This is a genomic window from Streptomyces lasalocidi, from assembly GCF_005280215.1.
GTDB classification, from domain to species: Bacteria; Actinomycetota; Actinomycetes; order Streptomycetales; family Streptomycetaceae; genus Streptomyces; species Streptomyces longwoodensis.
Genome location: NZ_SZNQ01000001.1, coordinates 2,816,401 through 2,873,564, shown reverse-complemented (window position 1 = coordinate 2,873,564; position 57,164 = coordinate 2,816,401). Strand labels below are relative to the sequence as shown.

The following is a 57,164-nucleotide window of genomic DNA, read 5'->3' as shown; positions in this document are numbered from 1 at the left end:
TGTCGGGCGCCTGACCGGCGGATCTTCTGTGCTGCCCCGGGGACGGCGCAAAAAAATGATCGATCAAACGAGTCGCAAAGGTCACAGAGCACTTCCCCCAGCGGGACCGAGGCGGCAGGATGAGCAAGTTGGCGGCACTGAGTGCCGTCGATAAGCCCAATGGCCGACCCCGAGTGCACTCTCCTGCGCCAAATGGGGGATGGTAGAGACAGTCAGGGCAACCTCGAAGATGAGGCACAACGTCGGTGAGGGAAGACGTGAGCGACAACTCTGTAGTACTGCGGTACGGCGACGACGAGTACACCTACCCGGTGATCGACAGCACCGTCGGTGACAAGGGCTTCGACATCGGGAAGCTGCGCGCCCAGACCGGTCTGGTGACCCTGGACAGCGGGTACGGCAACACCGCCGCCTACAAATCCGCCATCACCTACCTGGACGGCGAGCAGGGCATCCTCCGCTACCGCGGCTACCCGATCGAGCAGCTGGCCGAGCGCTCCACCTTCCTGGAGGTCGCCTACCTGCTGATCAACGGCGAGCTCCCGACGGTCGACGAGCTCTCCTCGTTCAAGAACGAGATCACCCAGCACACCCTGCTGCACGAGGACGTCAAGAACTTCTACAAGGGGTTCCCGCGCGACGCCCACCCGATGGCCATGCTGTCGTCGGTCGTCTCCGCGCTGTCGACGTTCTACCAGGACAGCCACAACCCGTTCGACGAGAAGCAGCGCAACCTCTCGACGATCCGCCTGCTCGCCAAGCTCCCGACGATCGCGGCCTACGCGTACAAGAAGTCGATCGGTCACCCGTTCGTCTACCCGCGCAACGACCTGGGCTACGTCGAGAACTTCCTGCGCATGACCTTCTCGGTCCCGGCGCAGGAGTACGACCTCGACCCGGTCGTCGTCTCCGCCCTGGACAAGCTGCTCATCCTGCACGCCGACCACGAGCAGAACTGTTCGACCTCGACGGTCCGGCTCGTCGGCTCGTCGCAGGCCAACATGTTCGCCTCGATCTCGGCCGGCATCAACGCGCTCTGGGGCCCGCTGCACGGCGGCGCCAACCAGTCCGTGCTGGAGATGCTCGAGGGCATCCGGGACGCGGGCGGCGACGTCGACTCCTTCATCCGCAAGGTGAAGAACAAGGAGGACGGCGTCCGTCTGATGGGCTTCGGCCACCGGGTCTACAAGAACTTCGACCCGCGCGCCAAGATCATCAAGGCGGCGGCGCACGACGTCCTCTCCGCGCTCGGCAAGTCCGACGAGCTGCTGGACATCGCGCTGAAGCTGGAGGAGCACGCGCTCTCCGACGACTACTTCGTCTCGCGCAGCCTCTACCCGAACGTCGACTTCTACACCGGCCTGATCTACCGGGCCATGGGCTTCCCGACCGAGATGTTCACGGTCCTGTTCGCCCTCGGCCGGCTGCCGGGCTGGATCGCCCAGTGGCACGAGATGATCAAGGAGCCGGGTTCCCGCATCGGCCGCCCGCGCCAGATCTACACGGGCGTGGTGGAGCGCGACTTCGTTCCGGTCGAGGAGCGCTGACCCGCACCGAGCGCTGACCGCACCGCGGTCCGCCCCGGACAGCAGAAGGCGCCCTGTGTCGCCGGTCCCCCCACGGGCCGACGACCAGGGCGCCTTCCCATGTCCCGGTGCGGATTCCCCCCACGGGATCCGGCCGGGCGTTCGTGGAGACACAGCGCCTGAATCGCTGGTTGAGCAAAACGAGCAGAACTCGCCGTACTGCGGGTATGCGGTTGTGGTCGATCGGTGATGCGGTGTGCGGTCTGCCGGGACAGCGCACGCTGGGAGGGCCGCTCAAAGCTTCCCGGTGTACGTGCCCCGGCAACGCACCTCTGGAGAAGTCCCCCAAGACATCCCCAGATGCCAGTCCGCGCCCCCCAAGACGCTTTCTGACATCGCCAACTTAGACCTTCGAACCCCTTCGATGGTTACGTTCGCATCACTGTGATCTGTGTCTCTTGCATATGTCCGTTACCTGCGCAAGGGCCCGATGCAGCGATCGGCACCCCTGGCGTAAGGATGATGCGCGAGCCTTGTGAAGAGCTTATGTGAGGCCCGCGCCTCAACGGAAGGCCCGCAGACGCAGGCTGTTGCTCACCACGAAGACGGACGAGAAGGCCATCGCGGCCCCAGCGATCATCGGATTGAGCATCCCGAGCGCGGCCAGCGGCAGCGCGGCCACGTTGTATCCGAACGCCCACACGAGATTGCCCTTGATGGTGGCCAGCGTCCGCCGCGAGAGCCGGATCGCGTCGGCGGCGACGCGCAGGTCGCCGCGGACCAGGGTGAGGTCGCCCGCCTCGATCGCCGCGTCGGTCCCCGTGCCCATGGCCAGCCCGAGGTCGGCCTGGGCGAGCGCGGCCGCGTCGTTGACGCCGTCGCCGACCATGGCGACGGTGCGTCCCTCGCCCTGCAACCTCCGTACGACGGCGACCTTGTCCTCGGGCAGCACCTCGGCGATCACCTCGTCGATGCCCACCTCGGCGGCCACCGCCTCGGCGACGGCGCGATTGTCGCCGGTGAGCAGCACGGGCGTGAGGCCGAGCGCGCGCAGCCGCCGTACCGCCTCCGCGCTGGTGTCCTTCACCGCGTCCGCGACCGCGAGCACCCCGCGCGCGTGCCCGTCCCAACCGACCACCACGGCCGTACGGCCCTCCCGCTGGGCCTCGTCGCGGACGCGGGCCACGTCGTCCGGCAGGGTGGCGAACAGCCGCCCGACGGCGACCTCGTGGCCCTCCACGCGCCCGCGCACGCCGCGTCCGGGCACGTTCTCGAACTGCTCCACCGGGGGCAGCTCACCGGCCCGTTCGAGGGCTCCTGCGGCCACCGCGCGGGCGACCGGGTGCTCGGAGGCGTGCTCCAGGGCGCCCGCGAGCCGCAGCAGCTCCTTCTCGTCGGTGCCGTCGGCGGCGTACACCTCCTGGAGCGTCATCCGGCCGGTGGTGACGGTGCCGGTCTTGTCCAGGACGACCGTGTCCACGCGCCGGGTCGACTCCAGCACCTCGGGGCCCTTGATGAGGATGCCGAGCTGCGCGCCGCGCCCGGTGCCGACCATCAGCGCGGTCGGCGTGGCGAGGCCCAGCGCGCACGGGCAGGCGATGATCAGCACCGCGACGGCCGCGGTGAACGCGGCGACGGTGTCGCCGGTGACGCCCAGCCAGCCGCCGAAGGTGGCGGCCGCGATCAGCAGCACCACCGGGACGAACACCCCGGCGACCCGGTCGGCCAGCCGCTGCACCTCGGCCTTGCCGTTCTGCGCCTCCTCGACGAGCACGGCCATCCGGGCCAGCCGGGTGTCGGCGCCGATCCGGGCGGCCTCGACGACCAGCCGGCCGCCGGCGTTCACGGTGGCCCCGGTGACGGCGTCGCCCGGTCCCACGTCCACGGGCACCGACTCGCCGGTCAGCATCGACGCGTCGACCGCGCCGGCGCCCTCCACGACCGTCCCGTCGGTGGCGATCTTCTCCCCGGGCCGGACGACGAACCGGTCGCCGACCGCCAGCCGGTCCACCGGGACGCGCGTCTCGCGTCCGTCCCGCAGTACGGCCACGTCCTTGGCGCCCAGCTCCATCAGCGCCCGCAGGGCCGCGCCCGCCCGCCGCTTGGAGCGGGCCTCCAGGTACCGGCCGAGCAGGATGAACGCGGTGACGCCGGCGGCGACCTCCAGGTACAGCGTGGAGGCGCCGTCCGCGCGCGAGACGGTCAGCCGGAACGGGTGCCGCATCCCCGGCATGCCCGCGTCGCCCAGGAACAGCGCCCACAGCGACCAGCCGAACGCGGCGAGCGTGCCGACCGAGACGAGCGTGTCCATGGTGGAGGCGCCGTGCCGCAGGTTCGTCCAGGCGGCCCGGTGGAACGGCAGGCCGCCCCAGACGACCACGGGCGCGGCGAGGGTCAGCGACAGCCACTGCCAGTTGTCGAACTGCAGGGCGGGCACCATCGCGAGCAGCACCACGGGCGCGGCGAGCAGCGCGCTGACGACCAGGCGCCCGCGCAGCGCGGTCAGCTCCGGGTCGGCGTCCGGCGCGTCCCCGCTCCCGTCGGGCCGCGGCTCCTGGGGTACCGGCTCCTCGGCGGTGTAGCCGGTCTTCACCACGGTCGCTATGAGGTCCGCGACCTCGACGCCCTCCGGGTACGTCACCCGCGCCTTCTCCGTCGCGTAGTTGACGGTGGCGGTGACGCCCTCCATGCGGTTGAGCTTCTTCTCGACGCGGGCCGCGCAGGAGGCGCAGGTCATCCCGCCGATGAGCAGCTCGACCTCCGCCGTGCGCGCGGTGGGGTGCGTCGCGCCGGTGGGCGTCGTGGTGCTGGACATGTCCGTACTCCGAGACTCCGGGGATGCGCCGGGTGGTCGAAAGCCCGACGGGCCGTACGGGACCAGGATGCCCCGGTCGGTACGGCCCGTGCGGCGGGGTCGGCGCCGGGTCAGGCGCGGCCGGCCAGCTCGAAGCCGGCCTCGTCGACGGCGCCGCGCACGGCCTCCTCGTCGAGCGGGGCGGCGGACACGACGGTGACCTCACCGGTCGAGGCGACGGCCTTGACCGAGCTGACGCCGGGCAGCTGGGAGATCTCGCCGGAGACGGCACCCTCGCAGTGGCCGCAGCTCATGCCGCTCACCTGGTAGACGGTGGTGACGGAACCCGGGGTGTCGGTGTGGGCGGTCATGTCGTTACTCCTCGTCGAGGCGCGGGTGATGCGGGGGAACCCGTGGGGGCCCCTTCCACTTCCCGAGGTTATACCCCCAGGGGGTATTTCTCAAAGACGGCTCGGCCGGGTGGGTGCGTCGTCGCTTCGTGCGCGGTGGTGCGGGTGCCCGCGAAAGCCGCCGCTTGTCAGGCGCCGGCGTGGGCGGGCGCGCCGAGCCGGGCGCCGCCGAGGGGTGCCAGGTAGCGGACCAGGGCGTTCTTCAGCTCCCCGACGTACGCTTCGCGCTCGGCGCCCTCGTGCCCCAGGACCAGCTCCAGGCCCGCCTTGTACATGCCGAGGCACATCTGGGCGGTGCGGGCCAGGTCGGCGGGGTCGGCGGTCGGGGGCAGCAGGGAGGAGAGCAGGTCCGTGATGCGGGCCAGCAGCGTGGCGTGCAGGGCGTCGTGCTCCTCGCTGATCCGGCCCGGGATGTCGGGGCCGTGCATCAGCGCGAAGAACACCGGGTGGTCGCAGTTGAAGGCGATGAACCGGTCGACCGCCGCGCCGACCGCCTCCTCCAGCGGGGTCGCCGGGTCCACCGGCGCGAGCGCCTCGCCGTACGTCTCGCGCATCTCATGCATCAGCCGGTCGCCCAGCTCGATCGCGATCGCTTCCTTGTTCGGGAAGAACTGGTAGAGCGTGCCCGGCGAGACGCCCGCCTCACGGGCGATGGCGTTGGTGCTGGCGGCCGTGTAGCCGCTGGTGCAGAAGACGTGCGCGGCGGCTTCGAGCAACTGGGCGATGCGGCGCTCGCCGCGGGCCTGGCGGCGGCGCGGCTGCTCCTTCTCCTGGGCCGGTTCCTGGCGGTCGGACCCGGGTGCGTCGGGTGCGAGCTCCTGGTTGTCGGGCACGAGTGATCCCCAGCTCTCCGAATGTCATTGACAAACACGAGTGGTCGCTCGCATTCTGGTTTCGGACGAAACGCGAGCGACCTCTCGTGTTTGTTGCTCCATGGTGCCATGGTGAAGGGGACACCGCCTGATGACCGAAGTCAAGAAGCCCCCGCGGGCCCGGGGCTGGACGCGCTTTGTCACCGCTCGCCCGAGGCTGTCGCTGCTGGCCGCGCTGGTGCTGACGGCGCTCGCCGTCCTCGCGGGCAGCGGGGTCGCCGACCGCCTCGGCAGCGGCGGCTGGGAGGACCCGGACGCCCAGTCCACCTACGCCACCAAGGCCCTGGAGCGCGCCTTCCCGGCCTCCCAGCCGAACCTGCTGCTCCTCGTCGACGCCGGCACCGCCTCCGTGGACGACCCGCGGGTCGCCGCCGAGGCCGACCGGCTCACCGCCCGGCTGGCCGCCGAGCCGGGCGTCGTGGGCGTCGGCTCGTACTGGCGCGCCGACTCCGCGGCCGCCGCCGGCCTGCGCGCCGAGGACGGCCACGAGGCGCTGATCGCCGCCCGCATCACCGGCGACGAGAAGACCATGGGGGAGACCCTCGACCGCATCGCCCCCGCCTACCGAGGCGACCACGGCCCGGTGACGGTGAAGGTCGGCGGCATGGTCGCCGTGCGGCACGAGATGCAGACGATCATCCAGGAGGACCTCACCCGCGCCGAGATGATCGCCCTGCCGATCACCCTGGTCCTGCTGGTCATGGTCTTCGGCAGCGCGATCGCCGCCCTGCTGCCGCTCGGCATCGGCATCATCGCCATCCTCGGCACCAACGCCGTCCTCAGCGGCCTCGCGGAGTTCACCGACGTCTCGATCTTCGCGATGAACCTCACCACCGCCCTGGGCCTCGGCCTCGCCATCGACTACGCGCTGTTCATCGTCCGCCGCTTCCGCGAGGAACTGGCCGGACACGGCGATCCCCTGCGGGCCGTCGCCACCACCCTGCGCACCGCCGGGCGCACGGTGCTCTTCTCCGCCCTCACCGTCGCCGTCTCCCTGGCCGCGATGCTGGTCTTCCCGCAGTACTTCCTGCGCTCCTTCGCCTACGCCGGCATCGCCGTGGTCCTGCTGGCCGCCGCGGCCGCCCTCGTGCTGCTCCCGGCGGCCCTGGTCCTGCTCGGCCACCGGGTGAACTCCCTGGACCTGCGCCGGGTGCTGCGCCGCGGCCGTCCCGCGAAGACGCCCGGCGAGGAGGGCACCGCCTGGGCGCGGGCCGCCACCCTGGTCATGCGCCGCGCCCCGCTCTTCGCCGTCGCCACCACCACCGTGCTCATCGTCCTCGGACTGCCCTTCCTGGGCGTGAAGTTCGGCACCGCCGACGACCGCCAGCTACCGGCCTCCGCCGAGTCGCACGCCGTGCAGCAGCACATCAGGGACGGCTTCCCCGGCAGCCCCGGCGGCGGCCTCGAGGTCCTGGCCGAGGGGAAGGCGACGCCCGCTCAGTACGCGGCCTACAAGGAGCGCGTCGAGCGCCTGCCCGAGGTGGCCCGGGTGGAGGGTCCCCTGGTCGAGGGCGACACCGCCTACTTCACGGTCCAGCCCCGAGGCGAGGCGGTCGACGACGCCGCCCAGCGGCTGGTCGGCGACCTGCGCGCCACCGAGGCGCCCTTCACCACCAAGGTGACCGGCACCGCGGCCGTCCTGGTCGACTCCCAGCACGCGATAGCCGAGCGCCTGCCCTGGGCGGCCGCCTTCATCGCGATCGTCACCCTGCTGCTGGTCTTCCTGCTCACCGGGAGCGTGCTGATACCCCTGCAGGCGGTGCTGCTCAACGCCCTCAGCCTCACGGCGATGTTCGGCGCGGTGGTCTGGGTCTTCCAGGACGGCCACCTGTCCGGCGCCCTGGGCTTCACCAGCCCCGGCTCCATCGAGACCACCCTGCCGGTGCTGATGTTCTGCGTGGCCTTCGGCCTCTCCATGGACTACGGCGTGTTCCTGCTCTCCCGCATCAAGGAGGAGTACGACCGCACCGGGGACCACACGGGGTCGGTGCGCCTGGGCCTGCAGCGCACGGGCGGCCTGATCACGGCCGCGGCGGTCATCCTGGCGGTGGTGATGGTCGCCATCGGCACCTCCCGGGTCACCAACACCAAGATGCTCGGCCTGGGCATCGCCCTCGCGGTCCTCATGGACGCGATGGTGGTCCGCAGCCTCCTGGTCCCGGCGATCATGCGCCTCACCGGCCGCGCCACATGGTGGGCACCGGCCCCCCTGCGCCGCTTCCACACCCGCTTCGGCCTCAGCGAGGCGGAGCCGGGGGAGACCCGGACGAGCGGCTCCGCCGGTCCGGCCGGGCCGGCGGCCGGGGACGCCGGGACCGACGGAACGGCCGGGACCGCCGAGGAACGGGACCCGGTGAGCACCGGCGGCTGACCGCCGGGGCCTCCGGCCCCCTGCCTCCGCCGTCGCCTCCCATGGGCGATGATCTGTCGCGCCCCGTCGGCGATGATCTGCGCACACGGGACGGCGTGGCCGAGAGGAGCCGGGGATGCGGGCTGTGGTGTTCGAGCGGTACGGGGAGCCGGCCGCGGTGCGGGAGGTGCCCGACCCCCGGCCCGCCGAGCACGGCGTGGTCGTGCGGGTCGAGGCGACCGGGCTGTGCCGCAGCGACTGGCACGGCTGGATGGGCCACGACCGGGACATCACGCTCCCGCACGTCCCGGGGCACGAACTCGCCGGCGTGGTCGAGGAGGTGGGCGCCCGGGTCACCGGCTGGCGGCCCGGGGACCGGGTGACCGTGCCGTTCGTGTGCGGCTGCGGGAGCTGCCCGTCCTGCGCGGCCGGCGACCACCAGGTGTGCGAGCGCCAGACCCAGCCCGGCTTCACCCACTGGGGGTCCTTCGCCCAGTACGTGGCCCTGGACCACGCCGACGTGAACCTGGTCGCCGTGCCGGACGACCTGTCGTACGCGACGGCGGCCTCGCTGGGCTGCCGGTTCGCCACGGCGTTCCGGGCGGTGGTGCAGCAGGGCCGGGTCGCGGCGGGGGAGTGGGTCGCGGTGCACGGCTGTGGCGGGGTGGGACTGAGCGCGGTGATGATCGCGGCGGCCTCGGGGGCGCGGGTGGTCGCCGTGGACGTGTCGCCGAGGGCGCTGGAGCTGGCGCGCGCGTTCGGTGCGGCGCAGTGCGTGGACGGGACGGCGACACCGGACACCGCGGCCGCCGTCCGTGAGCTGACCGGGGGCGGGGCCCACCTCTCCCTGGACGCGCTGGGTTCGCCCGCGACCTGTGCCGCGTCGGCGGCCGGCCTGCGCCGCCGGGGCCGGCACGTCCAGGTGGGCCTGCTCCCCTCGGCCGACGGCACCACCCCGGTCCCCATGGCCCGCGTGATCGCCCTGGAACTGGAGATCCTGGGCAGCCACGGCATGGCCGCGCACACCTACCCGCCGATGCTGGAGGCGGTCCGGTCCGGCGCCCTGCGTCCCGACCTGCTGGTGACGTCGACGATCACCCTGGACGCCGTACCCGACGCGCTGGCCGCGATGGGGACGGCGCCCGGGGCGGGAGTGACCGTCATCGAACCGTGGAGCTGACGGGGCCGTGGAGCTGACGGGGCACCGGAGCCCGGACGCACGTCCCCGCACGCGCCGCGTCCCGTCAGCCGGCCGCGGCCGCGAACGTGCCGGCCTCGTAGGAGCCGCCCTTCTGATGGACGATCACGGCGAGCCGGTTGGCGGCGTTGATCAGGGCGACCAGGCAGACCAGGGCGGCGACCTGGTCGTCGTCGTAGTGCTTGCGCACCTGCTCCCAGGTCTCGTCGGACACGCCCTGGTGGGCGTCGGCGAGGCGGCTGCCCTCCTCGGTGAGCGCGAGCGCGGCCCGTTCGGCCTCGGTGAACACGGTGGACTCGCGCCAGGCGGCCACCAGGTGCAGCCGGACCGCGCTCTCCCCGGCCGCCGCGGCCTCCTTGGTGTGCAGGTCGATGCACCAGCCGCAGCCGTTGATCTGGCTGGCGCGCAGCGACACCAGCTCCTGGGTGGAGCGCGGCAGGGATGACTGGTGGATGACGAGGCCCGCGTTGGCGAACCGCTTGGTGAACCGGGCCGCGACCTCGTTCTCGAACAGGTTGAACCGGGCGTCCATGATGTCGTCCTCCTCGTGGTGGCGCACTGACTCGTGATGGCGCACTGACGACCACCAGATGCCGGCGGCCCGCGCCCTGTGACGGACCGGGGACGTGACCCGTGTCACCGCACCCGGCTGTCACGCGGGCACGGCGCGCGGCGTCTTGTGCGCGGGACGGCGCGGGGCGGACGACCAGACGGGAGCGAGCCGGTGACGAGCGGGAACGACGACCACGCACGGGACACGACCGGGCCGGGGGAACAGCACGCCCGCGGCGGACGCACGGACCCCGCCACCGAGGCGTTCCTCGCCCACCGCAACCTGCTCTTCACCGTCGCCTACGAGATGCTCGGCTCGGCCGCCGACGCGGAGGACGTCCTGCAGGAGACCTGGCTGCGCTGGACCGGCGTCGACCGTGCCGCGGTGCGCGACGAGCGGGCGTACCTGGTGCGCATCACCACGCGCCAGGCCCTGACCCGCCTGCGCACCCTCGGCCGCCGCAAGGAGTCCTACGTCGGCTCCTGGCTGCCCGAACCGCTGCTGACCGCGCCGGACGTGGCGGAGGACGTGATGCTGGCCGACAGCGTCTCGATGGCGATGCTGCTGGTGCTGGAGACCCTGGCGCCGACCGAGCGGGCGGTGTTCGTGCTGCGCGAGGTGTTCGCCCTGGGCTACGACGAGATCGCTGAGGCCGTCGACCGGAGCCCGGCCGCGGTCCGGCAGATCGCCCACCGGGCCCGGGCCCACGTGGCCGACCGCCGCCCGCGGGGGGCGGTGTCGCCGGCCGAGACCCGCTCGGCGCTCGACGCGTTCCAGCGGGCGGTGGAGACGGGCGACCTCCAGGGCCTGCTCGACGTCCTCGCACCGGACGTGGTCCTCGTCGGCGACGGCGGTGGCGTCAAGCAGGCCGTGCTGTGGCCGCTGTCCGGCGCGGACAAGGTGGCCCGGCTCCTCCTCGCCGGACTGGGCAGGGTCGCCGGGAGTTCGTCGCTGCGCCGCACCCTGGTCAACGGCCGGCCGGCGCTGGTGATGTGCCTGGACGGCGAGCTCGACACCGTGCTGGCGGTGCGCATGGACGACGGCCTGATCACCGGCCTCTACGCGGTCCGCAACCCCGAGAAGCTGTCCCGCATGGACGCCGAGACGGCCCTGAGCCGCCAGGTCGTGTGAGACCTGGGCCCGGACCGCCCCGGGAACGGCGCCCCTCAGCCCTTCAGTTGTCCCTGCGCCCCCGGTTGCCCGGGCGGGAGGCAACCCACGCGCGGACGGTGTCGGCGTACCAGTAGGGTTTGCCGCCCTCCACGTGGTCGGGTGGGGGCAGCAGGCCGTGCTTGCGGTAGGACCGCACGGTGTCGGGCTGGACCCGGATGTGTGCCGCGATCTCCTTGTAGGACCAGAGCCTTCGGTCGCTCATGAGTCGCACCTCCCTGCGTGCGCGGGCGGCGGCCGGGAGGCCGCCGGGGGGAGCCCGGCGCAGCGCCGTCGATCACCCGGCGGTGATCACGACCTTCGTGCCCGGTGAACGACCCCCGGTGACCCCCCGCAAGCACCTGTTGACACGCGGTGACACAAGACCCGCGTTCACACGACACTTGTGACAGAAGCGGGGTGTTTGTGACGCGAGTGTCATGAGGGTCCGGGTGTCAGGGGTGTCCGCACCAACTCCGCCGAAGGGGCGCGGGGAACTGCGCGACCAGCCGCCCACGCACCCGCAGCCGCCGACGGCGAGCACCCGGAACCCCCCGGCAGCGCACCCGTCCCACCGCCGGAGGCTCACGCCCCGCAGGACCGCAGGAACGCCCGCGTCCGCACCGCGATCGGCAGCGGCCGGTCGGGCTCGCACGGGTACATGTCCTGCTCGACGATCGCGAACAGGTCCACGTCCAGCCGCTGCGCGGCCTCCAGCACGGGCCCCAGCGCCGGCACTCCCGACGGCGGCTCGCACATCACGCCCTGTGCGACGGCCGGCCCGAACGGCGTCCCCTTGGCCCGCACGTCGGCCAGGACCTCCGGGTCGACCTGCTTGAGGTGCAGGTAGCCGATCCGCTCGCCGTAGGTCTCGATGAGCTTGACGCTGTCGCCGCCGCAGTACGCGTAGTGCCCGGTGTCCAGGCACAGCGACACCAGGTCGGCGTCGGTGCCGTCGAGGAGGCGGACGACGTTCTCCTCGGTGTCGACGTGGGTGTCCGCGTGCGGGTGGACCACGATCCGCAGCCCGTACCGCTCGCGCACCTCCCGGCCCAGCCGCTCGGTCAGCGAGGTGAGGTCGCGCCACTGCGCGGGCGTCAGCGTGGACGGCTCCAGCACCTCGCCGGTCTTGTCGTCCCGCCAGAAGGACGGGATGACCACGAGGTGGGACGCGCCCATCGCCTGGGTCAGCGCCGCGATGTCCGCGACGTGCGCCCAGGTCTTCTCCCAGACGGCCTCGCCGTGGTGCAGCCCGGTGAAGACCGTGCCGGCCGACACCTTCAGGCCACGCCGGGCGGTCTCCTCGGTCAGGACGGCGGGGTCGGTCGGCAGGTAACCGTACGGGCCCAGCTCGATCCACTCGTAGCCGGACTGCGCCACCTCGTCGAGGAAGCGCTGCCAGGGCACCTGGGCGGGGTCGTCCGGGAACCAGACGCCCCAGCTGTCGGGGGCCGAACCGATCCGGATGCGGGAGAGTGAGGGCTGCGGTGACAACGGCGTCATGGCCGTCAGCGTGCGGTCTTCCCCCAGGGGTGTCAAGGGCTGGTCCGAATGTCTGGACAAAACATTGACAGGGCTCGGTGGGCGGGGCTAGAAAGCCGTGAGAGCCGGTACGGGGTACACCCGGGAGACCACCCGGCCACGGACCGGACGCGTCCTGACGTGAAGGGAACTCGATGGCGTACGACCTGATCACCATGGGGCGGATCGGAGTGGACCTCTATCCGCTGCAGACGGGTGTCCCGCTCTCCCAGGTCACGTCGTTCGGGAAGTTCCTGGGCGGCTCGGCGACCAACGTCGCGGTGGCCGCGGCACGCCTCGGGCACGAGGTGGCCGTCATCACCCGCACCGGTGACGACCCCTTCGGCACGTACCTGCACGAGGCCCTGCGCGGCTTCGGCGTCGACGACCGCTGGGTCACCGCCGTGCCCGGGCTGCCCACCCCGGTGACCTTCTGCGAGGTCTTCCCGCCGGACAACTTCCCGCTGTACTTCTACCGGCAGCCCAAGGCCCCCGACCTGGAGATCGACGCCCACGACCTGGACCTGGACGCGGTCCGCGACGCCCGCGTCTTCTGGGTGACCGGCACCGGCCTGAGCGAGGAGCCGAGCCGTACGGCGACGCTGGCGGCGCTCGCCCACCGCGCCGGGTCCGGCACCACGGTCTTCGACCTCGACTGGCGGCCCATGTTCTGGCGGGACCCGGAGTCGGCCCGCCCCTTCTACGCCGAGGCGCTGCGCCACACCACCGTCGCCGTCGGCAACCTCGACGAGGTCGAGGTGGCCACCGGGGTGCGCGAACCGCACGCCGCCGCCCGCGCCCTGCTGGACGCCGGCGTCGAGCTGGCCGTCGTCAAGCAGGGGCCCAAGGGCGTCCTCGCCGTCAGCCGCACGGGTGAGTCCGCCGAGGTCCCCCCGCTGCCGGTGACCGTGCTCAACGGCCTCGGCGCGGGCGACGCGTTCGGCGGCTCCCTCTGCCACGGCCTGCTCGCGGGCTGGGACCTGGAGAAGACCATGCGCCACGCCAACGCGGCGGGAGCCATCGTGGCCTCCCGCCTGGAGTGCTCCTCGGCGATGCCCACGACGCACGAGATCGAGGCCGCGGTCGCGGCGGGAGCGGTGCTGTGAGGGCCGGCCGCGTCGAAGGCGCCACACCGGGCCACGCCTCCACCTCCACCCCTGCCCCCAGCCTCACCACTACCGCCCCCGCCGACATCCCCCCGGTGGACGTCGCCGAGCTGGTCCGGCTGCGCACCCGGCACCCCGAGGCGATCGCGGAGGCCGCCGCCCGCCGCACCCGGCGTCCGCTGCTCGGGCCGTCCGGCCGGCTGATGATCCTCGCCGCCGACCACCCGGCCCGCGGCGCCCTCGGCGTCGGCGACCGCAAGTTCGCCATGGCCAACCGCGCCGACCTGCTGCGACGGCTCTGCCTGGCGCTGTCCCGCCCCGGTGTGGACGGCGTCCTCGCGACCGCCGACATCCTGGACGACCTGCTGCTGCTCGGCGCGCTCGACGGCAAGGTCGTGATGGGCTCGATGAACCGGGGCGGCCTGCAAGGGGCATCGTTCGAACTGGACGACCGCTTCACCGGCCATCGCCCCGAGGACCTCGCGCGCCTCGGCTTCGACGCGGGCAAGCTGCTGCTGCGCATCGACTACGACGACCCGGGCTCGCTGAACACGCTGGAGTCCACCGCCCGGGCCGTCGACGAGATGGCCGCGCGCCGACTGCCCCTGTTCGTCGAGCCGTTCATCAGCCGGCGCGGCCCGGACGGCAGGCTGCGCAACGACCTGTCGGCCGAGGCCGTCACCCGGTCCATCGCCATCGCCTCGGGCCTGGGCGGCAGTTCGGCCTACACCTGGCTGAAGGTGCCGGTCACCGAGGACCCGGACGACATGGCCGAGGTGATGGCGGCCTCGACGCTGCCCGCCGTCCTCCTCGGCGGTGACATAGGGGACGCCGCCGAGAACCGGGCCGCCGCCTACGAGAAGTGGCGCGGCGCGCTGCAACTCCCCACCGTGCGCGGCCTGGTCGTGGGCCGGTCGCTGCTGTACCCGGCCGACGGGGACGTGGCCGCCGCCGTGGACACCGCCGTAGGACTGCTGTGAGGGCCGTATGAGCACCGAGCTGTATCTTCCGCGCGGCAGTGCCGCCGACGGGCCCTACGCCCTCGACGTCGGCCCCGAGCGCGCCGGCTGGACGCACAGCGCCCTGCGGGTGGTGGAGCTGGAGCCCGGGGGTACCCACACCTTCGCCAGTGGGGACAGCGAGTGGATCGTGCTTCCGCTGCAGGGCGGCTGTACGGTGCGCACAGACGGCCATGAGTTCCAACTCCTGGGCCGGGACAGCGTGTTCGCCGGAGTCTCGGACTTCGCGTACGTGCCCCGGGACGCCCGGGTCCAGATCGCCTCCGGCGCGGGAGGCCGCTTCGCCCTGGCAGGAGCGAAGTGCGAGCGACGACTCCCCGCCCGCTACGGCCCCGCGCCGGAGGTCCCCGTCGAGGTGCGGGGGAGCGGCACCTGCGAGCGACACGTCCGCAACTTCGCGTCGGCGGACGCCTTCGACTGCGACAAGCTGATCGCGGTCGAGGTGGTCACGCCCGGCGGCAACTGGTCGTCGTACCCGCCGCACAAGCACGACGAGCACCGGCCCGGCGAGGAGTCGCGGCTGGAGGAGATCTACTACTTCGAGATCGACGGCCCGGGCGGCTTCGGCTACCAGCGCGTGTTCCCCTCCCGCGAGGGCGGTGCCGACGTGCTGGCCGAGGTCCGCTCCGGCGACGCGGTCCTCGTCCCCGACGGCTGGCACGGTCCGTCGATCGCCCAGCCCGGCCACGACATGTACTACCTGAACGTCATGGCGGGTCCCGGTGCCACCCGTGAGTGGCGGATCTGCTTCCACCCGGACCACACGGAGGGGTACCGATGACCACCCGTCTGACCGTCGCGCAAGCGCTGGTCCGCTTCCTCGCCGCGCAGTACACCGAGCGCGACGGCGAGCGCCGCCGGCTGATCGGCGCCACCTGGGGCATTTTCGGCCACGGCAACGTCGCCGGCCTCGGCCAGGCGCTGGTGGAGTACGCCGACGTGATGCCGTACCACCAGGGCCGCAACGAGCAGTCGATGGTGCACGCGGCCGTGGGCTACGCCCGCCAGTCGAACCGGCTGTCCACGCACGCGGTGACGACATCGATCGGCCCGGGCGCGACCAACCTGGTCACCGGCGCGGCCCTCGCCACCGTCAACCACCTGCCCGTGCTCCTGCTGCCCGGCGACGTCTTCGCGACCCGCCCCGCGGACCCGGTGCTCCAGCAGCTCGAAGTGCCGTACGCGGGGGACGTGTCGGTCAACGACGCCCTGCGCCCCGTGTCGCGGTACTTCGACCGGGTCATGCGCCCGGAGGCCCTGATCCCCGCGGCGCTGCAGGCCGTGCGGGTGCTGACCGACCCGGTGGAGACGGGCGCGGTCACCCTCGCCCTGCCGCAGGACGTCCAGGCGGAGGCGTACGACTGGCCGGACGACTTCTTCGCCGAGCGGACCTGGACGGTGCGCCGCCCGGGCGCCGACCCGGCCGAGCTCGCGGGGGCGGTGGAGCTGCTCCGCGCCGCGCGGCGGCCGCTGGTCGTCGCGGGCGGCGGCGTCCACCACAGCCGCGCCGAGGAGGCCCTCGCCGCCTTCGCCGGGGCCACTGGCATCCCGGTCGCCTCCACCCAGGCCGGCAAGGGCTCGCTGCGGTACGACCACCCGCAGGACGTCGGCGCCATCGGCCACACCGGCACCGCGACCGCCGACGACCTCGCCCGCACCGCCGACCTGGTGATCGGCGTCGGCACCCGCTGGACCGACTTCACCACCGCCTCCGGCACCCTCTTCGCCCACCCGGACGTGCGCTTCCTCAACCTCAACATCGCCTCCTTCGACGGCCACAAGCTGTCCGGCACCCCCCTGGTCGCGGACGCCCGCAGCGGCCTGGAGGCGTTGACCGAGGCGCTCCTGGTGCACGGCCACCGGGTCGCCGACTCCTACGTCGCCGAGTACGGCGCGGACAAGGCGCGCTGGGAGCGGCGCGTCGACGCCTGCTACGCGGCCGAGGAGCCGGACGCACGCCCCACGCAGCCGCAGGTGCTGGGCGCGCTGGACGCCCTCGTGGACGAGTCGGACGTCGTGATCAACGCGGCCGGCTCGCTCCCCGGCGACCTGCACAAGCTGTGGCGGGCGCGCTCGCGCGACCAGTACCACCTGGAGTACGGCTACTCCTGCATGGGCTACGAGATCCCGGCCGCGATCGGCGTGAAGCTGGCCGCACCCGAGCGGAACGTGTGGGCGCTGGTCGGCGACGGCACGTACCTGATGATGCCGACGGAGATCGTCACGGCCGTGCAGGAGGGCGTCGCGATCAAGGTGCTGCTCCTGCAGAACCACGGGTACGCCTCCATCGGCGGGCTGTCCGAGGAGACCGGCGGCGAGCGCTACGGCACCGCCTACCGCTACCGGGCGGCCGACAGCACCTTCTCCGGGGAGCCGCTGCCCGTCGACCTCGCCGCCAACGCCGCGAGCCTCGGCATGCGGGTGCTGCGCGCGCGGACCGTGGGCGAGCTGCGCGCGGCGCTCGCCGAGGCGCGTGCCGCCGACACTCCCACTTGTGTCTACGTGGAGACCGAAACGGCAGACACTGTGTCGGGCGCGCCCCCGGCCCAGGCCTGGTGGGATGTTCCTGTGGCCGAGACCGCGACCCGACCGTCGGCGGTCAAGGCCCGTGAGCTGTACGAACGGCACGTCTCGACCCGACGCCGCCATCTGTGAAGGAGCAACTGGGCATGACGAAGATCGTCAACCACTGGATCGGCGGCAAGTCCGTCGAAGGCGCGTCGGGCACGTTCGGGCCGGTCACCGACCCGGCGACCGGCGCGGTCACCACCAAGGTCGCCTTCGCGAGCGTCGACGAGGTGGACGCCGCCGTCGCGGCCGCGAAGGACGCCTTCGCGACCTGGGGCCAGTCCTCGCTGGCCCGGCGCACCGAGATCCTGTTCCGGTTCCGGGCGCTGCTGGACGCCCACCGCGACGAGATCGCCGAGCTGATCACCGCCGAGCACGGCAAGGTGCACTCGGACGCGCTCGGCGAGGTGGCCCGCGGCCTGGAGATCGTCGACCTGGCCTGCGGCATCAGCGTCCAGCTGAAGGGCGAGCTGTCCACCCAGGTCGCCACCCGCGTCGACGTGGCCGGGATCCGCCAGCCGCTCGGCGTCGTCGCGGGCATCACGCCGTTCAACTTCCCGGCGATGGTGCCGATGTGGATGTTCCCGATCGCGATCGCGTGCGGCAACACCTTCGTGCTGAAGCCCTCGGAGAAGGACCCGTCGGCGTCGCTGCGCCTCGCCGAGCTGCTCGCCGAGGCCGGGCTGCCGGACGGCGTGTTCAACGTGGTGCACGGCGACAAGGTGGCCGTCGACCGGCTGCTCGAGCACCCGGACGTCAAGGCGGTGTCGTTCGTCGGCTCCACCCCGATCGCCCGCTACATCCACACCACCGCCTCCGCCAACGGCAAGCGCGTGCAGGCCCTCGGCGGCGCCAAGAACCACATGCTGGTGCTGCCGGACGCCGACCTGGACGCGGCGGCCGACGCGGCCGTCTCCGCGGCCTACGGCTCGGCGGGCGAGCGCTGCATGGCGATCTCCGCCGTGGTCGCCGTCGGCGCGGTCGGCGACGAACTGGTGCGCAAGATCCGCGAGCGCGCCGAGAAGATCACCATCGGCCCCGGCAACGACCCGGCCTCCGAGATGGGCCCGCTCATCACCCGGGCCCACCGCGACAAGGTGGCCTCCTACGTCGAGGGCGCGGCCGCCGACGGCGCCGAGGTCGTCCTGGACGGCACCGGCCACACCGTGGAGGGCTTCGAGGACGGCCACTGGATCGGCATCTCGCTGCTGGACAAGGTGCCGACCAGCGCCAAGGCGTACCAGGACGAGATCTTCGGCCCGGTGCTGTGCGTGCTGCGCGTCGACACCTACGAGGAGGGGGTCGCGCTGATCAACGCGTCGCCCTTCGGCAACGGCACCGCGATCTTCACCCGGGACGGCGGCGCGGCCCGCCGCTTCCAGCTGGAGGTCGAGGCCGGCATGGTCGGCGTGAACGTGCCGATCCCGGTCCCCGTCGGCTACCACAGCTTCGGCGGCTGGAAGGACTCGCTCTTCGGCGACCACCACATCTACGGCAACGACGGCACGCACTTCTACACCCGCGGCAAGGTCGTCACCACCCGCTGGCCCGACCCGTCCGAGGCCCCGGCGGGCGTGGACCTGGGCTTCCCGCGCAACCACTGACCCCACGGCGGCGGTGCGCCGCTCCACCCCGCGGGGGAGGAGCGGCGCACCGGCGTGTCACTGGCCGAGCGCCTTGTCCCGCTGCGCCCGGACCTGCTCGGTCAGGTCGGCGGTGTCGGAGGCGGGCGGCGCCGTGACCGGCCGGGTCGCGCCGAACTTCAGGAAGTCGATGGTCACGTCCATGCCCGCGCCGCTCTGCTCGACCCGCACCGGCAGGTCCTTGCCGTCGACCCAGACGTCGTAGGTGACCCTGCCGCCCCCGGCCTGCAAGGCGGCCAAGGCGGCCTTCTTCTCGGCCGGGGTCAGCTTCGAGCCGTTGATCTGCTCCGCGCCGACGCTGCCCCGGTAGTGCTCGGCCGTCCGGCCGAGGACCTTCTCCTCGCCGAGGTCCTTCACGTCCTTGGACGCGCCGATGTAGCGCAGGCCCGTGGTGGGGTCGGCGTTGTCCGCGATGTTGTCCGCGCCGGCCTCGCCGACGACGGCCGAGACGTCGATGCGCATCCAGTGCTTGCCCTCGAGCGGGCCGCTCGGCTGCGGGTCGACGCCGTAGTAGTAGGCGCCGTCGACCATCTTGACCTGCGTCGTCGGGTCGTCCTGCACGGACGTCATCTGGGCCGCCGCGGTGTCCATCCGGACGTCCATGGCGGCGCCGTCGCCCCAGGAGTAGGTGCCGTTCATGGTGACCGGCCGGCCGCCGGTCGCGGTCAGCGATGTGGTCGTGGCGACCTGCGCCGAGCCGGCCTGCGCGGTCCGGTCCGTCGCGCGGGTCAGCGCGGCCATGATCTGCCCGGAGCTCTTCCCGACGGCCTCCCCGGCCTTCCTGCCGGTGTCCTCCGCGGTGTCCTTCGCCGACCCCCCGCCGCACGCGGTCGTCGCCACCAGAGCCGCCGTGGCCATGCCCAGCCAGGCAGCCGTGTACCTCGGCCTCATTCGTCCCCCCTGCTGTGAACCGTCTGTGATCCCCGACTGTATCGGGCGCCACCGACAACCCGGCGCCCGGTTTTTTCGTCCGCGCGCGCTGCGGTTCCCGCACGCTCCAACCCGCCGGACCTTGCGGCCCCTCCCTGCCGGATACACGATCAAAAGCGTCCGTCACCTACGGATTCCGTAGGTAAACAGCTATTGACGTGGCGGTTTTCGTCGGGGTGTGATGCGGCATCGCCCCACTCATCGGAGGCATCCGCACGAGTCGATCGGAACCGCTTGATGACCGACACGCTCCGCCCCGTCGCCACCCCCGTAGCGCAGGCCCCGGACGAGGGCCCCCAGAAGCTGAAGCGTTCCATCGGCGTCGTCGGCGGCACCCTGCTGACGCTCTCCTGCGTGACCCCCGCCTCCACCCTGTTCGTCGTCGTCCCCGACCTGTTCGGCACGCTCGGCACCGCCACCGCCGTCACCATCGCCATCGGCTCCCTCCTCTGCATCGCCGTGGCGTTCTGTTACTCCGAGCTCGGCACCCTGATCCCCAGCGCGGGCGGCGAGTACGCGATGGTGTCCACGCTCGCCGGGCGGCTCGCCGGCTGGCTGGTGTTCGTGCTCTCCCTGCTGGTGGTGATGATCGTCCCGCCGGTGATCGCGATGGGCACCGCGGACTACCTCGCCCCGATCGTCCACCTCGACCCGGCGATGACGGGCGCCGGCGTCATGCTCCTCGCCACCCTCGCCGGCCTGCTCGACCTGCGGGCCAACGCCTGGATCACCGGCATCTTCCTGGTCCTGGAGGTCATCGCGGCCGCCCTCGTCGCGGTGCTCGGCTTCTCCCACGGCCACCGGGGGATGGGCAGCCTGGTGTCGATGGAGGTGGCCGGTGCGGACGGCCACGCGGACACCGTCACCGCGATGCTGGTCGTCTCGGGCCTGGCCATCGCCCTGTTCATCACCCAGGGCTTCTCGACCGCCGTCTACCTCTCCGAGGAACTGGAGAACCCCCGCCGCTCCGTCGCCCGCACGGTCCTCGCCACCCTCGCCATCTCCACGGTGATCATCCTGGTCCCGGTCGTCGCGATCACCCTGGGCGCCTCCGACCTCTCCGAGCTCACCGGCGGCGACATCGGCTCCATGGTCACCGCCTGGTCCAACACCGCCGTGGGCACCTTCGTCAGCCTCTGCGTGGCCCTGGCGATCATCAACGCCGGCATCGTCATGGTCATCCAGAACTCCCGCGTCCTGTTCGCCTCGGCCCGCGACAAGGCGTGGCCCGAGCCGGTCAACGCCGTCTTCTCCAAGCTCGGCCGCTTCGGCTCCCCCTGGGTCGCCACGCTCGCCGTCGGCGTCCCCGGCGCGCTGCTCTGCTTCGTCAACCTGGACACCCTGTACGGCGTGACGGGCGTCTCCGTGACCGGCATGTACCTGCTGGTCGCCGTCGCCGCCCTGCTGTCCCGGCGCGGCGCCCACCGCCACACCGCCGCCTGGCGGATGCCGCTGTGGCCCGCCGTACCGGTGCTGCTGATCGTGGTCCTCGCCTACATCCTCACCCAGCAGGAAGTGGGCTACCTGCTGGGGACCGGCGGCATCACGGCGGTCGCGACCCTGTACTGGGCGCTGTACCTGCGCCCGCGCAAGGAGACCCGCTGGCTGGTGTCCCTGCCCGAGGACGAGCAGGGCTGAGCCCGCAGGAGAGGGCCCCGTGTACCGCGGACGCGGTACGCGGCCGCCCCGCCGTACCCCGGTGGGAGGGCCCCCGGATCAGCCCTCGGTCGACACCGCCCGGACAGGTGCGGCCCGTACCGTTGACGCATGGATCTTCGACTGCCCCGGCTCCGGGCCCCGCGGCGGCCCCGGCGGCTGATCGCCGCCGCGGCCGCCGTGGCCGTCCTCGCCGGCGCCGGGACGTGGACGGCCGTGGCGTCGGACGACGCACCGCCCGTGCACCGCGCCGACCGGGTGCTGCCCGTCGACGGCGTGCGCCTGGACACCTCGTACTTCACGGCCGGCGGTCCGGGGCGCCGCCCGGCCGTCCTGCTCGGCCACGGCTTCGGCGGCAGCAAGGACGACGTCCGCGCCCAGGCCGAGGAGCTGGCCCGCGACGGGTACGCGGTGCTCACCTGGTCGGCCCGCGGCTTCGGCCGCTCCACCGGGAAGATCGGCCTGAACGACCCCTCCGGCGAGGTCGCCGACGTCTCGAAGCTGATCGACTGGCTCGCCGAGCAGCCCCAGGTCCGGCTGGACGCGGCCGGGGACCCGCGGGTCGGCGTGACCGGGGCCTCCTACGGCGGGGCGGTCTCCCTGCTGGCCGCCGGGTACGACCACCGCGTCGACGCCATCGCCCCGGCGATCACCTACTGGAACCTCGCCGACGCGCTCTTCCCCGACGGTGTGTTCAAGAAGCTGTGGGCCGGCGTCTTCTTCAGCACCGGCGGCGGCTGCGCCCGCTTCGAGCCCGCGCTGTGCGCGATGTACCAGCGCGTCGCCGAGTCCGGCACGCCGGACGCAGCGGCGCGCCGGCTCCTCACCGAGCGCTCGCCGTCCGCCGTCGCCGGCCGCATCGAGGTCCCCACGCTGCTGCTCCAGGGCCAGACCGACTCGCTGTTCCCCCTCGCCCAGGCCGACGCCGCCCAGAAGGCGATCTCCGCCAACGGCGCGCCCGTCGACGTCGACTGGATCGCGGGCGGCCACGACGGCGGCGACCTGGAGACCGGCCGCGTCCGGGCCCGCGTCACCTCCTGGTTCGACCGCTACCTCAAGGGCGACGAGAGCGCGGGCACCGGCCCCGCCTTCCGCGTCACCCGCACCGGGGGCGTCGACTCCACCGACGGCGCCGCCCTGCTGCGCGGCGCGAGCGCCGACCACTACCCCGGCCTGGACAGCGGTCCGCGCCCGGTCGCCCTGACCGGCGGCACCCAGCGCTTCGCCAACCCGGCCGGCGCCACCCCGCCCGCCGTGTCCGCCCTGCCCGGCCTCGGCGGCACCGGCGGCCTCGCCCAGCTCTCCTCCCTCGGCATCGGCGTCTCCCTCGACTTCCCCGGCCAGTACGCCGCGTTCGAGTCCGCGCCGGTCGCGAACGGCCTGCGCATCACCGGCTCGCCGACGGTCACCGTGCACGTCACGTCGACCAGCGCGGATGCCGTCCTGTTCGCCAAGGTCTACGACGTCGGCGAGGACCGCACCCGCCAGGTGCTGCCCGCCCAGCTGGTCACCCCGGTCCGCGTCGAGGGCGCCCGCACGGGCAAGGACGTCATGCTCACCCTCCCGGCGATCGACCACGCGGTCGAGAAGGGCCACCGGCTGCGCCTGGTCCTCGCCTCCACCGACCTCGCCTACGCCTCCCCGGCCGCCCCCGCCACCTACACCGTGTCCCTGAAGGGCGACCTGAGGGTCCCGACCGCCGCCGGGGTCACCACGGCCGCCGCCCCGCTGCCGTCCTGGGTCTGGTGGCTGCCGCTCGCCGGGGCACTCCTCGCGCTCGGCCTGCTGCTCACCGCCCGCCGCCGCACCGCCGCCCCGGCCCCCGACCCCGCCCTTGCCGACGTCCCGCTCCAGATCACCGGCCTGAGCAAGAAGTACGCCAAGGGCGACCGCTACAGCGTGCGCGACCTGTCCTTCCGCGTGGACAAGGGCCAGGTCCTCGGCCTGCTCGGCCCCAACGGCGCGGGCAAGACCACCACCCTGCGCATGCTGATGGGCCTGATCACACCCGACGCGGGCGAGATCCGGGTCTTCGGCCACGCGATCCGCCCCGGCGCCCCGGTGCTGTCCCGGGTCGGCGCCTTCGTCGAGGGCGCCGGTTTCCTGCCGCACCTGTCCGGCCGGGAGAACCTGGAGCTGTACTGGCGGGCCACCGGCCGCCCGCCCGCCGACGCCCACCTCGACGAGGCCCTGGAGATCGCCGGCCTCGGCGACGCGCTGGCCCGCGCGGTGCGCACGTACTCCCAGGGCATGCGCCAGCGCCTGGCCATCGCCCAGGCCATGCTGGGCCTGCCCGACCTGCTGATCCTCGACGAGCCGACCAACGGCCTCGACCCGCCCCAGATCCGCGAGATGCGCGAGGTGATGATCCGGTACGCCGCCGGCGGCCGCACGGTGATCGTCTCCAGCCACCTGCTGGCGGAGGTCGAGCAGTCCTGCACCCACCTGGTGGTCATGGACCGCGGCCGGCTCGTCCAGGCGGGCCCGGTCGGCGAGATCGTCGGCGCCGGCGACACTCTCCTGGTGGGCACCGCCGCGCCCGTGGAGGACCCGGTGGTGGAGAAGGTCGTCGCGCTGCCGGGCGTCGCGTCGGCCGTGCGCGCCGACGGGGGCCTGCTGGTCCGCCTGGGCGCCGACGGCACGGCCCAGCGCCTGGTCGCCGAGCTGGTCCGCCTCGACGTGCCCGTGGCGTCGGTCGGTCCGCACCGCCGCCTGGAGGACGCCTTCCTCACCCTGATCGGAGGTTCCGCATGAGCACCCTCACCGAGGTCGCCTCCGGCTACCGCGCGGGCCGCACCCTGCCGCTGCGCGTGGAGCTGGTCCGCCAGCTCAAGCGGCGCCGCACACTGGTCATGGGCGGCATCCTCGCCGTGCTGCCGTTCGTGCTGCTCGTCGCCTTCGCGATCGGCGGGGAACCCGGCGGCCGCAACGGCCAGGTGACCCTGATGGACACGGCCACCGCGTCCGGCGCCAACTTCGCCGCGGTCAACCTGTTCGTCTCCGCGGGCTTCCTGCTGGTGATCCCGGTCGCCCTGTTCTGCGGGGACACGGTGGCCTCGGAGGCGAGCTGGTCGTCCCTGCGCTACCTGCTGGCGGCGCCCGTGCCCCGCGCCCGGCTGCTGTGGTCCAAGCTCGTGGTGGGGCTGGGGATGAGCCTGGCCGCGATGGTGCTGCTGCCGCTCGTCGCGCTCGCCGTGGGCACGGCGGCCTACGGCTGGGGCCCGCTCCAGCTCCCCACCGGCGGCGCGCTCGACGCGGGCACCGCCGCCCAGCGTCTCGTGGTGGTGGTGGCGTACGTCTTCGTGTCCCAACTCGTCACCGCAGGACTGGCCTTCTGGCTGTCGACCCGCACGGACGCCCCGCTCGGCGCGGTCGGCGGCGCGGTCGGGCTGACCATCGTCGGCAACGTCCTCGACGCGGTCACCGCGCTCGGCCACTGGCGCGACGTCCTGCCCGCGCACTGGCAGTTCGCCTGGGCGGACGCCGTCCAGCCCACCCCGGAGTGGTCCGGCATGATCCAGGGCACCGTCGTCTCGGTCACCTACGCCGCCGTCCTGTTCGCCCTGGCCTTCCGCCACTTCGCCCGCAAGGACGTGGTGTCCTAAGGGAAGACGCGGCACGACGAAGGGCGGCCCGCCGGCATTCCGGCGGGCCGCCCTTCGTCGCGCGTCGGCTACTGGCCGTTGGCGGAGAGGATCGACACGTCCTCCAGCAGGTGCGCCAGCGCGCCGTCGCGCTTGGACTGCGTGGAGTTCTCGGTGCACTGCTGGTCCAGGTCGTCCGACAGGATCGGCAGGTCGTTGATCGGGACGATGTTGAGGATCGGGACGGCGATGTCGTTCGCCGCGATGCACGGCTTGTTGAACGAACCCTGGATCAGCGCCATCTGCGGGCTCATGTTCCCGTACGTGGCCGAGTTGCCGAAGCTCTGCGCCGCACCGTTGCCGTTGGCCACGGACGGCCCGGAGTCGTCACCGATCGCCATCGCCTGCGTGGCCGACGCGGCGGAGGCACCCACGATGGAAGCGGCGATCGCTGCAGTGGCAATAACCTTCTTGATCACTGACCAGTCCTTTCTGATGAAACCCCGTCCACCGGAGCCTCCTGGTCAACTGGGCGGGCGCCGTACGGTTTCTCACGGTCACCCTGTCGGCCGATAGCGAGACTGTTTGTGTGCTGGTCGTTCCGGATGATTTTCCGTCCGTTGCACGCGCTGCGGGCCAACCGGGTGAACACCCGCAACCAATCATCCGACGCCGGGTTGATGTCGCCGTAGGGCATGTGTCGCTACGACGAAAGGAACGCGAAGTGCTCAAGAAGGCAATGGTCGCCGCGGCGGCCGCCGTCTCTGTCATCGGTATGTCGGCGGCGGTCGCCCCCCAGGCTCTTGCCATCGGGGACGACTCCGGACCGTCCGTCGCCAACGGGAACGGCGCCTCGTCGTCGTTCGGCAACTCGGCGACCAAGGGCGACATGAGCCCGCAGCTGTCGCTGGTCGAGGGCACGCTGAACAAGCCGTGCCTCGCCCTCGAGGACATCCAGGTCCCGATCATCAACATCGTGCCGATCAACGATGTGCCGATCCTGTCGGACGACCTGGACCAGCAGTGCTCCGACAACTCCACCAACGCCAAGCGCGACGGTGCGCTGTCGCACATCCTGGAGGACCTGTCGGTCCTGTCGGCGAACGGTCAGTAGACCCGTATCGCAGGCCGCCCGGTCGTTTTTCCGTGAAGAAGCCTTTCCCCTACTGCGATCCGCCGATTATATGAGGGCGTTCGGGTGAATTCGGGGGCGACACGCGTTGGTGAGTTTCCTCGGCTGTCTATGACTCGTTTGCAGCCTGCAGGTCATGGTGCGAGCCTTTCCGGCTGTGCTCGCCGGTTTCCTACCGTCATTCGATGCATGACCGCAGAGAAGGGAATGTCATGAAGAAGAGCGCTGCTGTCGTCGCGGGCCTCGTCCTGGCTCTGGGTGGGGCCGCGCCGGCCTTCGCCGACGCCGGTGCCGAGGGGGCGGCCGTCGGTTCCCCCGGCGTCCTGTCGGGCAACGTGATCCAGGTTCCGATCCACATCCCGGTCAACGTCTGCGGCAACACGATCAACGTCATCGGTCTGCTGAACCCGGCGTTCGGCAACACCTGCGTCAACGACTGACGACGCCTCGACCAGCTCCGGCTGGGTCTGAGCCGGCCTTGGACACGTCACACGTCTCCGGGGCCGGCTTTTTCCACCTCTCCGAGCAGGAAGACCACGAGATTGCGACAGACCCTGAGCAGGGGAGTGGTCGCGGCAGCGGCCGCGACCGGCATCCTGACCCTGTGCGGCAGTTCCGCACTCGCCGACACGCAGGCGAACAGCGTCGCCGGAGGATCACCCGGCGTCCTGGCGGGCAACAACGTCGAGGTCCCCGTCGAGGTCCCGGTGAACGCCTGCGGCAACACCGTCGACCCGGCCGGCGCCCTCAACCCCGCGTTCGCCAACGCCTGCGCCCAGGCCGCCGCGGCACGCTCCACGACCCGCGGCTCCGACGACCTCGGTGACGCCTGGGGCCGCGACCACCACGACTGGACCCACGGCGTCCCCCGCGTCCCGGCCGACGTCCCCGGGTCCCAGGACCAGGGCGGCAGCCACGACACGTCCGGGTCGCAGGACCAGGGCGATGGCCACGACAACTCCGCGTCCCAGGACCAGGGCGGCGGCGGTCGCGACACCTCCGGCGGCGGTGAGTCGGGCCACGGCTCCGACGAGGCGTCCACGTCGCCCGCGCAGGGCGGCGGCCACGACACGTCCGGCGGCGACGAGGGCTACGGCTCCCACGACACCCCGAAGTCCCCCGGCAAGGACCACGGCGACTCGGGCCACGACTCGGGCTACGGCTCCGACGACACCCCGAAGTCCCCGGGCAAGGACCACGGCGACTCGGGCTACGGCTCCGACGACTCCGGTTACGGCTCCTCCGGCGGCGACCAGGGCCACCCCCCGACCGGCGGCGGGCACACCCCGCCCGACGACGACTGCCAGGAGACCCCGCCCGGCGGTGGCGGTCACACGCCTCCTCCGGGCGGTGGCGACCACACGCCTCCTCCCGGCGGTGGGGACCACACGCCTCCTCCCGGCGGTGGCGACCACACGCCTCCTCCTGGTGGAGGGGACCACACGCCCCCCGGCGGCGGTGAGACCACCCCGCCCGGCGGCGGTGACCACACCCCGCCCGGAGGGCAGCAGGAGCAGCCGCCCACGCTGCCCCACACCGGGGCCGAAGGGCTGCTGGCCGCCTCCGGGTTCAGCGCGGCGCTGATCACCTCCGGCGCCCTGCTGTACCGGCGCGGCCGGGCGGCGTCCCGCCGCTGACCCACGGGGTGCCGGACGCCTCGCGCCCGGCACCCCACCCGCCGTTCCCACCGGCCGGGTCCACCTCACGCGGGCCCGGCCACCCCCACGCCCTCCCGCAGGTCCCGGCCCACCGGGACGTGGGCCGTGCCGCTCGGCCGGGAGCCGCGCAGATGACGTCGTACTCCGCGCAGCAGGGTCCGCGCCGTGAACGTGGCGCCGTGGACGAAGCGCATGGACGGCCCGAAGGCCGGGGCGGTGATCAGGCCCGCCAGGAACAGGCCGGGCCGGGTGGTCTCGAACGCGTGGCCCACCACCGGGGCGCCGCCCGCCGTCGTGGCCAGGTCCGCGCGCAGCTCGGGTGACAGCAGCGCCAGCCGGTCGAGGGTCGCCCGGAAACCCGTGGCGGCGATGACGTGCTCGGTCTCCAGGTACCGGGACAGGCGGCCCGCGCCCGGGACGTCCAGCTCCAGGCGTACACCGCCCGGCACCGGCCGTGCCGCGGTGACCCGGTGGGCCGTCAGCACCTCGACGGCGCCCTCGACGCGCTCGCGGATCCACCACGCGCCCGCCGGTCCCAGGGCCGTGGCCGCGATCCGGGACCGGGTGGTCTCGGGCAGGCGGCGGTACAGGCCCTGCCGTTCGGCGTAGAACCAGTTGCGCCAGCCGCAGCCCAGCCCGCTGTGCGGGGAGCGCAGCGAGTGCGTGCGGGGGCGGTCCAGGGGAGGCGGGACGTCGTTCCAGCGCAGCCGGTCCGCGCGGGCCAGTACCCGTACCCGGGTGCCCTGTTCGGCCAGCAGCGCCGCCGTCTCCAGGGCCGCCTGGCCGCCGCCGACCACCGTGACGTCCCGGCCGCGGAAGCGGTCCAGGGCGGCGTGGTGGCTGCTGTGCGAGACCAGGGCGGGGTCCAGGGCGCGCAGGACCGGCGGGACCTCCACGAAGGGCAGTACGCCGACCGCGAGCACGACCGCGCGGGCGGCCACCCGCTCGCCGTCCTCCGTGACCGCCTCGAAGCCCCCGGGCCGGGCCGCGATCCGGGTGATCGTGCGCTCGTCGACCTCCGGGACGGCGTGGCGGGCGAACCACTGCCCGTACGCCGCGAACGTCTCCACCGGGATCGGTGTCCCGTGACGGGCCGTCATTCCCCGCTCGGCGCAGTAGTTCTGCAGCCGCAGGCGGCCGGCCGGGTCGGAGAGGTCGGACGCCCACGGCTCGGACTTCAGGAACATGCCCGGGGGCATGTGGTCCCGCCAGGACGCCATGGGCTGCCCGAAGACCCGCGGGTCCAGCCCGGCGGCCGCGGCGTGGGACGCGATGGACAGGCCGTACGGGCCGGCGCCCACCACCAGGAGCTCGTGCATCAGCATCGGCCCGCCTTCTCGTCGTCGGTCGGTCCGGTCGCGTCCCCGGGTCGGGCCGGTGCCGTCTGCCGTACTACCCGGAGGGTCCCCCCTGAGCGCGCCGCGGCGGACCCGCGGCGCAGCCGCGCCAGCAGCCGTCCTCCGACGTGCCGGCTCCACAGCCCCCACATCGCCCGCCCGGGCGCGGTGTCGTCGCGGGCGCCCCAGGCCAGCTCGCGGCCGGCCGGGGCGGGCCGCAGCGCGGTCAGCGGGGCGTAGTTCTCCACCACGAACAGCCGCCCGGGCAGGGGCCGTCCGTCCGGCAGGGGACGGTGCGTCAGGTCGAGGTGCTGGGCGCGGACGACGTCCAGCCCGGCCGTGTCGGTGAACAGCCGGAACTGGGCGCCGGGCCGGGGGTTGAAGTCGAGCAGGTGGTAGCGGCCGGTCGTGCCGCAGCGGCGGAAGTCCAGGTCGAAGATGCCCCGGTAGCCCAGCCCGGCGGCGAGCCGCTCGGCCAGCGCCTGCACCTGCGGGTTGGGCACCCACGCGCCGGCCGCCGTCAGCCCGGCCCCGCGCGGCCAGGCCAGCAGCTTGCGCCCGGGCCCGCCCGCGCGCACCGCGCCGTCGCGGTCGGCGTACCCGTGGAAGAACCAGTCGCGGTCGGCGCCCGGCGGCAGGAACTCCTGGAGCAGTAGCCGGCTGCCCGCCTCGGCACCGCGCGCGTACAGCTCGCGCGCCTCCCGCGGGCTGCGCACCACCAGTGTGCTGCGCAGCCCGGAACCGGCCGGCAGCAGCCAGGGGCGGCTCCACTTGGCGACCACCGGCAGCCCCAACCGCCAGGCGGCCGCGGCGGCCTGGGCGGGGCTGTCGGGGACGACGGTCGTCGGGTGCGGCACGTCCGCCGCCGCGCACAGCCCCGCCAGCTCCGCCTTGTCGGCGACCCGCTCGGGCAGGTCGCCCGGCTGCTGCGGCAGCAGGAAGGCGGGCGCCAGCCGCGCGCGCAGCCTGCTGACCGCGACCGCGCCCGCGTCGTCCATCGGGATCAGCACGGCGGGCCGTGCGACGCGCGCGGCCACCCGCAGCAGGGTGGCCGCGACCTCGTCGAGACCGGCGCCGGGCGGCGGCGGGGGATGCAGCTGGCGCACGAACCGGGAGGCGCGTACGGGACTTCCCGTCACGTCCGCGACGAGGTGCACGTCGACGTCGGCTCTGCCGAGCGAACGCACGGCACCCAGCGTTCCGTGGTGAAAGGGATTCCGGTCGATCCGCAGCAGTACGGCGGGGACGCGGGTGTCGAGCAGGGACACGTACCAATTTCCTTCGGTCGGTTCACCGGAGCGGCCGAGCGGAACACTCGAAAGCCGTAATGGCGGTGGCGTACTTCCTTTTCGTGTGACTTTCATGTGACTGGCCGTCAGTAATTCGGCGTGAGGAAGGAGCAGGCATGACCCCACAGCAGCGCGGCGTCCGCTCGCGGCGGCTGACCGTCGTGGCGGCGGCGCTCGTCGCGTCGGCAGCCCTGGCGTGCGGACCTGGATTCGCCGCGGGCGCGGGGGTGACGCGGGTCGCCGATCCGCCCGCTCCCACCCCGGCCGTCCCGGCCCCGCCCGCCACCGCCCAGACCCCTGTCCCGCAGGCTCCGGTCCCGCTGGCTCCGGTCCCGCTGGCTCCGGTCCCGCAGGCTGCGGCCCCGCAGACCCCGGTCCCGCTGGCTCCGGCCCCGGAGCCCCCGGCCCCGCAGAACCCCGCCCCGCAGCCCCCGGCACCCGTGACCCCGGCCCCCGTGCCCCCGGCCGTGACGCCGGCGCCCGGGACGCCCGCCCCGTCCACGCCCGCCTCGTCCACGCCCACCCTGACGCCGCCGCAGCGCCCCGCCTTCGGCGCCTACCTCGACTACGGCCCCCTCGGCGTGGCCCGGATGGCCCAGCTCAGCACCTGGCTCGGCGGCGCCGAGCTGCGCGTCGGGCACACCTACCTGCCGGGCGACCGGTGGAGCAACATCGAGGGCCGCCCCGGCTTCCTGGACGTCTGGGCGCACTGGCGCCGGGAGAAGGCCGACCGGATGCTCGTCCTCAACGTGCCGATGATGGAGCGCAACGAGGACGGCGTGTCCGACGCCGAGGTGCGCCGCCTGCTGCGCCGGGGCGCCGACGGCGAGTTCGATCAGCACTTCAAGGCCCTCGCCGAGCGGCTGGTCGAGCTGGACGTGCCGGACACGGTGCTGGTGCTCGGCTGGGAGATGAACGGCATCACGTACACCCATCGCTGCGGCCCCGACCCCGAGGCCTGGAAGACGTACTGGAACAGGATCGTCACCGCCATGCGGTCCGTGCCCGGCCAGGCGTTCAAGTTCGACTTCGCGCCGAGCCGCGGCCGGGACGCCGTTCCCTGGACGCAGTGCTACCCGGGGGACGACACGGTCGACATCGTGGGAATGGACTCCTACGACCAGCCGAGCGGCCTCACGTTCGAGGAACAGGTGAAGGAACCGTACGGCCTCCAGGAACACGTGGATTTCGCCAAGAAGCACGGCAAAGCCATTTCCTACCCCGAATGGGGCCTTTTCCGCAACGGCGACAACGCCACCTACATGCGGGGCATGCTCGGCTGGATGGACGCGCACAAACCGCTGTACAACACGCTGACCGACTACTGCCCGCACGGCGTGTGGCAGTGCCGGCAGAACCCGCAGGCGTCGGAGGTCTACCGCGCCGTCCTCTCCGGCCGCCCCGCCGTCCCCACGCTGCTGCCGTCCCCGCCCGCGCCGAGCGCGCAGCCCGCGACGCCGCAGCCCGTCGGACAGCCGGTGCCCCAGCCGTCGCCGTCCGCGGCGCCCGCCCGCTGCTCGCCGCTGGACCTGGGCGACTGGGTCGAGTACTGGCTCGGCGGCAAGCTGTGCGTCCGCCTCGACTGGTACTCCCGCCGGCACTGACCGGGCCGCGGGTGGCGGCGGGTCCGGCTCAGGGCCTGCCGCCACCGGCGTGCTCCCTCGACTGCCCGCGCGCCTCCCACCGGCGCACCACCTCCTTGCCCCGCCGCCGCGCGGCCGCGTCGCACAGCGCCGCCTGCAGCAGCGGGGCGGTGCGCCGACGGGCCATCAGCAGCCGCTGGCTGACGACCGTCTCGGGCCGCCAGTGGTGCTTGTACGGCTCGTCGCCGCGCAGCAGGCTCAGCGTGTCGTGGCCGCCGTCGCGGGTGTGCTCGGTGCAGGCGTCCAGCAGCATCACCGCCACGTCGGCCTTGCGCTCGCGCAGCCGGGGGTGGGCGCCGTACAGGTAGCCTCCGGCCAGGCGCGGCGACAGCAGGGTCAGGTCGACGGCCACCACCTCTCCCTCCAGCAGGAACTCGGTGACCACCGCGTCCCCGGAGCGCACCATCGCCCCGGCCGCGCGCACCAGGTGCGCACGGAACCGGGGCCGCAGGTGTTCGCCCGTCACCTTCCGCCCCTGCCACTGCAGCGCGTGCAGCTCCAGGAGCCGGCCCAGCGCCCGGTCAACCTCCCGCGGGCCGACCGGACGGCGTTCCACGCCCAGCGCGGCCAGCTTGCGCAGCTTGGCGCGCACCCGCTGGGCCTTCGCCGACGGCAGCCGCGCCAGCAGCTCCTCCATCGGCACCGCGGGCAGCTCCAGGCACACCGAGTCGTCCACCCGGTGCCGGGGTCCGCTCCAGCGCGCGTAGACCCGCTCGACCGCGCCGCCCGGGCGGACCTCGCGGAAGTCGAGGAGCGCGGTGCGGGCGGCGGTGGCCAGCCCCGCGGTGAGCGCGGCGACGGCCTCCTCGCCGCGCTCGTCGTCGACCAGCACGTCCGCGTAGTCGGAGACGGCCCCGCCGAGCGGCACCAGCGCGGGCAGCGGACGGCGCACGGCCGTCAGCGGAGCGGCGGCCAGCAGGTCGCCGCCGTCGCGCACCACCAGCAGCCGCAGCCGCCCGGGCGTGCCGTACGAGCGCCACCAGGCGTGCAGCCAGGCGTGGTGCTGGAACGGCGTCGCCGTGGAGCAGCGCCGGTACAGCCGCCCCCAGGCGGGCGCGAGGTCGGCGAACGCGGCCTCGTCGGTGAGCAGTTCGCACACCGTCCCCGAGCGGCGCGCCGAGCGGGCGGTGTCCGGGAACGTGCCCGTCAGCGCCGCGTTCACAGTGCCCCGTGCGCGTCGGCGGCCACGGCCGGACCGGGTACGGCGGCCGGGCGGCCGGGCTCCTCCTCGCGGGCCCGCCCCGGCCGGACCAGCAGCACCAGGCCGCCCAGCAGCCCGCCCGCGCTCGCGCCGACCAGACCGGTCACCGCGGGCGACGCGGACGACGGCCCGGACGGCTCGACGGCGCGGGCGAACTGCTGGAGCCGGACATTGGTGGCGCCCTGGCTGTGCGCCGCGTACTGGGTGAGGGCGCGCGAGACGGCGTTGGCCATGTCGGCGGCCACGTCCGCCCGGTCGGAGCTCGCGGTGACGGCGACCATCGGCGCGTCCGGCGAGGTCGCGGTCTGCACGTCGCGCTGGAGCGTCGCCGCCGGCACCCCGGCCCACACCTGCGCGTCGCCGAGCACGGCGAGCTGGGTGGCGACCCGCCCGTAGGCCTGCGCGAAGCCCAGCGCGGACGCCGGGTCGGACTTCTCGGTGGGGACGGCGACGACGTAGGCCGTGGCCGTGTAGACGGGCGGGTGCAGCGCGCCGTACGCGGCGCCGAGCAGACCGCCCGTGACGACGCCCGCCGCGAGCAGCGACCACGGCGGGAGCGTCCTGACCCGCGCGAGCCGACGGGACCGGCCGTGCTGCCGGGTGGTGTTCTCGGTCATGACGAACTGACTCCCTGGGGTGACGGGGACGGGGACGGGGAGGGTGACAGGGCCGGGGACGCGCGGGGGACGGGGGACGCGGGGGCCGTGGGGGGCCTCCCGGCCGCGGACGGCAGGGGGCGGCCCTCGACGACCGCCGCGTACACCTCCGTCAGCCGGGCCGCGCTGCGGGTGATGTCGTAGTGCCGGGCCGCCTCCGGGGCCTCGCGCGGGTGCGGGCCCCGGGCGCGGGCCTCGGCGACGGCCCGGGCGAACGCGTCGGGGCCGCCGGTGACGCGCCGGGCGCCGGGCGCGGCGTGCGCGGGCAGGTCGGCCACGGCGGGGCAGGAGGCGTACAGCACGGGCAGTCCGGCCGCCAGGCCCTCCACCACAGCGAGGCCGAACGCCTCCTCGGGGGACGGCGAGGCGAGCAGGTCCATCGCCGAGACGAGGGACGGCAGGTCGGGGCCCGGGCTGCCGTCGGGCAGGCAGGGCCGCTCGCCGGTGAACAGCACCCGGTCGGCGACCCGGGCGTCGTGCGCGGTGCGCCGCAGCACGTTCTCCTCGGGTCCGCCGCCGACCAGCACCAGCCAGTGGTCCTCGGGCAGCCGGGCCAGGGCGCGCACCAGGACGTCGAAGCGCTTGCCCGCGGCCAGGCGCCCGATCCCGCCCACGACGAAGGCGCCCGGGGGCAGCCCGAGCCGCTGCCGGGTGCGCTCCCGGGCCGCCGGGTCGAAGCGGAAGCGGGCCAGGTCGATGCCGTTGGGCACGACCTCGACGCGCGACGCGGGCACGCCCCAGCGGGTGAGCCGTGCGGCGACCGTCGGCGAGACGGCGACCGTGGCCCGGCCGAGCCGCTCGCCGGCCAGGTACAGCGCCCGCACGCCCCGGGTCAGCGGGCGCCCCTCCATCTGGGAGTCGCCGAGGGAGTGCTCGGTGGCCACGACCGCCCGCACCCCCGCGAGCCGCGCGGCCAGCCGGCCGTACAGACAGGCCCGGTACAGGTGGGTGTGCACGAGGTCGTAGCGGCCGGAGCTCACCAGCCGGGCCAGCCGGGGCAGGGCGGCCAGGTCGCGGTTGCCCGCCATGCCGAGGTGGGTGACGTCGATGCCGTCGGCGGTCAGCCCGTCGGCCACCGCGCCCGGGTGGGTGAGCGTCACCACGTCGCAGTCGACGGGCAGGTGCCGCAGCAGCAGCCGCAGTTGCTGTTCGGCGCCGCCCACGCCGAGCCCGGTGATGACGTGCAGCGCCTTCACGGCTGCGCCGCCACGGGACGCCGGCGCAGCCGGTGCAGCCGGTACTTCAGGAACAGCCGTACGGCCGTGTCGCGCTCCCCGACGTGCAGCCGGGGCAGGGCGTGCGGGCCGGTCAGCGGGCCCGGGTCGATGGCGCACGCGTACGCGTACCCGGCGGCGCGCACGGCGTCGACGACGCGGTGGTCGACGGTGCCGTACGGGTAGCAGAAGCCCGCGGGCTCGGTGCCGAGCAGGTCGCCCAGCGCGGCGCGGCTGCCCGCGGTCTCCGCCGCGAGGGTGGCGTCGTCGACGCGGGTGAGGTCGAGGTGGGTGAGCCCGTGCGAGCCGATCTCGGTGCCCGCGTCGGCCGCCGCGCGGATGCCGTCGGCGCCCAGCAGCGGCTTGCACGGGCCGGGCCGGTCCCAGGCGTTCTCCCCGCCGAGCCGGCCGGGCAGCACGAACAGGGTCGCGGTGCAGCCGTGGCGGGTGAGCAGGGGCAGCGCGTCGGTGAGGAAGTCGGCGTACCCGTCGTCGAAGGTCAGCCCGACCAGGCCGTGGCCGTCGCCGCGGGCGCGGGCGGCGAGCAGTTCGGCCATGGACACCCCGCGCAGGCCCCGGCCGCGCAGCCACGCCAGCTGCCGGTCCAGCCGCTCGGGCGTGACCGTCACCCGGTAGGGGTCGTGGGTGCGGTCGCCCACCGAGTGGTACATCGCCACCCAGGGGACCGGGCCGGGCGTCTGCGCCGGGCGTCGTGCGGTGTCAGCGGGAACGGACATGCGGCAGCCTCCGGTACGCGGAACGGACGGAACTCAGTGCGGCGTCGACGCCCTGGGCGCCCAGCGCCCGGCCGAGCACCACGAAGACGGCGGTCACGGTGAGCGCCCCGGCCGCCAGGCCGGTGAGCGGGTCGCCGGGGCGGCCCGCGACGAGCGCCCCGGCGAGCGTGGCGGCCACGGCCGCGAGGACCGGCCGGGACAGTTCGCGCAGCAGGGCGCGGACCCGGACCGGCACGGCCCGCGGGCGGCCGTGCCGGCCCGCGCTCTTCGTGCCGGTCAGCAGGACCAGCGCGGTGGCGGTGATGCCGGCCGCGTTGGCGGCGGCGATCCCGGACACGCCCCAGGGCCCCACGGTCAACGCGCCGGCCAGGCAGGTGACGGCGATCCCGACGCTCATCGCGCCGACCGGGTACCAGGTGGCGCGGCCCGCCGAGAAGTAGGAGCGGGTGAGCGCCCCCACCAGCGTCTGGCCGAGCAGCCCGAGCGCGTACACCCGCATCACCCCGGCCGTCGCGGCGGTGTCCCGGGCGGTGAACGCGCCGCGCTGGAAGAGCACCTCGATGATCTGCGGGGCGCACGCGACGACCGTGGCCGCGCCCAGCAGCACCACGCAGGCGGCCAGCGCCACGTCCCGTTCCACCCGGCCGCGGGCCCGTTCGGTGTCCCCGTCGGCGAGGGCGCGCGCGACCACCGGGAAGGTGACCGTGCACAGCATCAGCGACAGGATCATCGGCATCTGCGCGACCTTCTGCGCGTAGTTGAGGTGCGAGATGGCCCCGGCGGGCAGCTGCGAGGCGAGGAACCGCTCGACCAGCACCTGCGACTGGCGGCACAGCGCGAACAGCAGCACGCTCGCCACCAGCGCGGTGTCGAGCGGACGCGGCTCCTCGGCGGGCGCGCCCGCCCCGTGCCTGCTGCGCCGTCCCACCTGCCGCAGCAGCGACGGCAGCTGGACGGCGACCATCAGGCAGCCGCCCACCGCCACCCCGGCCGCCGCCGCGCGCACCCCCCACCGCCCGCCGAGGGCGAGCATGCCCGTGATGATCCCGGCGTTGTACGCCACGTAGATCGCCGCCGGCGCCACGAACCTCCGGTGGGCGCGCAGGGCGGCGGAGCAGTACCCGGCGAGGCCGAAGCTGACCACGCAGGTGGCGGTGAGCCGGGTGCAGTCCACGGCGAGGCCCGGGTCCGGCAGCCCCGGCGCGAGCACGTCCACGAGCTGCGGCGCGGCGACGACCAGCAGGGCACCGACGGCCACGAAGGCCAGCGACAGCCGGGGCAGGGTGCCCGCGACCAGGGCGCGCACCGGGTCCCCGCCGGCGCCCCGGGCCCGCCGGGACAGGGCCGCGCTGAAGGCCGGGATCAGCGCGAACGCCAGCCCGTCCTCGATCAGCAGGGTGGCGGCGAACTCCGGCACGGTCCACGCCACCAGGAAGGCGTCGGTGTCGCTGCCCGCCCCGAACAGCCGGGCCAGCGCCTGGTCCCGGACCAGCCCGAGCAGCGACCCCGCGAGGGACAGCCCGGCCGTGACGAGCGCGGCGCGCGCGAGGAAGCGCCGCGAGGGGGAGGGGAGTTCGGGTCCACCGGGTCCACCGGGGGGCGGCTCGGCGGGCAGTCCCGCCGGCTCGGGTGACGACGCGGCGGGCAGTCCCGGCGCCCCGGGTGACGACGCGGCGGACGGTCGTACCGGCGGCACGGGCGCGGGCCCGTCCGCCGGGGGTGTCCGGGAGGGCGTCACCGTCATCGCGCGACGGCCTCCGGATCGCCCTGGGCCCCGGTGGCCGACCGGCCGGCGGCGGCCGGTGCGGGCGGGCCGTCCGGCTCGGCCAGCGCCCACCAGGCGACGAGCCCCAGGCAGACGGCGGTCAGCACGGTCGAGGGGCCGCCGATGTCGGCGTACACGAAGTCGGTGAGCTGCCACACGAGCAGCCCGCAGGCGACCAGCGCGCAGTCGAGGCCAGGCGCGCGGGAGCGGTGCGCCCGGCGCAGCCGGCCGAGCGCGCACACGAGCAGGGCCAGCCAGCCGCCCGCGAGGGCCAGCAGCCCGACCAGGCCCTGTTCGCCGAGGACGAGGAGGTACATGTTGTGCGGGGACAGCAGCGGCTGCCGTACGAAGCCGGAGCCCGCGCCCTCGGTGTCGCTGCCCGAGGACAGGGCCAGCGAGGCGTGCGCGTCCCGGTGTTCGGGGAAGCCCTTCAGGCCGACGCCGGTCAGCGGGTGCTCGCGCCACATGCCGACCGCGGCCGCCCACATCGTGTACCGGTCGGTGACCGACTGGTCGGGGGCGTCGGTGACCTGGGTGATGCTGCTGATCCGCTCCTGGAGCATCGCCGAGCCGACGCCCAGCCCGCCGACCAGGATCACGCCCAGCGCGGCCACCACCGCGGCCACGGTCAGCGCCCGCCGCAGCCCCGCCAGCACCAGCTGGGCCGCACAGGTCACCGCGGTCGCGATCCAGGCGCCCCGGCTGAAGGACACCGCCAGGGGCAGCAGCAGGGCGCCCGCGCAGGCGGTCGCCACCAGCCGCTGGCGCACGTCGGCGCGGCCGAGCGCCAGGCCGACCGCGCAGACCAGGCCGAACGACACGACCGTGGCCATGCCCATCACGTCCTGCGGTCCGAAGGTGCCGACCGCTCGGAGGTCCTCGCCCTGGTAGGAGGCGCCGGTGTGGGTGACGTACTGGTGCACGCCGACCGCGCCCTGCCAGCCGGCGAGCCCCACGAACGACCAGGCCAGCAGCCGGAAGTCGGAGCGGTCGCGGACCAGCAGCAGCACGGCCGCGGGCACCAGCACGAAGACCTGGAGGTAGCGGCCGAGGCCGGCCAGGCCCTCGCCCGGCGAGGACGCACCCAGCGCCGCCAGGGTCAGCCCCGCCACCGGAAGGCCCAGCACCACCGCGGCCCGGCGGGACAGCGGGCGCCTGCGCCGCCGCAGCAGCCGGACCGCGCAGTACAGCACGGCGAGCGCGGAGAGCGCGTCCGCCGGGCCCGCGCCGCCCTCGCCGCCCGGGGCGACGGGCAGCGCGATCAGCGCGATCACGGCCGCCACGGGCAGCACCGGCGGCCAGGGCCGGGGCGACTTCAGCGGCAGGGCGAGGGCCATCGGTGTCAGCTCCCGGTGGGCCGCACCAGGGCGGCCGCGGTGCGCAGCAGGATGCAGACGTCCTGCCACAGCGACCAGTTGTCGATGTAGGCGTTGTCGAAGCGGGCCCGGTCCTCGATCGAGGTGTCGCCGCGCAGCCCGTGGACCTGGGCGAGCCCGGTGATGCCGGTGCGCATCCGGTGGCGGGCCGCGTAGCCGGGGTAGGTCTGGCTGAACTGAGCGACGAAGTACGGTCGTTCGGGGCGCGGTCCGACCAGGCTCATGTCGCCGCGCAGCACGTTCCACAGCTGGAGCAGCTCGTCGAGCGAGGTCTGGCGCAGGAAGCGGCAGAAGGGGCTCATCCGCTGCTCGCCGGCCACGCTCCAGCGGGTCGCCGACTCGTGCTCGTCGACCGGGCGGTGGGTGCGGAACTTCAGCAGCGTGAACGGGCGCCCGTCCTTGCCGATGCGCTCCTGCCGGAACACCACCCCCGGCCCGTCGGTGAGCCGCAGCACCGCCGCGCACACCAGCAGCAGCGGGCTGACCGCCAGCAGCAGGGTCCCGGACACGGCGACGTCCAGCAGCCGCTTGCCGAGGTCGTCCCGCTCGCGTGGCCCGAGGTCGAGCCGGCGGCGGGAGAACCCGGCGAGCTGGTCGCGGGTGGCGTACGACGGGCTGTCCGCGTCGACCTCCCACACGGTGCAGCCCGACCCGGCGAGCGCCCGCAGCAGCGGGCCCTGCGCGGTGCGCGCGGAGGGGTGCACGCACAGCACCTCGCGCACCGCGTTCTGGATGAGCGCCCGCTGCACCTCCTCATCCGTCGTCAGCACGGGCAGCCCGCCGGCGCCGTCCGGGTGGTCGGCGACGATGCCCACCGGCCGCACCCCGCAGCGCGGGTGGCGCAGCACGGCCGCGGCGACGCGCTGGGCGGTGGCTGCGGGACCGACGACGAGCGCGGCGCTGGGGCGGCGCAGCAGGGCCCGGCGACGGACCGAGTGGACCAGGGAACGGCTCGCGAGGGCCGTCGCCGCCTGCGCGGCGCAGCCCAGCAGCAGGGTGCGCGCGGACAGGGCGTGCGCCGGCGCGTACGCCGCGACGAGCGCGCCCAGCGCGAGCCAGGCGACCACGATCCGGCCGCAGACGGCGGGCAGTTCGTCCAGCACCCCCGCGACCGGCCGGGCGCGCCGGGCCCGCAGCAGCAGGGTGGCCGCCAGGAGCACGGCGACCAGGTCGGGGTGGCGCGGCGCCTCGGCGAGCGCGAGGGCGCCGCCCGCGAGGGCGGCCGCGCCGTCGGCCAGCAGCAGCGGCAGCGGGGAGGCGGGGCGCGTCGGGGGGCGCCGGACCGGGAACCGGTATCCCGCGCCGCTCGGGCGCCGCGGGATGACCGAGACGGACGCGTGTCCGGGCTGCGCGCCGGGGGAGGGGACGGTGCTTTCCGCAGTCACGAGGGGATGGACTCCCTGCACTCGGTGGGTAGGGCGTGCGGGGCCGGCCCGGGACCGAGGAGGTCGCGGTACACCTCCGCGACCCGTTCGGCGGTGCGCCGCACGTCGTGCGTGGACAGGACGTGGCGGCGCCCCCGGGAGCCGAGCCCGGCGCGCAGCGGCGCGTCGAGCAGCAGCCCGGCGACGGCCCCGGCCAGCTCCGCCGCCCGTTCGGGGGGCACCAGACAGCGGTCGGCGAGGTCGGCGGGCAGGCTCTCGCGGGCGCCGTCCACGTCGGTCGCCACCACCGGCCGGCCGCACGCCATCGCCTCCAGCGGGGCCAGCGCCATGCCCTCCCAGCGCGACGGCAGGACCACCAGGTCGGCGGCCTGGTACCAGGGCACGGGGTCGGCGACCGTCCCCGCGAACCGCACCGACCCGGGCGCCCGCGCGCGCAGCGCGTCACCGTCCGGTCCGTCGCCGACCAGGACCAGCCGGGCGCCGGGCACCCGGCGCACCACCTGCTCCCAGGCGTCGAGCAGCACGTCCTGGCCCTTCTGCCGGCACAGCCGTCCCACGCACACCGCCAGCGGGTCGTCCGGGGCGAGGTCCGGCAGCAGCGCCGCGCGCACGGCGGCGGACGGGGCGGGGCGGAAGCGGTCGGGGTCGATGCCGTTGGGGACGACCCGGCAGCGCCCGCGGGAACCGTCGTCGGCGCGGGCCGGCGCCCCACCCGCGCGTGCCGGGCCGGCCGGCTCGTCGGCCGCGGGCCGCGCGGCGGCGATCCCTGCGCGCAGCCCGGTCGCGCGCTCGGCCTCGCTCACGCACACCAGCCGGTGGGTCCAGCGCGCCCCGTACCGCTCCCACGCGCGCGCGAGGGCCGCCGTGGTGCCGCCGACCGCCTCGAACGACCAGGCGTGCGGCTGGAACACGGTGGGGATCCGCCCGCGCACCGCCAGCCGCCCGGCCAGCCCGGCCTTGGCGCTGTGCGCGTGCACCAGGTCGGGCCGCACCTCCTGGACCACGCGCGCGAGGCGGCGCACCTCGCCCCACAGGGCGGGACCCGGCGCCCGCGTCGCCTCCCACCGCCGCACGTCCGCGCCCAGGGACGCCAGGTCCCCGGCGAGCGGACCGCCGGGACAGGCGACCGCGACGCGCAGCCCGGCGGCGAGCTGCGCCCGCACCAGGTCCGTCACGACACGGGCGACCCCGCCGTCCACCGGCTGGGTCAGGTGCAGGACCCGGGGCCCGGGTACTGACTCGTGCATGGCGCGTCTTCCTCGCTCAACGGTGGCGCTCGGGACGGGCGGAACCGCGCCTGGTCACTTCCGGGCGTCGACGGCGACGAAGAGTGCGCCGGCCCACGCCGCGTCCCGGTGGGAAACGAGCCGGAGCGCCGCCTGGTCACCGCCGCGCAGCGATCCGGGCCCGAGATCGAACACGTCCGAGTCGTAGCCGAGGGTGTGCGCGTACGCCGGGACACGCGCCGCCGGAGCCTCCCCCGGCTCGCTGATCGTGGAGTTCAGTACGTCGTCCCCCGGGTTGGCCGCGTCCGACAGCGGTGCCCGGTCCGGGTGACCGTTCGAGAACGTGAGCGAATCACCCGTACGGCCGCGGTCGCCGTCGTACGCCACGATCCCCACCCGCCCGCTCGCCCCCGGCGCGACAGGCCGCCCGTCCAGCCGGACCCCAAGGCCCTGCGCGAGCGTGTCGAAGCCGTCCCACAGGGCGAGGTGGCGCAGCGGCTCGGCGGGGTTCTCGTACGCGGCCACCAGCGTCCAGCCGCCCCACGCGCCCGCGGCCGACCGGCCCTTGGCCACGTCGACCTGGGCGACCGTGTACAGCCCCGAGCCGCTGTCGCGGACCAGGCCGGTGACGTCGGCGGAGGCCTGGAAGGCGTCGGCGTCGTAGCCGACGCGGTGGCCGACGACCGTGTCCGCGCGGACCGCCTTGTACCGCCCGCCCGGCTCGGCGACCAGTACCCGCCCGGCGTCGGCGGCCGGCTTCTGCTCGCCCACGCGCAGGTTGCCGCCCCAGTACAGCCGCGCGTACGTCACCCGGGAACCGGGCGGCAGGCGGAGCTCGGCGCGGGAGGAGTTGTAGGTGTTCGGGTCGTCGTCGACGTCGACGTAGAACATGTCGAAGTCGTCGTTGGCGCCCGCCCGTCCGTCCCGCACGCCTGCGCAGCCCGGGTCCGCGGTGCGGCAGCTGATCGCGGTGTTGGCCGCGCGGACGAACCCGCCGTGCTGGGTGGCCCGGTGGCGCTCGGTGAACGGCAGGCGCTGGGCCTCGGCGGCGGGGGGCGCGGGTGCGGGCGGCGGGGGGACGGCGGCGCGCGCGCCGGTGGGGGCCCAGAGCGCGGCGAGGGCGAGCGCCCCCGCCGTCGCGCGGCGCAGCAGGGGACCGGGAAGGAGGCGCATGACCGGCGATGCCCTTTCGGAAGAAGCCCCCGCGCAGTGCGACCGCATCCCGCGGGGTGGGTCCCGCCGGCTCGCAGGGGTGCGTCGGAACGGCCGCAACTCTAGCCCTTGTCCGGATTAATCCTGCTATGCCAGACATGTGTGTCGGAACGGTGTGCCGGACGTGCGCGACGTGTGCGGGCCGGGCCGGGCGGTGCGGGGGAGCGGGCGGCGCGAGGGCAACCCCCGGGACGCCGGATCACTCCTTTGGCGGCACAACTCCCGGCGCGTCCACGCGTTGACACAGCGCCGGGCATCCCCGCCCGGGTGTTTGTTTGTGTCAAAACCCCCAAGGAGCACCTCTCCATGTCGCGTATCGCGAAGGGCCTGGTCCTGACCTCTGTTGCCGCCGCGGCCGTCGCCGGCGCCTCCGGCATCGCCGCCGCCGATGCGGGCGCGGGCGCTGTGGCCGCCAACTCCCCGGGCGTCCTGTCCGGCAACGCCATTCAGGTTCCGATCCACATCCCGGTGAACGTCTGCGGCAACACCATCGACATCATCGGCCTGCTGAACCCGGCGTTCGGCAACACCTGCGTCAACGACTGACGTCAGTCACGACGCGTTCGTGGGTCGAGCGGCCGCCCTTCCGCCAGGAGGGCGGCCGCTGGCGTGTGCGGGGCCGCCCCGGGTCCGCGGCGGACGGTGAGCGGCGGGCCGTGGGTGCTGCCCCGAACGGGGGTGCGGCCGAGGACCCCGGGCGACGGGCCGCATCCCCGCGCCACCAGCGGTGATTCGCCCGGACGGCGGTCACTGACCGTACGCGCCGGTTGCGAAGGGTGACCACCCCTTCCACGGTGGGCTCAGGCCCTGCCCACCTGCGAAAGGAACACCCATGCGCCGCCTGCCCGTCCGGCACGTCGCGTCCACCGCGCTCTGCGCCGCCCTCGTGATCGGGATCGCCGGCCCGGCCGCCGCCGCGGTCGGTACGGCCCGTGAGCACGCTCCTGCGGCGTCCCACGCGCCCGTCCCCGGCGCGGACGAGCTGCTCGCCCAGGTCAAGAGCCTCGGCGACCTCGGGACCGTCCTCACCCCGGTCACCGACCTGCTCTCCGACGCCCTGAAGTCCGACAACGGTCAGCTCACCGACGCCCAGGCGGCCAAGCTCGGCGACGCCATCAAGGACGTGATCGCCCGGATCACGACGACGAACGCGGCCGCGTCGGCCGCCTCGTCCACGCCGTCCTCGCCGTCCACGCCGTCCTCGCCGTCCACGGCTTCGTCGTCGTCCACAGCTTCGTCGTCGTCCACGGCGGGCGAACTGCCGTACACCACCCTGCCGTTCCCGCTCGGCAAGAGCGCTCACCACCGGGCGGCCGCCCACGGCAAGAGGGCCGCCGACCTCACCGACGAGGCCCTCGCCGACCTGCAGAAGCAGATCGACGTCCTGCTGACGGCGGTCACCTCCGGCAACGTCACCGACGTCGTCCCCGCGGCCACCGGCCTGATCTCCGGCCTGGTCAACCTGCTCACCGCGACGCTGCTCGGCAGCGGGCTCCCGGCCGCCGACCTGACCGGACTGCCGTCCCTGCCCGACCTGTCGGCGACCCCCGACGCCCCGGTCACCCCCGCGCTGCCCGCGCTCCCGGACATCCCCGCCCTGCCGGAGACCCCCGCCGTGCCGGAGACCCCCGCCGTCGCCCAGGTCCCCGCCGCTCCGCAGTCGCCCGCCGCGGCGGCCGCCGTCTCCCAGCCGGCCACGCCGGCGGTACCCGCGACCTAGGCGGGGGCCGGTGCCGGTTCTGTGTGGGTGCACCCCGGTCGGTCGCCCGGTGCTTTTCCCCGGGGGAAAGTCCGGCCGGGGTGCAGAAATTTCCTGCGTACGGGGTTTCCGCCGCCGTGGGACATCGTTAGACACGGCGTCAGACATTTCCCTGGCGACTTTCCTGGTGTCCCCGGCCCTTTCCCGGTGATTCCCCGGCGACGGGGCGCGCCGTGGCGCCGGTCCGCCGTCGAGCCCAGTCGCCGATGAAAGGAACCCGATGAAGTCCCTCAAGGCCGCCGCCGTCGTCGCCGGAACCGTCGCCCTCGCCGGCGCCGCCACGCCCGCGTTCGCCTACGACACGGCCGAGCTCACGCCCACCAGCATCAACGGCGCCTGGAACACGCTCACCAAGGGCCCGATCGACCTCATGCCGGTGCGGCACCAGTCGGACGCGCTGGACACCGAGAACAAGGACTCCGCGCTGAGCACCGTGAACGGCGCGACCGACGCGCTCAACGCGCACAACCCGCTGCTGGGCGGGCTGCCGCTGTAGGGCGGAGCAGGATCCCCCGGTACGCAGGGCCGGTCCCCGGGACCGGCCCTCGGTCGGTCGGGGCGGATGTCCCCCGTCCGATCGTGGGATTTCCACAGCAGCCGACGATCCGGACGATCGGAGCATTGGTGCGGCCGGGGGAATTGTGAACTGGTGACGTTTTCCTGCTCGTTACTCGCTACGCACGCACACAGCCCGCTTGAACTCCTTGAACTCCGAAAGGGTCCGTACTCGAGATGAAGCCGACCACCCGAGGAACCCTCGCCGCAGCGCTCATGGCGGCCGCGGCCGGCGCCGCCGCCGCGACCCCCGCCGCCGCGGTGGGCACGGTCCCCGTCCCCCTGCCGCTGGGCGGCGTCGAGAAGTCCCTCCACGTGGAACTGCCCGAGATCACCGGTCAGGTGCCCGTGCCGAAGCCGGGCGCACCCGAGGGCCCCCGGTACGTGGAGGGCCGGCTCATCCCGGAGCGGGTGGTCCCGCGGCTCCCCGTCAGCGCCGGACTGCCGGGCCTGGACATGCGTGCCCCGCTGCCGCAGGTCCTCGGCGACGACTTCGACCACGCCGGCGTCGACGCCCCGGCCTCCGACCTGCGCACCCTCGGCCCCGGCCTGGCCGTGGACGCGCCGCTCACCCCGCCCAACGCCGACCACTTCGGCCTGCCCGACCTCAAGCTCCCGCAGGCCGGCGTGCTCACGCCGGTGCTGCAGGGGGCGCCGACGGCGGACCTGGGGCTGGGCAGCGGGCTGTAGGGGGCCGCTGCCGTCGTTCGACGCCGGTGGTGCACGGCTGCGCGTACGTCCCCGTCCACCTCTCCGCCTCGCTGCGCCTTCCCCCGTCCACCCGTACGGGCCCGGGCCTGCTGTCCGGGCCCGTCGGCCTGCTCCGGCACGGACGGACGGGGTCACCCGGCCCGGTCGGGCCGTTCGGGGGCCCGGCGGTGACCCGGGGGCCCGGTTCGCGGTTACCGCTGTGAACACCCGCAACCGGACCGGACGTAGGAGTGCAGCATGGTCGTTGGCGTCGGTGGACTGCCCGTGGGATCGGAACGCCCCGTACCGGACGCGGGGAGAGCGCGGCGCGCGCCGGGGACGCGCCGCAGGGACGTGCTGCGCGGGCTGTTCGGCGCCGGTGCCGTCGCCGCGATCGCCCCGGTCGTGGCCGCCTCCCGGCCCCCGGCCGCGGGCGGGGGCGACGGCCCGGGCGACCCGGGCTTCGACCTGACCTACCGGGGCCGCCACCTCGTGGGCGCCCCGGTCGCCCGGTCGGCCGCCGCCGGGGACGAGCAGTGGCGGGTCACGGTCGACGGACGGCCGCTGCACCTCATGCGCCGCGCCGACGGCAGCTGGCTGAGCATGGTCGACCACTACCGCTCGTACGACACCCCGCTGGACGCCGCCCGCGCCGCCGTCGACGAGCTGGGCCCCGGGGAGCACCTGCGCGACACCGGTCCGGGCACCGCACACGAGCACACGGACATGGGGGGACGCCATGGTCTACACCCGTAAGGACGTCAGCAAGCTCACCGCCTCGGAGAAGCGCCGCTTCGTCAACGCGCTGCTGGCACTCAAACGCCGGGGCGAGTACGACGAGTTCGTGCGGATGCACATCGACCACTACGTCTCCGACGGCGAGGGCGGCCTGCGCTCGGCCCACATGGCGCCGTCGTTCCTGCCCTGGCACCGGCAGTTCCTGCTGGACCTGGAGCGGGCGCTGCGGCGCGTCGACTCCTCGGTGACGGTGCCGTACTGGGACTGGACCCGCCAGCGGTCGGCCACGTCGGTGCCGTGGACGAAGGACCTGCTCGGCGGCAACGGGCGGCGCTCCGACCACCGGGTGACCACCGGGCCGTTCGCCCACGCCACGGGCAACTGGCTGATCAAGGAGAACGTCACCGACGGCGTCTTCCTCACCCGCGACCTGGGGCGCGCGAGCGACCCGATCGAGCTGCCCACGGCCGGCGAGCTGGAGTGGGCGCTGCGGGACCCGGCCTACGACACCTCGCCCTGGGACTCGACGTCCACGCGGGGCTTCCGCAACAAGCTGGAGGGCTGGGGGAGCGGGCGGGGCAGTGCCGCCTGGCGCAACCACAACCGGGTGCACCGCTGGGTCGGCGGGATCATGGTGGGCGGCGCGTCCGTCAACGACCCGGTGTTCTGGCTCCACCACGCCTTCGTCGACCTGCAGTGGACCCGCTGGCAGCAGCGCCACCGCGACGCGCGCTACCTGCCGGCAGAGCCGCCCGGCTGGGGCGACCCGCAGCAGGACCGGGTCGTCGCGCGGCACGAGGACCTGCCGCCGTGGGACGTGACACCGGCCCAGCTCGAGGACGTGAGCGGTATCTACCGCTATGCGTGAGACGCGCCGAGCGGCGCGGTGCTCTTCCGGCCATCTTCCGGAGCCCCGCGCTCCGCTCGGTGTTCCGCTTGGGCACTCCGCTGCGTGCTCCGCGCCCGGGCCCGGTGGCCCCGCACGGGGAAGGGCCCCGGCGCTCGAGGTGCCGGGGCCCTTCACCGCACATGGGTGTGCGAGGTGACGAACGGTCAGCCGCCGTAGCCCTGGCTGCCGCCGCCGTGCTTGCCACCACCGTGACGGCCGTGGCCGTCCTTGTCGTGGCCCTCGTCGCCCTTGTCGTCGCTGATGTTGGCGCAGGTGTTGCCGAACGCCGGGTTCAGCAGGCCGACGACGTTGATGGTGTTGCCGCAGAGGTTGATCGGGACGTGGATCGGGACCTGGATGACGTTGCCCGAGATGACACCCGGGGAGCCGACGGCCGCGCCGCCCGCGTCCGCGTCCGCCATGGCCAGGCCGGTGCCGCTGAGCACCACGGCACCGGCGCCGAGTGCGACGACGGCTGCCTTCGCGATGCGAGACATCACGTTCTCCTTTGTGACTCGGTTCGCGCGACGGCATGAGGCGCCGCCGCACTCCCCGTTCAACGCCACCGACCAGGGCGGGTCACGGCCGCCCGCGCACGCGTCACCCTTCTGCGCGCCGAGCGAGCCGCCCTGAACAGCGAGAACGCCCTCCCGACGACGGGAGGGCGGAACAGGGACCGACGGACGGCGCGGCGCCCCCGGCAGGACTCGAACCTGCGGCCAAGCGCTTAGAAGGCGCCTGCTCTATCCACTGAGCTACGGGGGCCGGGGGACAAGGATAGGGCTCCCGCGTCCTCGTCCCAGTTGCTTCGCCTCCGTGGCTCGATGTGGAGGTTCGGTGAAGCGGTTCCTGATAATCGCAGGCAGGTACGAATCGTGCAGCGCTTTTCGCGCCACGCAGGCCGGGTGTTGTGCACTCGTTATGCCTGGCCCGTGCCCCTGTCCCGGTCGCCCCTTGTGCACCCTTCTGTCCGGTCGGCACGCAGACATGCTCATATGCTTCATAAATCCCCCGAAGTTGGGCATTCTTCGCATGTGGTGACCTTGGACGTACGGCCTCAGCTGCTCGACGCACTCTCCGCCCTGCGCGACCGTGTCGCCGCCGCACGCTTCCCGCTGCCGCTGGCGGGGGCCCCACGCGCGCGTGCCAACCGCGACGAACTCCTCGCGCAGCTCGACGACTACCTGGTGCCCCGGCTCAAACAGCCGGAGGCACCGCTGCTGGCCGTCGTGGGCGGATCGACCGGCGCCGGGAAGTCGACCCTCGTCAACTCCCTGGTGGGGCGGCGCGTCAGCGAGGCGAGCGTGCTGCGGCCGACCACCCGCACTCCCGTGCTGGTCTGCCATCCGGAGGACCACCACTGGTTCAGCGGGATGCGGGTCCTGCCCGAGCTCACGCGCGTGTGGACGCCCCAGCAGGAGGCCGGCGACGACCTGCTGCTGCCCGGCGACAACGGACGGCGCGTGCTGCGCGTCGAGACCGTCGACACGGTGCCGCCCGGCATCGCCCTCCTCGACGCGCCCGACATCGACTCGCTCGTCGCCGACAACCGCTCCCTGGCCGCCGAGCTGATCTGCGCCGCGGACATCTGGATCATGGTCACCACCGCCGCCCGCTACGCCGACGCCGTCCCCTGGCACCTGCTGCGCACCGCCAAGGAGTACGACGTCACCCTCGTGACCGTCCTGGACCGCGTGCCCCACCAGGTCGTCTCCGAGGTCTCCCGGCAGTACGGCGCCCTGCTCACCAAGGCCGGACTCGGCGACGTACCGCGCTTCACCGTGCCGGAACTGCCCGAGTCCGCCTGGGGCGGCGGACTGCTCCCGGCCAGCGCCGTCGCCTCGCTGCGCACCTGGCTCGTCCACCACGCCCAGGACCCCGCCTCACGCCAGTACGCCATGGCCCGTACGGCGCACGGCGTCCTGAACTCCCTCAAGTCCCGCCTGCCCGAGCTGGCCAGCGCCGCCGCCGTCCAGTACGCGGCCGCCCTGCGGCTCACCACCGCCGTCGACGGCGCCTACGACAACGAGTACGCGCGCCTGCGCGGGCGGCTGCAGGCCGGCGCCGTCCTCGCCGGTGACGCCCTCAAGCGCTGGCGCGCCTTCCCCCTCGACTGCACCGCGGGCGAACTGCTCGACGCGCTCGTGGAGAGCCTCGCCGCGCTGCTGCTGTGCGCGGTCGCCGCCGCCGACGAGCGCGTCGACCAGGCCTGGCGCCTGGAGCCGGGCGCCGCCGCGCCCGAGCTGGCCGACGTCGACCCCACCGGCAGCGGAGCCGAGCACCGCATCGCGCTCGCCGTCCGGCGCTGGCGGCGCGAGCTGGAGGAGTACGCCGAGGAGGAGGTGCGCGAGATCGACCGTGGCGCCGCGCCCGACCCCGAGGTGATCGCCGCGCTCGTCGCCACCGCCCTGCTGGGCGGCCGACGCGCGCGTTCGGCGGGCGAGGGGCTCGCCGGGCGCATCGGCGCCCACGGCGCGCTGCGGCTGCGCGACCGGGGCGGGCGGCTGCTCTCCGAGCACCTGGACCGGGTGATGCACGCCGAGCGCGAACGCCGGCTCGCCCCGCTCGACGGCCTGGACGTACAGGCCGAGCCCCAGGCCGAACTGATCGCCGCGCTGTCCGTTCTGCAGAAGGAGAGGTGACCGGTGACCGCCGTCACTGACCAGGACCACGACCCGGCCCACGCGCACGCGCACGTGCAGGAAGGGGCCGAGCGGACCGGGCCACCGCGCCCCGGGGGGGAGCCGGTCGCGGGTGCCGCCGCCGGTGGTGCTGCCTCTGGTGGTGCCGCTGCTGGTGCCGCCGTGGGGGCGGCGTCCTCGGGTGGTGAGGGGGCGTCGTCGGAGGACGGGTCCTCGTCCGGTGAGGGTGCCTCGTCGAGTGGAGGGGCCGTGGGTGGGGCGGACGCGGGGGGCTCGGACGGTGACAGTGACGGTGACCGTGAGGGGGATGTCGAGGGCGATGGCGACGGTGGGCGTGATGGTGCGGATGCTGACGAGGGGCGCGACGGCATGAACGGCGTGAAGGCTGTGAAGGGAAAGGAGCGGCACGCGCGGGGGGAGTCCGGGGACGCGTCCGTAGGGGTGAAGTCTGGGGGCGGTTCCGCGCCGGTGAAGGCGGCGGATGCCGCCGGGCGGGTGAAGGCCAGTGACAGTGACAGCGCCGCGTCCGGGAAGGCGGGAGGGGCCCACGCGCGCGTGAACGGCGACGACGGCCGCGCGCGGGGGAAGGGCGACGCGCGCGTGGACGGTGACAACGGCCATCCGGGCGGGAAGAGCGACGAGGGCCGCCCGCGCGGGAAGAGCGACGACGGCCGCCGCCCGGGCGGGAAGGGCGACGACGGCTCGCCACGTCGTACGGACCCCCCTGCGCCCCGCGCCGACGACTCCTCGCGGCGAGGGGACGACGTCGGGGTCTGGGACGACGGGCTGATCGCGCGGCGGGTGAGCGAGAACGCCGCCGCTGCCGCCGCCGAGCAGGCGGGCGCGCGGGAGGCGCGCGGACCGGGCGCACAGCCGGCGGCCACGCTGGCGCTGGACGGCCCGTTGCGGTCCCGGCTCGACGCGCTGCGCGAGCTGGTGGGGCTCTCCCGTGCGCGTCTCGACAGCAAGACCCTCGCCGAGGCCGGCAAGGTCCTGGACGAGGCGGCGTCCCGGCGGCGGCTGTCCGGCCGGCACACGGTCGTGGCCATCGCGGGTGCCACGGGCAGCGGCAAGTCCCAGCTGTTCAACGCGCTCGCGGGGGTCACCATCTCCGAGACGGGGGTACGGCGGCCCACCACCGCCTCGCCCATCGCGTGCAGTTGGAGCGACGGCGCGGGGACCCTGATCGACCGGCTCGGCATCCCGGGGCGGTTGCGCAGGCGGCCGGTGCAGAGTCCGGAGGCCGAGGCGCAGTTGCAGGGGCTGGTCCTGGTGGACCTGCCCGACCACGACTCCGCGGCCGTGCAGCACCGCGAGCAGGTGGACCGCATCCTGACGCTGGTGGACGCGGTGATCTGGGTCGTCGACCCGGAGAAGTACGCGGACGCCATGCTGCACGAGCGGTACCTGCGGCCGATGGCCGGGCACGCCGAGGTGATGTTCGTCGTGCTCAACCAGGTGGACCGGCTGCCCGGCGAGGCGGCCGAACTGGTCCTGGACGACCTGCGGCGGCTCCTCGACGAGGACGGCGTGGCGCTCGGCGAGTACGGCGAACCGGGCGCCGCTGTGCTGGCGCTGTCCGCGCTCACCGGGGAGGGCGTCGGGGAACTGCGGGAGGTGCTCGGCCAGTTCGTCGCCGAACGTCAGGCCCCGGCGCGGCGCATCGCGGCGGACGTGGACGCCGCGGCGAGCCGGCTGCGCCCCGTCTACACGACCGGCCGGCGCGCCGGGCTCAGCGAGGAGGCGCGGGACGAGTTCGCCGCGCGGCTCGCGGACGCCGTCGGGGCCACCGCGGCGGGTGAGGCCGCAGAGCGGGCCTGGCTGCGCAACGCCAACCGGGCGTGCGGCACGCCGTGGCTGCGGCTGTGGCGCTGGTACAACGACCGGCGCGAGCCCCCGACCGGCCGGATGCGGCTGCGGCCACCGGCCGACGAGGAGGCGACGGCCCGGCAGCGCGTGGAACAGGCGGTGCGGACCGTGGCCGACCGCGCCTCGGCGGGGCTGCCCGTGCCCTGGGCGCAGGCGGTGCGCGAGGCCGCCGTGCGCGGGGCGCACGGGCTGCCCGAGGCGCTGGACGAGCTGGCCGCGCGGGCCGGGCTGCCGCCGGGGAAGCCGCCGCGGCCGGGCTGGTGGCCGGTGGCGGTGCTGGCGCAGGCGTCGATGACGATCCTTCAGATCATCGGCGGGCTCTGGCTGGTGGGGCAGATCGTCGGCTTCATGGCACCCAACCTCGGGGTACCGGTGCTGCTGATGGTGGCCGGGATCGTCGGCGGTCCGGTGGTCGAGTGGAGCTGCCGGATGGCGGCGCGCGGACCGGCCCGCCGCTACGGCCAGGACGCGGAACGACGCCTGCGGGAGGCGGCCGCCGGGTGCGGGCGGGCGAGGGTGCTGGATCCCCTGGCGTCGGAGTTGCTGCGGTACCGGGAGGTGCGGGAGCAGTACGGGAAGGTGGTGGGGGTGGGCTGAAGGGGTGGCCGTGTGCGGGCGACTGGCTGCGGACGGTGAGCTATGGGCTATTGGCGGCGGGCGGCGGGCGGCGGGTGATGGGCGGCGGCCGCTCGTCCGGGTGACGAAGTTGTCCACAGGCTGTGGGCAGTCCACAGCGCCCGGCGGACCCAGCCCCCACGGGGGCAGCCTGGCTCCGCGGCCATCGCGAAGAACGCGGTCGGTCGTGGCGGAGCCGTGGCGGTGCGCGAGGTGAAGGCGCGCCGCCACGGCGGACGCAGCCGTACGGGACGGGCCCGTGCGGGTGCCCGCCCGGCGCGGGGCGCGGGGGCGGGGAGGGGAGCTGGACATGAACGAGACGATGGTGTGCGCGGTGGGGAACGTGGCGACGCAACCGGTCTACCGGGAGCTGGCGTCGGGGCCGTCGGCACGGTTCCGGCTGGCGGTGACCGCGCGCTACTGGGACCGGGAGAAGAACGCCTGGACCGACGGCCACACCAACTTCTTCACGGTGTGGGCCAACCGGCAGCTCGCCGCGAACGTGGCCACATCGGTGTCGGTCGGCGAACCGGTCATCGTGCAGGGCCGGTTGAAGGTGCGCACGGAGACGCGCGAGGGTCAGCAGGCGTGGACGTCGGCCGACATCGACGCGGTGGCGATCGGCCACGACCTGTCGCGCGGTACGGCGGCGTTCCGGCGGTCGGTCAGGACCGAGCAGCCCGGGGCACCGGGGATGCCGGGGATGGGCGCGGCGCAGCAGCCGGAGCCCAACTGGGAGACCCCGGCGCCGGATACGGCGGCGGAGGCGGCCGCGGTGGCGTCAGTGACCGAGGTGACCGGGGCGGAGCCCGAGCGGGAGCCGGCCGCGGTGACCTGAGCCCGCCGGACCGGAAACGAAGCGCACGTCCGGGTCGCCCGAAGAGCGACGTATCGACGCATTGCGGCAATTGCACCGGCGCATGCGGGTGGATATGTCGATAAGCCCAGCTCAGGGGCGGCCCGTAACCGATCTTGGCGATAACGATTCCGAGTCGGATCGGCTCGCGGGCTACCTCGCCGGGAGGCGCGGGCCGCCGCGTCTCTAGGATGCCGGACGTAGCTCGTGTGGCTTCTGATGCTGCTGGTGGGACCCGGCCCCCCACGTCAACGGGTCCCGCTCGGAGGGGAATTACGTGCTCTCTTGGTTCTCCGCGCCGTTCGCGCGCGGGCGAGGGGCGGGCCGCAGGCTCGCCGCCACGGCCGTGGTGTCGGGGCTCGTCGCCGTCGGCGCGCTGACCGCCGCCGGGCCGGCCGCGGCCGACGCGACGGCGCGGAGCCAGAGCGGCGCGACCGCCACCATGGACGGCCTGAAGACCTACGGCACCGCGGTGGTGCACGGCGCGCAGGGCGACCAGGAGGTCTCGGCGGGCCTGTTCGAGATGTCCGTCGACGGGGGCGGCACGCTCCAGACGTACTGCGTGGACCTGCACAACCCCACGCAGAAGGACGCCCAGTACCACGAGACCCAGTGGAGCGGCACCTCGCTCGCCGCGAACAAGAACGCGGGCCGCGTCCTGTGGATCCTGCAGCACTCCTACCCGCAGGTGAACGACCTGGCGGCGCTCGCGAAGAAGGCGGGCGTGACCGGCGGCCTCACCGAGCAGGACGCGGCGGCCGGCACGCAGGTGGCGATCTGGCGGTACTCCGACGTCGCGGACGTCGACGCGGTGGACCCGCAGGCCGAGCGGCTGGCGGACTACCTGCAGAAGGCGGCCCGCACCGCCCCGGAACCGGCGGCCTCCCTGGCCCTCGACACCTCGGCGGTCTCCGGTCACCGCAGTGAGCGCCTGGGCCCGGTCACCGTCCGCACGCGGGAGAGCGCCGTCACGGTGATCCCGCCGGTGGACGCGGCGACCACCGGGGTGCGCGTGGTCGACGAGGCCGGCAAGCCGGTGACCACCGCGGCCAACGGCAGCCGGCTGTTCTTCGACGTCCCCGCGGACGCCCCGGACGGCACGGCCGAGCTGACGCTCCAGGCGTCCACGACCGTCCCGGTGGGCCGCGCGTTCACCGCCGACAGCCGCAGCCAGACGCAGATCCTGGCGGGCTCCAGCGAGTCGACGGTCTCGGCGACGGCGACCGCCACCTGGGCGGCCCGGGGTCCGATACCGGCCCTGTCGGCGGCGAAGGACTGCACGCACCACGGCCTGGACGTCACCGTCGCCAACCAGGGCGACGAGGACTTCACCTTCTCCCTCATGGGCACGGAGCACACCATCGCCGCGGGCCAGTCGCGCACGCTGACCATCCCGCTGCAGGAGGACCAGGCGTACGACTTCACGATCGGCTCGCAGCGCTTCGCCGGGATCCTCGACTGTCAGACGCGCAGCGCGGAGACCGAGACGGCCGACCTGACCACCCAGACCCTCGCGGAACCCAGCCCCGCGACGGTCGGCGGCACGGCCACGGACACCAACCTCGCCGAAACGGGCGGCACGAGCGCGACCCCCCTGATCGCGGGCACGGCCATAGCCCTGGTGGTGATCGGCGGAGCGGTCCTGCTCCTGCTGGGACGCAGGGAGAACACGACGGGGGAGTGAGGACGGGGCTGCGGGATCGCTCACAGCGGTCCCGAACTCAGGACCGTCGACCCGGGTCTCCCTCGGCTGAGGGCGCCGAGGCGATCGTCAGCGAGCTGAGGCTGCCAGCTGGGGCGAGGTCGCACCCCGAGGGCACTCGGCAGTGATCGGGGACGACAGGCGTCTCGCGCCTGTCAAGTGTGAAAGAGCAGCTCACAGGCGTCGACTGCTATGCGTTTCCGCACAGGGGTGGCGGTACGGCAAGATGGGGTGTATCTGCCCACTGCCTGATTTCAAGCTGCCGGACGGTTTCTCTTGGCTGAGTTCATTTACACCATGCGCAAGGCGCGCAAGGCGCACGGCGACAAGGTGATCCTCGACGATGTCACCCTGAGCTTCCTCCCGGGTGCGAAGATCGGCGTCGTCGGCCCGAACGGCGCCGGTAAGTCCACCGTGCTGAAGATCATGGCGGGGCTGGAGCAGCCGTCGAACGGTGACGCCTTCATCTCGCCCGGTTACAGCGTCGGCATCCTGATGCAGGAGCCGAAGCTCGACGAGGGCAAGACGGTCCTGGAGAACGTCCAGGACGGCGTCGCCGGGATCAAGGGCAAGCTCGACCGGTTCAACGAGATCGCCGAGCTGATGGCGACCGACTACTCCGACGCGCTGCTCGACGAGATGGGCAAGCTGCAGGAGGACCTCGACCACGCCAACGCCTGGGACCTCGACGCCCAGCTCGAGCAGGCCATGGACGCCCTCGGCTGCCCGCCCGGCGACTGGCCCGTCGTGAACCTCTCCGGTGGTGAGAAGCGGCGCGTCGCGCTGTGCAAGCTGCTGCTGGAGGCCCCCGACCTGCTGCTCCTCGACGAGCCCACCAACCACCTCGACGCCGAGTCGGTGAACTGGCTGGAGCAGCACCTGGCCAAGTACGCCGGCACCGTCGTGGCCATCACCCACGACCGGTACTTCCTCGACAACGTCGCCGAGTGGATCCTCGAGCTCGACCGTGGTCGTGCCTACCCGTACGAGGGCAACTACTCCACGTACCTGGAGACCAAGCAGACCCGTCTGAAGGTCGAGGGGCAGAAGGACGCCAAGCGCGCCAAGCGCCTCAAGGAGGAGCTGGAGTGGGTCCGCTCCAACGCCAAGGGGCGGCAGGCCAAGTCGAAGGCGCGTCTGGCCCGCTACGAGGAGATGGCCGCCGAGGCCGAGAAGATGCGGAAGCTGGACTTCGAGGAGATCCAGATCCCGCCGGGCCCGCGGCTGGGCAGCATCGTCGTCGAGGTCAACAACCTCAGCAAGGCCTTCGGTGAGAAGGTGCTCATCGACGACCTCTCCTTCACGCTGCCGCGCAACGGCATCGTCGGCGTCATCGGCCCGAACGGCGCCGGCAAGACCACGCTGTTCAAGATGATCCAGGGCTTCGAGGAGCCGGACTCCGGCACCATCAAGGTCGGCGACACCGTCAAGATCTCCTACGTCGACCAGAGCCGCGAGAACATCGACCCCAAGAAGACGCTGTGGGCCGTCGTCTCCGACGAGCTCGACTACATCAACGTCGGCCAGGTCGAGATGCCGTCCCGCGCCTACGTGTCCGCCTTCGGCTTCAAGGGCCCGGACCAGCAGAAGCCGGCCGGTGTGCTCTCCGGCGGTGAGCGCAACCGCCTCAACCTCGCGCTCACCCTCAAGCAGGGCGGCAACCTGCTGCTCCTCGACGAGCCCACCAACGACCTCGACGTCGAGACCCTCTCCAGCCTGGAGAACGCGCTGCTCGAGTTCCCGGGCTGCGCCGTGGTCGTCTCCCACGACCGGTGGTTCCTGGACCGGGTCGCCACGCACATCCTCGCCTACGAGGGTGACTCCAAGTGGTTCTGGTTCGAGGGCAACTTCGAGTCGTACGAGAAGAACAAGGTCGAGCGGCTCGGTCCCGACGCCGCCCGCCCGCACCGGGCCACCTACAAGAAGCTGACCCGGGGCTGATCGGTCTTGCGGCACCTCTACCGCTGCCCGCTGCGCTGGGCGGACATGGACGCGTACGGCCACGTCAACAACGTGGTGTTCCTCCGCTACCTGGAGGAAGCTCGTATCGACTTCCTGTTCCGCCCGGACAAGGACTTCCAGCAGGGGTCCGTGGTGGCGCGCCACGAGATCGACTACAAGCGGCAGCTCGTCCACCGG

The 57,164-nt window shown here is 74.0% G+C and carries 49 protein-coding genes and 1 tRNA gene (2 of these 50 only partly in view); 29 read left to right on the top strand and 21 right to left on the bottom strand.

The genetic code is table 11. From position 1 onward, the window contains the following. Together recD2 and E4U91_RS12720 are read left to right on the top strand one after the other, a co-directional pair. Positions 1 to 14, top strand: the final stretch of a protein-coding gene (gene recD2 / locus E4U91_RS12725; protein WP_137306957.1) for an SF1B family DNA helicase RecD2. Its footprint begins 2,239 nt before the window's first position; only the last 14 of its 2,253 coding nucleotides appear in the window; its start codon lies beyond the left edge, outside the window; the stop codon is at positions 12 to 14. 243 nt (positions 15 to 257) lie between these two features. Beyond that, positions 258 to 1,547, top strand: coding sequence for a citrate synthase (locus tag E4U91_RS12720; protein WP_067236337.1), 1,290 nt, complete (start codon positions 258 to 260; stop codon positions 1,545 to 1,547). Positions 1,548 to 2,088: 541 nt separating this feature from the next. Here the strand turns inward: E4U91_RS12720 and E4U91_RS12715 are convergent. From E4U91_RS12715 to E4U91_RS12705, 3 genes are all read right to left on the bottom strand, one after another. Then, positions 2,089 to 4,341 carry a heavy metal translocating P-type ATPase gene (locus tag E4U91_RS12715; protein WP_137306956.1) on the bottom strand — a complete coding sequence of 751 codons (2,253 nt, stop codon included), beginning with the start codon at positions 4,339 to 4,341 and terminating at the stop codon, positions 2,089 to 2,091. Positions 4,342 to 4,451: 110 nt separating this feature from the next. After that, positions 4,452 to 4,691: a heavy-metal-associated domain-containing protein gene (locus tag E4U91_RS12710; RefSeq protein ID WP_137306955.1), complete on the bottom strand. Its 240-nt coding sequence runs from the start codon at positions 4,689 to 4,691 to the stop codon at positions 4,452 to 4,454. Between the two features lie 167 nt (positions 4,692 to 4,858). Further along, entirely contained in the window at positions 4,859 to 5,563 is a 705-nt protein-coding gene (locus E4U91_RS12705) for a TetR/AcrR family transcriptional regulator (protein WP_137306954.1), read from the bottom strand. 130 nt (positions 5,564 to 5,693) lie between these two features. Between E4U91_RS12705 and E4U91_RS12700 the strand changes: the two genes are divergently transcribed. Both E4U91_RS12700 and E4U91_RS12695 read left to right on the top strand, forming a co-directional pair. Beyond that, positions 5,694 to 7,973, top strand: coding sequence for an MMPL family transporter (locus tag E4U91_RS12700; RefSeq protein ID WP_137306953.1), 2,280 nt, complete (start codon positions 5,694 to 5,696; stop codon positions 7,971 to 7,973). A 115-nt stretch (positions 7,974 to 8,088) separates the two neighbouring features. Further along, positions 8,089 to 9,132, top strand: a complete 1,044-nt coding sequence (locus E4U91_RS12695) for a zinc-dependent alcohol dehydrogenase family protein (RefSeq protein ID WP_137306952.1) — start codon at positions 8,089 to 8,091, stop codon at positions 9,130 to 9,132. A gap of 64 nt (positions 9,133 to 9,196) precedes the next feature. On the opposite strand, the gene E4U91_RS12690 is transcribed toward E4U91_RS12695, so the two are convergent. After that, on the bottom strand, positions 9,197 to 9,682 hold the full coding sequence (locus E4U91_RS12690; RefSeq protein WP_137310792.1) for a carboxymuconolactone decarboxylase family protein: 486 nt from the start codon (positions 9,680 to 9,682) through the stop codon (positions 9,197 to 9,199). Positions 9,683 to 9,874: 192 nt separating this feature from the next. Between E4U91_RS12690 and E4U91_RS12685 the strand changes: the two genes are divergently transcribed. Next, a complete protein-coding gene (locus E4U91_RS12685; protein ID WP_137306951.1) occupies positions 9,875 to 10,834 on the top strand; it encodes an RNA polymerase sigma-70 factor in 960 nt (319 codons plus the stop codon). A 43-nt stretch (positions 10,835 to 10,877) separates the two neighbouring features. Here E4U91_RS12685 and E4U91_RS12680 read toward each other — a convergent pair whose 3' ends face one another. Together E4U91_RS12680 and E4U91_RS12675 are read right to left on the bottom strand one after the other, a co-directional pair. Further along, positions 10,878 to 11,078: a helix-turn-helix transcriptional regulator gene (locus tag E4U91_RS12680; RefSeq protein WP_067236351.1), complete on the bottom strand. Its 201-nt coding sequence runs from the start codon at positions 11,076 to 11,078 to the stop codon at positions 10,878 to 10,880. A 359-nt stretch (positions 11,079 to 11,437) separates the two neighbouring features. Beyond that, positions 11,438 to 12,355: a sugar phosphate isomerase/epimerase family protein gene (locus tag E4U91_RS12675; protein WP_137306950.1), complete on the bottom strand. Its 918-nt coding sequence runs from the start codon at positions 12,353 to 12,355 to the stop codon at positions 11,438 to 11,440. Positions 12,356 to 12,528: 173 nt separating this feature from the next. On the opposite strand from E4U91_RS12675, the gene iolC reads away from it, so the two are divergent. The 5 genes from iolC to mmsA all read left to right on the top strand — a co-directional run bounded on the left by iolC (position 12,529) and on the right by mmsA (position 18,670). Beyond that, positions 12,529 to 13,479, top strand: a complete 951-nt coding sequence (iolC, locus tag E4U91_RS12670) for a 5-dehydro-2-deoxygluconokinase (RefSeq protein ID WP_137306949.1) — start codon at positions 12,529 to 12,531, stop codon at positions 13,477 to 13,479. A gap of 95 nt (positions 13,480 to 13,574) precedes the next feature. After that, a complete protein-coding gene (locus E4U91_RS12665; protein WP_137310791.1) occupies positions 13,575 to 14,459 on the top strand; it encodes a Cgl0159 family (beta/alpha)8-fold protein in 885 nt (294 codons plus the stop codon). 7 nt (positions 14,460 to 14,466) lie between these two features. Then, complete coding sequence (gene iolB / locus E4U91_RS12660) at positions 14,467 to 15,279, top strand: 5-deoxy-glucuronate isomerase (protein ID WP_137306948.1); 813 nt, start codon at positions 14,467 to 14,469, stop codon at positions 15,277 to 15,279. After that, positions 15,276 to 17,153 (top strand): 3D-(3,5/4)-trihydroxycyclohexane-1,2-dione acylhydrolase (decyclizing), encoded by a 1,878-nt coding sequence (gene iolD, locus E4U91_RS12655; protein WP_137306947.1) that lies wholly within the window; start codon positions 15,276 to 15,278, stop codon positions 17,151 to 17,153. The genes iolB and iolD overlap by 4 nt, the downstream gene beginning before the upstream one ends. A 14-nt stretch (positions 17,154 to 17,167) precedes the next feature. After that, positions 17,168 to 18,670: a CoA-acylating methylmalonate-semialdehyde dehydrogenase gene (gene mmsA / locus E4U91_RS12650; protein ID WP_137306946.1), complete on the top strand. Its 1,503-nt coding sequence runs from the start codon at positions 17,168 to 17,170 to the stop codon at positions 18,668 to 18,670. A gap of 57 nt (positions 18,671 to 18,727) precedes the next feature. Here the strand turns inward: mmsA and E4U91_RS12645 are convergent, their stop codons facing one another. Continuing rightward, complete coding sequence (locus tag E4U91_RS12645) at positions 18,728 to 19,600, bottom strand: SCO4651 family lipoprotein (RefSeq protein ID WP_137306945.1); 873 nt, start codon at positions 19,598 to 19,600, stop codon at positions 18,728 to 18,730. 276 nt (positions 19,601 to 19,876) lie between these two features. On the opposite strand from E4U91_RS12645, the gene E4U91_RS12640 reads away from it, so the two are divergent. The 3 genes from E4U91_RS12640 (at position 19,877) to E4U91_RS12630 (ending at position 24,900) form a co-directional block, all read left to right on the top strand. Then, positions 19,877 to 21,277 carry an APC family permease gene (locus tag E4U91_RS12640; protein WP_137306944.1) on the top strand — a complete coding sequence of 467 codons (1,401 nt, stop codon included), beginning with the start codon at positions 19,877 to 19,879 and terminating at the stop codon, positions 21,275 to 21,277. 129 nt (positions 21,278 to 21,406) lie between these two features. Further along, the gene (locus E4U91_RS12635; protein ID WP_137306943.1) at positions 21,407 to 24,049 is read left to right on the top strand and encodes a CocE/NonD family hydrolase; all 2,643 of its coding nucleotides are present in this window, start codon (positions 21,407 to 21,409) and stop codon (positions 24,047 to 24,049) included. Then, entirely contained in the window at positions 24,046 to 24,900 is an 855-nt protein-coding gene (locus E4U91_RS12630; RefSeq protein ID WP_137306942.1) for an ABC transporter permease, read from the top strand. Before E4U91_RS12635 ends, E4U91_RS12630 begins: the two co-directional genes overlap by 4 nt. 68 nt (positions 24,901 to 24,968) lie before the next feature. Here E4U91_RS12630 and E4U91_RS12625 read toward each other — a convergent pair whose 3' ends face one another. Then, positions 24,969 to 25,358 carry a rodlin gene (locus E4U91_RS12625; protein ID WP_137306941.1) on the bottom strand — a complete coding sequence of 130 codons (390 nt, stop codon included), beginning with the start codon at positions 25,356 to 25,358 and terminating at the stop codon, positions 24,969 to 24,971. Positions 25,359 to 25,603: 245 nt separating this feature from the next. Here E4U91_RS12625 and E4U91_RS12620 point away from each other — a divergent pair, with 245 nt between their 5' ends. The 3 genes from E4U91_RS12620 (at position 25,604) to E4U91_RS12610 (ending at position 27,648) form a co-directional block, all read left to right on the top strand. Continuing rightward, entirely contained in the window at positions 25,604 to 25,993 is a 390-nt protein-coding gene (locus tag E4U91_RS12620; protein WP_137306940.1) for a rodlin, read from the top strand. Positions 25,994 to 26,223: 230 nt separating this feature from the next. Further along, positions 26,224 to 26,451, top strand: coding sequence for a chaplin ChpD (gene chpD, locus E4U91_RS12615; protein ID WP_137306939.1), 228 nt, complete (start codon positions 26,224 to 26,226; stop codon positions 26,449 to 26,451). Between the two features lie 102 nt (positions 26,452 to 26,553). Next, on the top strand, positions 26,554 to 27,648 hold the full coding sequence (locus E4U91_RS12610) for a chaplin (protein ID WP_137306938.1): 1,095 nt from the start codon (positions 26,554 to 26,556) through the stop codon (positions 27,646 to 27,648). A 65-nt stretch (positions 27,649 to 27,713) separates the two neighbouring features. On the opposite strand, the gene E4U91_RS12605 is transcribed toward E4U91_RS12610, so the two are convergent. Both E4U91_RS12605 and E4U91_RS12600 read right to left on the bottom strand, forming a co-directional pair. Further along, the gene (locus E4U91_RS12605) at positions 27,714 to 28,988 is read right to left on the bottom strand and encodes an FAD-dependent oxidoreductase (protein WP_137310790.1); all 1,275 of its coding nucleotides are present in this window, start codon (positions 28,986 to 28,988) and stop codon (positions 27,714 to 27,716) included. Beyond that, a complete protein-coding gene (locus E4U91_RS12600) occupies positions 28,988 to 30,274 on the bottom strand; it encodes a carboxylate--amine ligase (protein ID WP_137306937.1) in 1,287 nt (428 codons plus the stop codon). The genes E4U91_RS12605 and E4U91_RS12600 overlap by 1 nt, the downstream gene beginning before the upstream one ends. Positions 30,275 to 30,411: 137 nt before the next feature. Between E4U91_RS12600 and E4U91_RS12595 the strand changes: the two genes are divergently transcribed. Beyond that, on the top strand, positions 30,412 to 31,899 hold the full coding sequence (locus E4U91_RS12595) for a glycoside hydrolase family 26 protein (RefSeq protein ID WP_174867790.1): 1,488 nt from the start codon (positions 30,412 to 30,414) through the stop codon (positions 31,897 to 31,899). A gap of 28 nt (positions 31,900 to 31,927) precedes the next feature. On the opposite strand, the gene E4U91_RS12590 is transcribed toward E4U91_RS12595, so the two are convergent. The 9 genes from E4U91_RS12590 to E4U91_RS12550 are packed head-to-tail and all read right to left on the bottom strand — an operon-like array spanning position 31,928 to position 42,671. Then, entirely contained in the window at positions 31,928 to 33,088 is a 1,161-nt protein-coding gene (locus E4U91_RS12590) for a GNAT family N-acetyltransferase (RefSeq protein WP_174867926.1), read from the bottom strand. Between the two features lie 8 nt (positions 33,089 to 33,096). Further along, complete coding sequence (locus E4U91_RS12585) at positions 33,097 to 33,756, bottom strand: YveK family protein (RefSeq protein WP_137306935.1); 660 nt, start codon at positions 33,754 to 33,756, stop codon at positions 33,097 to 33,099. Further along, positions 33,753 to 34,991 (bottom strand): glycosyltransferase, encoded by a 1,239-nt coding sequence (locus tag E4U91_RS12580; RefSeq protein ID WP_137306934.1) that lies wholly within the window; start codon positions 34,989 to 34,991, stop codon positions 33,753 to 33,755. Before E4U91_RS12580 ends, E4U91_RS12585 begins: the two co-directional genes overlap by 4 nt. Further along, positions 34,988 to 35,746: a polysaccharide deacetylase family protein gene (locus E4U91_RS12575; RefSeq protein WP_137306933.1), complete on the bottom strand. Its 759-nt coding sequence runs from the start codon at positions 35,744 to 35,746 to the stop codon at positions 34,988 to 34,990. Before E4U91_RS12575 ends, E4U91_RS12580 begins: the two co-directional genes overlap by 4 nt. Continuing rightward, a complete protein-coding gene (locus E4U91_RS12570; RefSeq protein ID WP_137306932.1) occupies positions 35,730 to 37,490 on the bottom strand; it encodes a lipid II flippase MurJ in 1,761 nt (586 codons plus the stop codon). The genes E4U91_RS12575 and E4U91_RS12570 overlap by 17 nt, the downstream gene beginning before the upstream one ends. Further along, positions 37,487 to 38,848, bottom strand: a complete 1,362-nt coding sequence (locus E4U91_RS12565) for an O-antigen ligase family protein (RefSeq protein ID WP_137306931.1) — start codon at positions 38,846 to 38,848, stop codon at positions 37,487 to 37,489. The genes E4U91_RS12570 and E4U91_RS12565 overlap by 4 nt, the downstream gene beginning before the upstream one ends. A gap of 5 nt (positions 38,849 to 38,853) precedes the next feature. Beyond that, complete coding sequence (locus E4U91_RS12560) at positions 38,854 to 40,272, bottom strand: exopolysaccharide biosynthesis polyprenyl glycosylphosphotransferase (protein WP_137306930.1); 1,419 nt, start codon at positions 40,270 to 40,272, stop codon at positions 38,854 to 38,856. Then, positions 40,269 to 41,519 carry a glycosyltransferase family 4 protein gene (locus E4U91_RS12555; RefSeq protein WP_137306929.1) on the bottom strand — a complete coding sequence of 417 codons (1,251 nt, stop codon included), beginning with the start codon at positions 41,517 to 41,519 and terminating at the stop codon, positions 40,269 to 40,271. Before E4U91_RS12555 ends, E4U91_RS12560 begins: the two co-directional genes overlap by 4 nt. A gap of 54 nt (positions 41,520 to 41,573) precedes the next feature. After that, the gene (locus E4U91_RS12550) at positions 41,574 to 42,671 is read right to left on the bottom strand and encodes a DUF3344 domain-containing protein (protein WP_137306928.1); all 1,098 of its coding nucleotides are present in this window, start codon (positions 42,669 to 42,671) and stop codon (positions 41,574 to 41,576) included. A gap of 345 nt (positions 42,672 to 43,016) precedes the next feature. On the opposite strand from E4U91_RS12550, the gene E4U91_RS12545 reads away from it, so the two are divergent. The 6 genes from E4U91_RS12545 (at position 43,017) to E4U91_RS12520 (ending at position 47,320) form a co-directional block, all read left to right on the top strand. Next, positions 43,017 to 43,256, top strand: coding sequence for a chaplin (locus tag E4U91_RS12545; RefSeq protein WP_137298174.1), 240 nt, complete (start codon positions 43,017 to 43,019; stop codon positions 43,254 to 43,256). 286 nt (positions 43,257 to 43,542) lie between these two features. Next, the gene (locus tag E4U91_RS38080; protein ID WP_241678574.1) at positions 43,543 to 44,430 is read left to right on the top strand and encodes a hypothetical protein; all 888 of its coding nucleotides are present in this window, start codon (positions 43,543 to 43,545) and stop codon (positions 44,428 to 44,430) included. Positions 44,431 to 44,689: 259 nt separating this feature from the next. Next, on the top strand, positions 44,690 to 44,965 hold the full coding sequence (locus E4U91_RS12535) for a hypothetical protein (protein WP_137306927.1): 276 nt from the start codon (positions 44,690 to 44,692) through the stop codon (positions 44,963 to 44,965). 236 nt (positions 44,966 to 45,201) lie between these two features. Next, positions 45,202 to 45,714 (top strand): hypothetical protein, encoded by a 513-nt coding sequence (locus tag E4U91_RS12530; protein ID WP_137306926.1) that lies wholly within the window; start codon positions 45,202 to 45,204, stop codon positions 45,712 to 45,714. Between the two features lie 258 nt (positions 45,715 to 45,972). Next, entirely contained in the window at positions 45,973 to 46,470 is a 498-nt protein-coding gene (locus E4U91_RS12525) for a tyrosinase family oxidase copper chaperone (RefSeq protein WP_137306925.1), read from the top strand. Next, on the top strand, positions 46,454 to 47,320 hold the full coding sequence (locus E4U91_RS12520) for a tyrosinase family protein (RefSeq protein ID WP_137306924.1): 867 nt from the start codon (positions 46,454 to 46,456) through the stop codon (positions 47,318 to 47,320). The genes E4U91_RS12525 and E4U91_RS12520 overlap by 17 nt, the downstream gene beginning before the upstream one ends. 185 nt (positions 47,321 to 47,505) lie before the next feature. On the opposite strand, the gene E4U91_RS12515 is transcribed toward E4U91_RS12520, so the two are convergent. Next, complete coding sequence (locus tag E4U91_RS12515) at positions 47,506 to 47,838, bottom strand: chaplin (RefSeq protein ID WP_137306923.1); 333 nt, start codon at positions 47,836 to 47,838, stop codon at positions 47,506 to 47,508. Between the two features lie 195 nt (positions 47,839 to 48,033). Further along, positions 48,034 to 48,106: transfer RNA gene (locus E4U91_RS12510), tRNA-Arg, on the bottom strand. 269 nt (positions 48,107 to 48,375) lie between these two features. Here E4U91_RS12510 and E4U91_RS12505 point away from each other — a divergent pair. From E4U91_RS12505 to E4U91_RS12480, 6 genes are all read left to right on the top strand, one after another. Then, complete coding sequence (locus E4U91_RS12505; protein WP_137306922.1) at positions 48,376 to 49,983, top strand: dynamin family protein; 1,608 nt, start codon at positions 48,376 to 48,378, stop codon at positions 49,981 to 49,983. A gap of 369 nt (positions 49,984 to 50,352) precedes the next feature. Further along, complete coding sequence (locus tag E4U91_RS12500) at positions 50,353 to 52,449, top strand: YfjP family GTPase (RefSeq protein ID WP_241678573.1); 2,097 nt, start codon at positions 50,353 to 50,355, stop codon at positions 52,447 to 52,449. 328 nt (positions 52,450 to 52,777) lie between these two features. Next, positions 52,778 to 53,305, top strand: a complete 528-nt coding sequence (locus E4U91_RS12495) for a single-stranded DNA-binding protein (RefSeq protein ID WP_137306920.1) — start codon at positions 52,778 to 52,780, stop codon at positions 53,303 to 53,305. Between the two features lie 295 nt (positions 53,306 to 53,600). Beyond that, positions 53,601 to 55,007: a thioester domain-containing protein gene (locus E4U91_RS12490; protein WP_137306919.1), complete on the top strand. Its 1,407-nt coding sequence runs from the start codon at positions 53,601 to 53,603 to the stop codon at positions 55,005 to 55,007. Positions 55,008 to 55,301: 294 nt separating this feature from the next. After that, a complete protein-coding gene (gene ettA, locus E4U91_RS12485; RefSeq protein WP_137306918.1) occupies positions 55,302 to 56,966 on the top strand; it encodes an energy-dependent translational throttle protein EttA in 1,665 nt (554 codons plus the stop codon). A gap of 6 nt (positions 56,967 to 56,972) precedes the next feature. Continuing rightward, positions 56,973 to 57,164, top strand: the start of a protein-coding gene (locus tag E4U91_RS12480) for an acyl-CoA thioesterase (protein ID WP_067236435.1). Its footprint extends 225 nt past the window's final position; only the first 192 of its 417 coding nucleotides appear in the window; its start codon is at positions 56,973 to 56,975; its stop codon lies beyond the right edge, outside the window.

Bases quoted from the DNA above. Each gene is read 5' to 3' on its own strand.
- E4U91_RS12715 (WP_137306956.1), bottom strand. From the start codon at position 4,341: ATGTCCAGCACCACGACGCCCACCGGCGCGACGCACCCCACCGCGCGC.
- E4U91_RS12710 (WP_137306955.1), bottom strand. From the start codon at position 4,691: ATGACCGCCCACACCGACACCCCGGGTTCCGTCACCACCGTCTACCAG.
- E4U91_RS12700 (WP_137306953.1), top strand. From the start codon at position 5,694: ATGACCGAAGTCAAGAAGCCCCCGCGGGCCCGGGGCTGGACGCGCTTT.
- E4U91_RS12695 (WP_137306952.1), top strand. From the start codon at position 8,089: ATGCGGGCTGTGGTGTTCGAGCGGTACGGGGAGCCGGCCGCGGTGCGG.
- E4U91_RS12690 (WP_137310792.1), bottom strand. From the start codon at position 9,682: ATGGACGCCCGGTTCAACCTGTTCGAGAACGAGGTCGCGGCCCGGTTC.
- E4U91_RS12680 (WP_067236351.1), bottom strand. From the start codon at position 11,078: ATGAGCGACCGAAGGCTCTGGTCCTACAAGGAGATCGCGGCACACATC.
- E4U91_RS12675 (WP_137306950.1), bottom strand. From the start codon at position 12,355: ATGACGCCGTTGTCACCGCAGCCCTCACTCTCCCGCATCCGGATCGGT.
- iolC (WP_137306949.1), top strand. From the start codon at position 12,529: ATGGCGTACGACCTGATCACCATGGGGCGGATCGGAGTGGACCTCTAT.
- iolB (WP_137306948.1), top strand. From the start codon at position 14,467: ATGAGCACCGAGCTGTATCTTCCGCGCGGCAGTGCCGCCGACGGGCCC.
- iolD (WP_137306947.1), top strand. From the start codon at position 15,276: ATGACCACCCGTCTGACCGTCGCGCAAGCGCTGGTCCGCTTCCTCGCC.
- mmsA (WP_137306946.1), top strand. From the start codon at position 17,168: ATGACGAAGATCGTCAACCACTGGATCGGCGGCAAGTCCGTCGAAGGC.
- E4U91_RS12645 (WP_137306945.1), bottom strand. From the start codon at position 19,600: ATGAGGCCGAGGTACACGGCTGCCTGGCTGGGCATGGCCACGGCGGCT.
- E4U91_RS12640 (WP_137306944.1), top strand. From the start codon at position 19,877: ATGACCGACACGCTCCGCCCCGTCGCCACCCCCGTAGCGCAGGCCCCG.
- E4U91_RS12635 (WP_137306943.1), top strand. From the start codon at position 21,407: ATGGATCTTCGACTGCCCCGGCTCCGGGCCCCGCGGCGGCCCCGGCGG.
- E4U91_RS12630 (WP_137306942.1), top strand. From the start codon at position 24,046: ATGAGCACCCTCACCGAGGTCGCCTCCGGCTACCGCGCGGGCCGCACC.
- chpD (WP_137306939.1), top strand. From the start codon at position 26,224: ATGAAGAAGAGCGCTGCTGTCGTCGCGGGCCTCGTCCTGGCTCTGGGT.
- E4U91_RS12605 (WP_137310790.1), bottom strand. From the start codon at position 28,988: ATGCACGAGCTCCTGGTGGTGGGCGCCGGCCCGTACGGCCTGTCCATC.
- E4U91_RS12595 (WP_174867790.1), top strand. From the start codon at position 30,412: ATGACCCCACAGCAGCGCGGCGTCCGCTCGCGGCGGCTGACCGTCGTG.
- E4U91_RS12585 (WP_137306935.1), bottom strand. From the start codon at position 33,756: ATGACCGAGAACACCACCCGGCAGCACGGCCGGTCCCGTCGGCTCGCG.
- E4U91_RS12575 (WP_137306933.1), bottom strand. From the start codon at position 35,746: ATGTCCGTTCCCGCTGACACCGCACGACGCCCGGCGCAGACGCCCGGC.
- E4U91_RS12570 (WP_137306932.1), bottom strand. From the start codon at position 37,490: ATGACGGTGACGCCCTCCCGGACACCCCCGGCGGACGGGCCCGCGCCC.
- E4U91_RS12565 (WP_137306931.1), bottom strand. From the start codon at position 38,848: ATGGCCCTCGCCCTGCCGCTGAAGTCGCCCCGGCCCTGGCCGCCGGTG.
- E4U91_RS12555 (WP_137306929.1), bottom strand. From the start codon at position 41,519: ATGCACGAGTCAGTACCCGGGCCCCGGGTCCTGCACCTGACCCAGCCG.
- E4U91_RS12550 (WP_137306928.1), bottom strand. From the start codon at position 42,671: ATGCGCCTCCTTCCCGGTCCCCTGCTGCGCCGCGCGACGGCGGGGGCG.
- E4U91_RS12545 (WP_137298174.1), top strand. From the start codon at position 43,017: ATGTCGCGTATCGCGAAGGGCCTGGTCCTGACCTCTGTTGCCGCCGCG.
- E4U91_RS38080 (WP_241678574.1), top strand. From the start codon at position 43,543: ATGCGCCGCCTGCCCGTCCGGCACGTCGCGTCCACCGCGCTCTGCGCC.
- E4U91_RS12535 (WP_137306927.1), top strand. From the start codon at position 44,690: ATGAAGTCCCTCAAGGCCGCCGCCGTCGTCGCCGGAACCGTCGCCCTC.
- E4U91_RS12530 (WP_137306926.1), top strand. From the start codon at position 45,202: ATGAAGCCGACCACCCGAGGAACCCTCGCCGCAGCGCTCATGGCGGCC.
- E4U91_RS12525 (WP_137306925.1), top strand. From the start codon at position 45,973: ATGGTCGTTGGCGTCGGTGGACTGCCCGTGGGATCGGAACGCCCCGTA.
- E4U91_RS12520 (WP_137306924.1), top strand. From the start codon at position 46,454: ATGGTCTACACCCGTAAGGACGTCAGCAAGCTCACCGCCTCGGAGAAG.
- E4U91_RS12515 (WP_137306923.1), bottom strand. From the start codon at position 47,838: ATGTCTCGCATCGCGAAGGCAGCCGTCGTCGCACTCGGCGCCGGTGCC.
- E4U91_RS12500 (WP_241678573.1), top strand. From the start codon at position 50,353: ATGAACGGCGTGAAGGCTGTGAAGGGAAAGGAGCGGCACGCGCGGGGG.
- E4U91_RS12495 (WP_137306920.1), top strand. From the start codon at position 52,778: ATGAACGAGACGATGGTGTGCGCGGTGGGGAACGTGGCGACGCAACCG.